The sequence below is a fragment of the Sphingobacterium chuzhouense genome (genome assembly GCF_014692525.1).
Taxonomy (GTDB): domain Bacteria; phylum Bacteroidota; class Bacteroidia; order Sphingobacteriales; family Sphingobacteriaceae; genus Sphingobacterium; species Sphingobacterium chuzhouense.
Window position 1 is genome coordinate 1,211,099 of sequence record NZ_JACNYL010000001.1, and the last position, 57,671, is coordinate 1,268,769.

A 57,671-nucleotide genomic window follows, 5' to 3' on the forward strand; every position below is an offset into this window, starting at 1 on the left:
CAGTTATAGTTATTATACAGACTGTGTTGTTCTTGATAAACTTCCGTATGCATAATGTAATGGCTCGATGCATCGGCTACCTGTAGATAGTAATGTTGTACTTTTGCATTCTCCTCCACCACAATTTCCGTCACCTTATTATGCACATTCTTTGCTGCGCCGTCTAACGTTATAAAAGATTCGATAATCTCTACCTCTGCATGGGATTCTACCACAATCAGGTTACGTGTTTGGGCAAAAAATGCATCTTCTCCTGTCGCTACATGCACGATATGGATCGGCTTGGAAATTACTTTGCTTTTAGCAACCGATAAATACACGCCCGCTGTGTTTAGCGCCGTATTTAATTGCACCATCACATTATCCGATTTATCTGCATGCTGTGCGTAATGTTTTTCAAAGTTAGCTTCCCTATAGGCTTCATTGATGGGTTTTACCACCAAACCTATTTCATCTTCGAGGGAAGAGAATGCCAAAACATACTCGCCGTTAACCAACACAATCCGATGGGCATCCAAGCCTGGGATATCCGATTTGCTCGTATCCACACTGTCCACATCTACCGATGCATTCAATGCATAGGTTGCATTGATTAAAGGGTGTATATTGGTATATTTCCACTCTTCGTTCTTGACGGTCGGAAAACCTTCAAGTTGAAAACGTTCAAAAGCTTGTTGACGCAATGTCGTCAAATAGGACGGTTCTTGCGTATCTAACTCTTGAAAGGTCGAAACCAACTGTTGATATAATGAATCTGCAACTATTGTACTCATGTTCTTTTTTATCAATCCGCTGTTTAAATTATCCATGGATAAATTTTATTAAGCGGTTTGCGTGTCGTATTCTTTTAGCCAATCGTAACCTTTTTCTTCCAATTCCAAGGCCAATTCTTTCGGCCCTGTTTTCACAATTCGTCCGTTATATAGTACGTGAACAAAGTCGGGCACGATATAATCTAACAAACGCTGGTAGTGTGTAATGACCACGAACGCGTTATTTTCGGAACGTAGGTGGTTTACACCGTTTGCTACAACGCGTAATGCATCGATATCAAGTCCTGAATCTGTCTCATCAAGGATGGCCAACTTCGGATTTAACATCGCCAACTGGAATATCTCGTTACGCTTCTTCTCCCCTCCCGAAAAGCCTTCGTTCAACGAACGATTGGCGAGGTTTGCTGAAAAATCCACCAGCTTTTGCTTTTCTTTTACCAATTGCAAAAACTCTTTTGCTTCCATTGGCGGCAAACCTTTATACTCCCGAATATCGTTTACAGCGGTCTTCAAGAAATTGATATTGGACACGCCGGGGATTTCCACTGGATATTGGAAAGCTAGAAAAAGACCTTCCCGAGCACGATCTTCCGGAGCTAAATCCAATAAGTCAACGCCCTCTAACAATGCGGAGCCTTCGGTGACCTCGTATGCGTCGCGACCAGCCAATACATTTCCCAATGTGCTTTTTCCGGCACCATTGGGTCCCATAATGGCATGAATCTCTCCTGCTTTGACTTCTAAATCTAGTCCTTTTAATATTTGTTTGCCTTCAACAGACGCGTGTAAATTCTTAACTGATAACATTTTTCTTAATTTGGAAATTTTAAAATTACTACCCGACCGATCCTTCCAAAGAAATCGCCAATAGTTTTTGTGCTTCTACAGCAAACTCCATTGGCAACTGGTTTAGTACCTCTTTGGCGTAGCCATTGACGATCAATCCAACGGCTTTCTCCGGATCAATTCCTCTTTGGTTCAAGTAGAACACCTGATCTTCGCCGATCTTTGATGTCGTCGCCTCGTGCTCCAACATCGCCGTACGGTTTCTATTCTCTATATAAGGGAATGTATGTGCTCCGCAGCGATCCCCAATCAATAGAGAGTCACATTGTGTAAAGTTTCTCGCTTTATCGGCATTCGGTCCAATTTTCACCAACCCTCTATAACTGTTGTGGCTCAGACCTGCAGAAATACCTTTCGACACAATTTTAGAACGGGTATTTTTGCCGAGATGTACCATTTTCGTTCCCGTGTCAGCAATCTGTTTATTACGGGTCATTGCCACGGAATAAAATTCCCCTACAGAATTATCGCCTTTCAGGATAACGCCAGGGTATTTCCATGTAATGGCAGAGCCTGTTTCCACTTGCGTCCACGAAATCTTAGCATTGTCACCTTTACAAATACCGCGTTTCGTTACGAAATTATATATACCACCCTTGCCATCCTTATCTCCTGGATACCAATTTTGCACCGTCGAATATTTAATTTCCGCATCCCGCTCGGCAATGAGCTCGACCACCGCGGCGTGAAGTTGGTTTTCATCACGCATGGGCGCTGTACAGCCTTCCAGATAGGACACATACGAACCTTCTTCCGCAACAATCAAGGTACGTTCAAACTGTCCGGTGTTCTGTGCATTTATACGGAAATAAGTAGAAAGCTCCATCGGACATCTGACGCCTTTCGGAACGTATACAAAAGAGCCATCCGAAAACACCGCTGAATTCAACGCCGCATAAATGTTATCTGTTTGCGGAACTACGGTGCCCAGATACTTTTTTACCAAATCCGGATATTCTTGCACAGCTTCGCCAAAAGAACAAAAAATAACTCCCTGTTCTTTCAACTTCTCCCGAAATGTGGTCTTTACGGAAACAGAGTCAAACACCGCATCAACGGCCACCACCCCAGCTAAAACTTTCTGTTCATCTAACGGAATTCCTAACTTTTCGAATGTCGAAAGTAACTCCGGATCCACCTCATCAAGGCTTTCCAACTGCTTCTTAGGTTTAGGTGCCGCGTAATACGAAATATCTTGAAAATCCACCTCTGGGCTTTCAAAATTTTGCCACGTAGGCATCTTCATTGTCAGAAAATGGCGCAATGCCTTTAACCGCCATTCTAACAACCACTCGGGTTCGTTTTTCTTTGCAGAAATGAAACGAACAGTATCTTCACTTAGCCCCTTAGCGGCTATTTCCATTTCAATATCTGTGGTGAACCCGTATTTATATTCTTCGAGCTCCAGCTCTTTTAGTAATTCATCGTCTTTGGTACTCATTTCTCTACCCCTTTTTTAATTCGGCGATTCCTACCTTATTTTGGACTACAAAGATACGATTAAAAGACGACATACCCTAAGTTAACACCTATTCTAACCCACATTTTAGTAAAAAAAATGACAAACGTCATTTCTGCGCTTTTAAATGCACCCTACTCCTTCATTTTTGACATTGCTATGATTCAGAATAACATTTAACAATACCATAATGATTATTAAATAAATTTTATCTATAACAAACATGCGATCATGAAGTTTTTTGTTCGCCAAACATTATTCCGTATATTTACATTCTATAAAATATAATATTCACATTAGCTGATTATAGAAATGCCATATCAACCAGATAAGACAGATTTGAAAATTCTGAAGCTCTTACAAGAAAACGGGAGAATAACAAACCTGCAGTTAGCTTCAAATATCGGGCTTTCGCCGGCTCCTACGTTGGAGCGGGTACGTAAATTAGAAAACTCGGGATTTATTAAGAGTTATCACGCATTCGTAGATGAGGAAAAGTTAGGGTTGGGTATCAAATCATTCATCCAGATATCGTTGGATTTTCATACCCACAACGCCATCCCAGAGTTTGTGGAAGCTGTCAAGACCATCCCCGAGGTAACAGAATGCCACCATGTTACGGGCAATTGTGACTTTATGCTAAAAGTCTATGTAAAGGATATTAAAGCGTATGAAGCGGTGATTATGGAAAAAATATCAAAAATCCCATTTGTTAAAACCTTTCAGACTATGATGATCATGTCGACCAGCAAAAAAGAACCTATAATCCCTTTAGAATACTAAATAAAAAAAGGAGTTTCATGCAGTCAAATACAACGTATAATGACGTAGCCCTTATTCTAACATGGCCTGACGCCACCATCAGAGGGGACGAAAAGTGGATGATGTTTTTTAAGAAAATCGGTATCGTAAAAAACTTGAATTTCAAAGTAGGCCATACAGGTATTGTTATAATTAAACGAGAAACGGGCGAGATGCTCTTCTATGATTTCGGACGTTATATTACGCCCCGAGGATATGGTCGCGCACGTTCTAAGTTTTCAGACCCCCGTCTAGAGATAAAACTGAAGGCGAAGTTTGAAAACAATAATATTACTAACCTTGAAGAAATTGTAGAGCAGTTTGAGGCATTGAAGCCGGCGATGTATGGAGAGGGCATTCTTTATTTCTCTATCGCCCGTGATATCAATTTTGAACTTGCAAAAGCTTATGGAGACGATTGTGTACACCAAGGCACTTATCCGTACGGTGCGGTAGCGCGCAACAACAATAATTGCTCACGCTTTATCACACGCATGTTAATACGCTCTTCCAAACGGTATAATTGGCGTCATAGTATCAACTTCCCTGAAACTATTAAAGCGAGTCCTATCAGCAACGTAGTAAATGCTGTTTCCGATCGAATGGTGTATTCGTTTACACCTCAACATGGGTTAAAACATTTTAAAATGAATCGCTGGCAATCTTTTGGTTTCTTATTGAAGAAACTGGGTGACAATGTAACGCAAAAGAAAGCAGACCTTTTACCTAACGACTTGATCATTGGTTGTATGAGCTTTGTTTCCAAGCCGATTTCCGTACCGAAGGATGCACAATATCTCGGTGGCGTTGGGGATGGTGCGTGGTTCTGTATTCAACCTGCGACAGAGGATAGAGTGGTCATTAGACGGTTTACATCAAAAGGGGAATTAGAATATGTTATTCTAGGCGAAACAATGGAACCTCTCAACCTTTCACAACCTTTTGAAGTTACATACGACAGTCACCTGCTCTTTACACACATTAAGCAGCAAGGTAGAAAGATACGCATCAACCATATACAGCGGCTTCCGAATGCAGACTACCAGTTTAAGCATTTGAAAGAGTTATTTGCTTAGGAAATCGGAGCATCTTTCTCAAAAGCTGGCGATTGTCGTCGTCGCTAGGGAAAAGAATGACGGTACGGCAATCTGGGGAACTCAAATTTGCCAATCAATAGGTTTTCTCCCTTTGGACTGCAAATAAGCATTCGCTTGAGAGAAATGTTTACAACCAAAGAACCCCCGATGTGCCGATAGCGGCGAGGGGTGAACTGCTTTTAATATTAAATGTTTTTGTGTATCGATCAGCATCGACTTCTTTTGCGCGTAACTCCCCCACAACATAAAAACTACGTTTTCCAATTTCTGAGATACCAAGTGGATGATCTGATCGGTGAACTCTTCCCAGCCCCTTTTTTGATGGGAAGCTGCTTGATGTGCTCGCACGGTGAGTGTTGCATTCAGCAGTAATACACCTTGTTTAGCCCACTTCGTTAGATCTCCCGAAGTAGGGTATTGAAATCCCGGAACATCAGATGTCAATTCTGTATAAATATTTTTCAGTGATGGCGGTAATGCTATTCCTTTCGGCACAGAAAAGGACAATCCATGTGCTTGTCCGTCATTATGATAGGGATCTTGTCCCAATATCACCACTTTAATATCTTCAAATGGTGTCAGCCTAAAAGCATTTAACACGAGATTTTCAGGGGGAAAGACCAGTGTCTGTCTTCGCTCGTGCTGCACAAAGGTGGAAAGGCTACGCATGTAGTCCTGTTTAAATAAAGGTTTTAAAATGGGTTCCCAGCTGGGATCATAACGTTCTGCCATAATTACAAAAATACAATTTTACAATTTTATCACGCAAACAAGTTGGATAAGCTCCAAAATAACCGGATATTTGTCGTTAGTTTTAATTTACGCAGTAAATATATGTCAAATATAGTTCGTATTATTCTTAGTAGCGTTCTTTTAATCGGGACAGTAGCACTATTTTGGTTCGGTCATTGGGGATGGGGTATTTTAGGAATTTTTGTTACCATTCTGGCTTGGGTTACGGTGTTCTTCAATGAGAATATGCTCATCGCGCAATGGTATCTTAGAAAAGAAAACATGGCTAAAGCGGAACAATGGCTAAGGAATATTAAGAATTACGACAAACAACTAATTAGCGCACAGCATGGGTATTACCACATGCTATTGGGTATCTTGGAATCACAACGCGCGCCACTGCAATCGGAAAAATACTTTAAGAAAGCTTTGTCTTTGGGCTTACATATGAGTCATAATATTGCCTTGGCAAAATTGAGCCTCGCAGGCGTAGCCATGGCAAAACGCAATAAACGTGAAGCCGAGAAACTTTTGGCCGAAGCAAAAAAAGCAGATAAAAACAAATTACTTGCCGATCAGATTAAAATGATGAAAAATCAAATGGGTCTGATGGATAAACAGCAATTTAGGTATTCCAGATAATTCCTCCGGAATACACTAAACCTATTACTTTTTATTTAATCCAGGAAGGAAGCTTTCCCAATCTGTTTTTCAGCTGGGCTTCATATAACGATTCCGGAAATACTTTTTTACCGTTTGATTCTTCGTACTTTAGCTGACTGCCGATAAATTTGGTGGGGGTGCCGTGAAAGCCTACCATAATTGGAAAAGGGATTTTCCAAAAACGTTGATTCGGCCAAAAGTCAAACTCCGGATAATCCGTATTGGTCTTTTTGTAGTTCCAGAACACGAGATTTCTCATATGGTTGGGCATGTTCCCTAGTGAACCTCCTCCTCGATTCATCATTAAACCACCTGTTACATTATCCAATAACGTATTGCGTGGTTGCGAGGCATGGCTTTCAAAGCAGGTGGTTGCCGGATAGTCTACTTTATACAAAACGGTATTCATCGCTGTTTTAGACACGCCAACCGAATGCCACATAGACGCCTTATCAGAAATATTACCGAGCAATACATTTGTTCCGCCTGCGTTAGTAATAGCTCCATGCCCGGCATTTCCGGTAATTTCGCAATTAAGAATAGAAATATTCGCTCCATTATTAATTACTGCCCCTATAGAAACATTGGTAAAACGGCAGTTGGTCATCCAGGAATTTACAATTCTTCTAAAATTAACCAAGGTATAACCGCTATCATCCAACCAGGAACGATGATGTACAAATGAATTTTGATAATTTCCTACAAACGCAATGTCTTCTATGCCCACCTCCTCAATTTTATTGTATTTGGCAAATGCCCAGTTTAATTTTGAATTAACAGGATAAGGTAAAGGTTGGCTTAACGTAATCATATTACTTTCTATTTTATTGATTTGAAGGCAAAAAGATAAATCTACACCGTCATTAACCAAACTTTTCCATTCCGCATTTACTTCATAAGTACCTAAATCTAATCTAAGCGCATCCGCATCTTTGCTGCGCATAGATAACAGTAGCCAATCTCCGCCCACCAAATCTCCAATTTGATCTACTTTTATATTAAAATCCCCAACAGCTGCATCATCTGTTATTTTGCCTATTTGTTTCTCTCCGGATTTACTCCCAAAAATAAATAGCGGTGGCGTTGCCCACATCTTCGTGGTATCACTTGGCTTTAAGGGCTCTTTCATAAATAACGCTGTACCTCCAGCTCCACTTCCACTGCCTTTAAAAATAATATTGCTGTTGCTAATCCAAATAGAATTTAAATCATCATCTACATCCTGTGCAATAAATGTACCCTTGGGGAAATAGACAATGCCTCCATTCGTTTTACTTGCAGCCGCTATTGCTTTTTTTATTGCTTCTTTATCTGACTTGTCGTCGTTTGCGATTGCACCAAAATCTGTAATATCATAAATAGGCAAACCAGAAGATTTATAATTTATTTCCTTTTCTCCATTTCTATAACCCGCATAAGAAAAATCAGGCAATATCGATTCTTTTGGATTCGCTTTATAATCTGTAAATATCTTAGCCTCTTTTTGTGCAAATAAATTTCCAGCAAAAACTAAAAGTAAAACGTAAACTATTGATATCTTTCTCATTATTACCTTTCTATGTTAGTGATCTTTTTTACTATTTTAATTGATGATATCTCAATAGTGCTTCCAAGAAATAATAGTCGGCATAAATCAACGGCACATCGATCTCATTATTGTGCGGAAAACTTCCCACAGAGTGTTTCAAAATAAAGCCTGAATTTGTTCCCGGCTCTGCCAAATATTCCTCGCTCGATAAAGATTTTAAAATATGCTCTGCCGCAGCGAAATATGTCTTTCCCTCTTCCTTTGTATAGGTACTTAATTCTAACATGGCCGATGCGGCTAAAGAAGCTGCTGACGCATCGCGAGGAATATAGTCTAACTTATTCTGGCCTTTGTAATCCCAGTCAGGCGTGTAACCATGCTGCTCTACATTAAAATCCCAATAAGGTATCTTATCTTCCGGCAGGTTTGGATGATGGATAAAGAAATCCGCCACATTCTTCGCATGTTCTAAATATTTAGGGTCTTTTGTTTCGCGATACATCAACGTATATCCGTATATCGCCCATCCCTGCCCTCTTGACCAGGTAGAGTTATCTGAATACCCCTGATTGGTTTGTTGGTGCAATACTTCGCCTGTTTTTGCATCGTAATCAACCACGTGGTACGTGCTGTAGTCTGTTCTGAAATGGTTCGTCATTGTCTTGTCTGCATGTGAAATGGCGACATTTCTGTATTTCGGATCTCCGGTGAGTTTAGACACGTAAAAAAGCAGTTCGAGGTTCATCATATTGTCTATAATAACCGGATATGTCCATAGTGTTTTGCCATCCCATGACATTTTATCATTCCACGATTTTATTAGTCCCACCTTTTCATCATACCTTGTCAGTGCAGATTCCGCCGACTGGATCAATATTTTATTATATTTATTGATCTTGGCCGTATCTTTTTCCAATCTTACGGCATTTCCGTAAGAACAATACATAACGAAACCAACATCGTGATGTTGCGTCAGGAATTTGGCTTCTTCTAAAGCCTCTGTCCATTTTTCTGCCGCGGCTTTCCATTCCGGTTTTTGGGTATACTCATACATGTACCAGAGCCCACCAGGGAAAAAGCCTTGTGTCCAATCCCAAATATCGGTTCCTTTTACAGATCCGTCCGGATTAGTCGTACGGGGGAAATTTGTTAGGTCAGTGGCCTGATTTAACATCATTTCATATTGCTTTTCTGCTACAGTGAAATCATCTTTCACAAAATTATCTTCAGAACTACACGAAGAAAGCATCGCCGTACATGCAACAAAACTTACAATGAATGATTTTTTTAACATTACTTCTCTTTTATATATTTTTTTATTTGATAGGTTTTATAATTTTTTTAATTAGGGATTGACTACAATCTCAAATTCTTTAATAATTTTCTCCCCTCCGTACACATTTTCGTTAGATGCGACAAAAGTCACCTTATACGTACCGGGTTCGGTATAAATATGACTGTATTCATCTATACGCGTACTCATATTTTTAAGGGCAATACCCCTATTTATATCAAAAATATTCAAATAATTTTGAAGCGAAACCGACTTAGACACCGCCCATATCAAACTGGCTTCATTAGCGGCGGGAGCATTTTGAAATCTCAAGCCATTAACATTATACGTAGGGGTTATTCCACCAGAAAATTTAACAAATGTCCACCCCATCCCGGTCATATTATTGATAAGCAAAGGTTCTTGCGTAGCAATATTTATTGATTCTATATTAAAACTCTCTATCCACCATCTCGTCTGAACCTGGTTTGTACCTGCATTCGTTTTATATTTAAAAGCAAAATAAACCGGTTTAGATCTATCCAACACAAGTCCTAAAGACTCTAAATCATAAATGCTTACTGTTCCTGAGAAAGTATAATCGGTATTATTGTTCATAAAATCCGACCATATAAACTTGCTCGATACATTTACCCAATCTTCTTCTTTAATACCGGCAACGGAATAAGTTTCATCAAAATTTTGGGTCATATATAACTGCAGCGAATTAGGATGTGCAGCCTCGGTTCCATATCTCTTTGAAGTCGAGAAAGCCAGATTCATTACACTCCCGTCCCCTTCTATAGTGACACCCTCACGTTTCACATATACATGCCCTTCTTCACCAGAGTAGAAAGTTAATTGATCCGGATTACCGCTTATCTCAAAAATTACGGTATCTCCTATGTTATAGGATGTTTTTGCTACGGATATATCCAACATAAGTTCTACTGCTTCTTTTTTATTACAGCCCGATAACCCCAGAGCTACAATAAATAACACCAATATCTTTTTCATTTTCATTTTTATTTTTATTTATAGGTTACCAACCCAGATTTTGTGTGATGGCTTTATTTAACGACAACTCGTTTAATGGAATGGGTAATACCACATTTCTTGCGGAAACATTTCTCGGACCAAAAGCCGTATATTTACGCGCCTGTGGTGAATTGGCTGTGATATCACTTGCCAAATTATGCATGGTTTCTACAAAAATATTCCACCTCACCAAATCAAACTTTCTCAATCCCTCATAAGCCAATTCTCTGAAGCGCTCATTTCTGATAAACTTCCTCATTTTAGCTTTATCTCCTCCTATTGTCGCCGTACTATCGATAGCATTTACCCTATCTCTTACCATTTTCACCTTCAACCCGGCTTCATTAACATCATCCAACTCGTTTTTTGCTTCCGCATACATGAGTAAAACGTCAGCATAACGCAACAACGGGAAATTGATTGGGGTAAAGTTTTTATGGCGGGGCAATGCTACTTCATAATTTCTTCTCAGTTTTGCCGACAGCCTATTATCAACATCTGGTCTGTATACCGCAGCCCCCGTCGTATTATTATAACCGTATGTTGCAATATTCCAATCTCTTCTTTCATCTGTATCGTCTGCGCCATAGTGGTCATATAGTTTTTTTGTCGCCAAGATAAATCCGTAGCTATATCCCAATGAATCCGGTCCGGTCTCGCTTGTGAACTGAATACCCGCGATATTACCATGTCTTCCGGCTGCGAAGTCTCCTGTTCTATTTCCGTAAAACTCTACTTCCCAGATAGACTCATCAATATTATATTTATCTCCTGCCATGTCTTTAAACAACTGCTTATAGTCTGCTACTAACTTATGCTGATACTCGCCATCCACAGGGTTAATCATTTTATCTGTCCATTTAACGACATCAGCATATTTTGAAACGTCATTCAAAGGTGCTCCAGTCATTTTAAGATATACACGCGCCAATATTCCCCTCACCGCAGACTTCGTAACGCGACCGGCATGCCCGTATGCGGTAATTGGTTGTACCATGGCTTCCGCTTCTTCCATTTCGGTCGTAATAAAATCATACAATGCTTCTAAAGAAGCCCTGGGAACATCCACCTCGTTTACAGAGTAAGTTGGCGTTACCTTTAATGGAACGGCTCCGAAGTTGCTGGTTAACATAAAATAATAGTAGGCTCTTAAGAACTTGGCTTCTCCTTTAGCTACAATTCTCTTGTCCTCATCCATTTCAGCCCCATCTATTTTATCTAACAAGACATTGGCTCTTTCTATCCCTTCGTACAGGTATTTCCATAGGTTACGCACCAATTGGTTAGAAGAGTCAAAGATATATACTTCAGGGCCTGTTAATGCAGCGCTTCTCTGCCATACACCTTCGTCAGACATAGAAAGATGATAGGGCAAACTATTGGCGTAAACATCCTGGTAAGCCATAACAGCGTATACACCTGTTAAACCAATATTCACATCAGATTCGTTCGTATAGTAGTTGTCTTTAACGATAAATGTCGGTTCTTTTTCCAAAAAGTCAGCACAGCCGACTGTGCTTAATAAAGTTGCTCCCACAAGCCCGGATAATATGGTCTTTCTAAAAAGGGGTACTCTTTTCATATCTAAATTTTTCAATATCTTTTTCATGATCTGTCAATATTAATATTATAGTGAAAGATTTAATCCGAATACGATTGTTTTTGGCCGTGGATATGACGAGTAATCAAATCCAGGTGTTAAACCCGAATACATGACCGAAACCTCCGGATCGTAGCCGGAATAATTGGTCATTGTAAACAGGTTCTGCGCTGATGCATAAATTCTTAAAGACCTTATTTTGTATTTATTAAGCATGACCGGATTTATCGTATATCCCAAAGAGACCGTTTTTAGCCTCAAATATGAACCGTCTTCAACTACTCTGGTTGAGTAAGAATTGGCTACCGGTCCCTGTCCACCCAATCTGAACATTTCTGTATCCCTATTATCCGGCGTCCATCTATCGGCAAATGTTTCAAATTGATTGGTTCTCGCTTTTACACCATACTCAAACATTAATCGGTTGGCATTCAAGATATCGTTTCCGTAAGACCATTGCAAGAATATATTCAGATCGAATCCTTTATAATTGAATGTATTGGAGAAACCACCTTGATGTAACGGATACCCTCTACCAATGACCGTTCTGTCGTTGTCGTCAACAACGCCATCTTCATTTAAGTCTCTGTATCTGATATCTCCAGGCCGAATGTTTTCCCGTGGATTACCATTGGTTGGAATAGTCCCTTTTAAAACACCTAATGAATCAAAATCCTCCGGTTGGTAAACTCCATCCCAAATCATTCCATAAAATTGACCCAAAGGCTGGCCTATCTTGGCTATGTATAAAGGTATTGTTGTATAGTCTTTATCCCAGTCCAACGCGCTTGTTAACGATTCCTGGTTTTGGGTTAATGACAATACTTTGTTTCTGTTAAAAGCGATGTTAACAGACGAGTTCCATACAAAATCTTTATTTCTGATGATATCGCTGGATAAGCTCAGCTCCAGACCTTCATTACTTGTACTTCCTATGTTTTTAAACGCCGACGCATACCCTGTAGATGTCGGTAATTCTGCATTCAACAACAAATCAGTCGTTTTCTTTTTATAGTAATCCGCTGTAAAGTTTATTCTTTGGTTAAATGCACCTAAGTCTAAACCGATATTACTTTGAGCGGTACTTTCCCATTTTAAATCTGGGTTAGCTAATGAGCTGATAAACAAGCCTTGTTGTAGGGAGTTGCCGAAAGGATAATAACCGTTATTATCAGGCCCTACATTATCAAAATTTAACCGGGCATAAGTAGCGTATTCAGAAACCCGGTTGTTTCCGGTAACACCATAACCTATTCGTAGTTTGGCATCTGTCAGTACATTCTGGTTTTTCATGAATTCTTCATCAATCATTCTCCAGGCAAATGATCCCGAAGGGAAAAAACCCCATCTGTTATTTTTAGCAAACTTAGAAGAGCCATCCGCCCGGTAAGATGCCGTTAAAATATATTTCCCACTATAGTTATAGGTGGCTCTTGCCAAATAAGACATTAAGGACCATGCTGTATTAATTGAAGTTATTGGCATCGGTTCCCCTTGGCTTAGGCCCGCTAATCCTAAACTTTCATTAGGCAAATACATAGCGCCAAAACCGTAGCGTTTGTAATTGTTCTCCTGAAAAGTCATACCTCCAACAACTGTCAATTGATGAGTCTTGTTGAAACGTTTATTATAAGTCAGCAAATTTTCATTTAACCAGGTATCACTCTCGGTGTATAAAACACGTCCGTTTACTTTATTTAAGCTCTGCGGATGTCCGTAACGCGTCTGCGAGTTATTAAACAAATCATTTCTCAGATCAGAAGAGTTTATACCACCGCTGATCTTCAGTTTCAGTGCTTTTGTAAATGCATACTCTGCATATCCATTTAAGATGACTCTCGTGTTAAAAACCTCTCTCAGTTCATTTTCAGCAGATAAAATTGGGTTGATACGATAATCGTTCGTGGTATTTATATCTGGATCTATCAAGTTATCCAACAAATCCTGTCCTTCGATATAAGTTACCGGACGATAACCCCAAACGCTGTACATCAGGTAGTTCATCGAATTATTTCTCGAATCAGGATCGCCGGGCGAAGTCCCATAGGTTTTGGTTGTCGTATATCTAGCATCCACACCGACTTTAAATTTATCATTAAAAGTTTGGTCTAGCGTTACCCTACCCTGTTTTCTACCAAATCCGGAATTGATGATAACACCTTTCTGGTCGAATATATTTCCTGAAAAGGAGTATCTAGTCGATTTATTTCCACCCGATACGGATAGAGAATGATCCTGCATACCTGCTGTATTAAACAATTGGTCTTGCCAATCATAGCCTGCCACATTTCTATAGAAATCTAAAGTAGTGTCTCCACGCAGGTATGTTCGCCCCACTCCTACCGGGTCACGCTCTGCCTCCATTCTTACAAACTCATAAGGATCCATCAAATCCATTCTTTGGATTACATTCTGAAAACCGCCATAAGCGCTGTAGTTGATAGTTGGTGCTCCTTCTTTCCCTCTTTTTGTGGTAATAAGGATAACACCATTTGCACCCCTTGCTCCATAGATTGCAGTTGCAGAAGCGTCTTTTAACACTTCCATGGATTCAATTTCGGCTGGATTCAGAATATTATTATTGGCATCTTCCATCGGGAAGCCGTCGATAACATACAGAGGTGAATTGTCTTGTGTTAACGAGTTAGCACCACGAATAACGATGTTTATACCGGCTCCCGGCTTACCATCGTCCGATTGTACCTGTACCCCAGCTACACGGCCTGCCAATGCTTCTAACGCCGTTCCCACAGGGGCTTTTTGCAGGTCTTCCATGTTTACAGAACCTATCGCCCCCGTGAGATCCCTCCGCTGAACTTCTCCGTAACCAATTACCACGACTTCATCAAGTGCCGTATTTGTCGGTACCAGCTTAACGTTTACAACGTTTCCATCTCCTACAGTGACCTCTTGTTCTTCATAAGCTACATACCTAAACACTAAAGTCGGTTTTCCCCCCGCCTGAACCTTGATGTTGTACTTCCCATTTACATCGGTAACGGCACCTAATGTACTTCCTTTGATAGAAACACTTACACCTATCAAAGGGGTTCCTTGACTTGCATCGACTACCGTACCTGTTATCTGCTTTGTATTTTGAGCAGACAAATTAAAGTAGGAGATGAGTAAGGATAGAAAAAGAAAAAGCTTTCTCATAATTTTTGTTTTAATAAATCTAGTATCTCAAAATTCCAGAAACAGATTACAAAAAAGGGGTAATAATTAATTAAAAGAAGGGTAATAATTAGTTGATAAGGGCTAATGACCCGTTTTTTATTTTAATCCTTTATTTCTAAAATATTCATTCGCGTTATAAAAGGATTTGTCAGACCATGGAACATTATCTTTTGGCAACAGTGCTTCCAATCTTTTCATCACTTTAGCATATTTTGCCTCTCCTGCCAGGTTATTCCATTCATTCGGGTCTTTTTTTATATCATACAGTTCTTTAGACCCATCCTCGTATTTAATAAAGCGATAGTCCTTTGTTTTTATGCTGGTATTATTTCTACCCCAGCTGGTAATAGCCGGCTTGTTCCATTTATAATGATCGTTTTTCATGAGCGGAACCAAGGAGCTCCCTTCATTCAATGCATTATGTGTTAAGCCTGCCAAGTCTGTTAACGTTGGGTAAATATCCAGTAGCTCGACAGCCTGGTTCCGTTTTTCCCCTTCTGGCACACCTGCCCCTGAAAATATAAGCGGTGCTTTCGTTGCCCTGTCCCATAAGGACACTTTTGCAAACGTATTCTTCTCGCCCAGCCTATAGCCGTGATCTGACCATAGAACAACAATCGTATTCTCTGCATATTTGCTTTTGCGCAAAGCGTCTAAGATTCTTCCAATGTTATGATCCGCATACGAAACACATGCCAAATAGGCTTGCAGTATATTTCTCCATTCATTATGCTCAATCGCCCATTCTGTCGTTGGCATCATTGGCCAATCATCGATTTTTTTCGTTATATCCGGCAAATCTGCCTTGTCATTTGGCAGATAAGCAGGTAAATGAAGCTTTTGAGGATCGTACAGGTCAAACCATTTTTGTGGTACATACCATGGCACATGCGGCCTGATAAGACCAACACTTAGAAAAAATGGCTTATCATACTGCTGTGAAAGTTTTTCAACAGCCCATGCTGTTGCGTAGTCATCAGGCATTGCTATGTCTTCGGTCGGAAAAGCTCCCCAGTCTGTGGCTGTACCTTTTTTATCCCACTTGAATCTTTTTTCCGGAAGAGGACCATATTCAGATTTACCACCATCTTCGTCCAACAGGCCATCAGGAAAATGCTGGTGGAATATCTTCCCGACCCCTAAAAGATAGTAACCGGCTTCTTTAAAATGTTCATGAAGAAACGGGGTCTTTTGCGTGCGCATATTTACGTCTTTAATCTCATTATCAGCGATCATACCATAAATGCCGGTTGACGAAGGTCTTAAACCCGTCATAATAGAGGCTCTCGAGGGACCACATAAAGGTGCCTGACAATGGGCATTGGTAAACGTTACACCTTGGGATGCTAATTTATCGATATTGGGTGTTATGGCATCAGGGTTTCCCATTGCTCCTATAAAATCATTCAAATCGTCTACCGCGATCATCAATATGTTGGGCATTTCCTGTCTATTAGATTGTGCCGCCGTCTGTAATACAAATAATAGAGAACAGGCAAAAATTAGATATTTCATAGCTTTACTTTCCGGTTAATTATTTACGATCTTTTATCACACGGTCAAATCTTCGTTGGGTAACCTCGTCTAGGCGGGCTGTGTGGGCATACGAGCCCGGTATATCGTTCAACCATTCGGGGCGGACATCATCCCAGGTTAGCGGACGCCCTACAACTCCATTATTTACAACATGTTGTATATTGATCAAGACTCCTTCAATATTTGGGATATCCGGAATCTGTGCTACGGTGTATCCCTGGTATGCAGACGGACTGTAAGGTTGACTATTTTCGCTTCGAACAACTTCTTTAAATCCTATTTGGCGAGCGTTGTGAATATCCATACTAAAGTTTTGCTCTAGTCTATTTCCGTCCAAATTACCTAAAAAAACTTGGTGCTTTTCTCCCTGCGTATTAGAGAAAATATTGCCCATGAGGATAATGTTGTAGGGAAGATAAAACTCCAGGTCAGATGCCGTTGCAAATTCCCGACGGCGTTCCAGAAGTGGTTCAAAATTGATATCGTATCCAACATTATCATCGAATATATTGTTTACAACAAGGGTATTGAATGCCAATGCATGTTCCGAATCCTTTGGTCCCGGATTAAAATACAAAGCTGCGTTTCCTCTAGTTCGTAGTGTCCGTTTAAGATTAAAATAATTGTTGGCGATAAGGTGTTGGCTTCCCCAAACAAACATGCCACCGTATTCGAATTTGTTATCGGAGCTGATAAAAAAATTATTTAATGCCATCTGTTTGTCGCCATGCCGAAAGTTTAGTGTACCCTGACAGTTCAAAAAGGTATTCGCGTAATACACATTTTCTTGTGATTTGCCCGTGATAATCTCCGGTTCTGAATCTTGCCGCACAAAGAGATTGGAATCAACCAAGCAACGCCCGATATCGTTTCTGTAATAGCCTATACGAATGCCTCCTCCGGCATTACCAGGTTTCCGTGGATTGGCGAAAAAGCAATGATCGATGCGGTGATACATCGCTTCGCCGAGTATGTTACTCTTTTTATCCACTTTTACTCTGTTATTCAAATTAATCACTTGATCAAAGGTGATTTTTTCCGTAAATACGCAGTGGTCGATTCGACAGTATTTCGGAACCGATCCACTCTCGGGAACCGTAGTTGTAATATACGCTGAATTGGCCTCGTCGAAGGCATGGAATACGCATCCCGTAATCCTGTTATGACTACCGTACATCGCGACCAAACCCGGACCATGCGTTTGCCATTCTGCAGGATTGCGTTTTCCATCTTTAAAGTAGATGTCTTTTAGTACCAGATGTTGACCACGCAACTCGACTTTAGCATCGCCGGTAAAAAATACCTTGCCTCCGTTTTTTGCTATGATCACAATCGGCTTTCCCTGCTCTCCGGTATTGTTGACAACCAGTTGGATATCTTTGTAAATACCATCTAGGAGGAAGAGGGTATCACCCGGTTGCAAAAGCGTTAATTTATCATACACCTCTTCTTTTGAGGCAACCTCAATATTGCTTGCTCGCGTAGTCATTGACCATACAACCGTCATAACGAAGAAAAAGAGATAGTTTGTCTTTTTCATAACCATCAAGGATATTGTGTCTCCATTTCTCTGCCGATCATTTCCATACGGTGCTTCATAACCTGATTATGATCGCCATAGGGGCTAAGCCAGCGAGGCTGCTCTATGGTCTTCTCCCAAGCTTCTAATTTACGTAACAGCTTTTTCACCTTTCCTTGGTGGCTGTTCGCTAGATTTTTGGTTTCCGATATGTCTTTTTCGAGATTGAACAGCAAAACGGGGTTTGTATCTCCGCTTCTGATCAGTTTCCACTTACCGCTTCTAACTGCCGCTGCAATTCCTCTACGCCAGAACAGATCCGAGTGCGGCGCTTTCTTGATCTTCCCATTTATATACGGTAATAGATTTTTGCCGTCGGTAATCTGTCCCGCTATCAACTGTCCATTGGCAGCACCCACTGCTGTAGGCATGATGTCTAGGCCAGACACCATCTTGTGATATTTCTTTCCTGCCGGAATGTAATTGGGATATTGCATGATATAAGCTACTCTCGTACCACCTTCCCATTTCGATCCTTTGAGACCTCGTAACTTGCCATTGTCTGCCGAATTGTTGGTCGCTGCACCATTATCATTGATAAACACGATCAACGTATTATCATAGATATTTTGTTTTTTTAACGCATCCACCAAAGCACCGACTCCTTCATCCAGGGAAGCCATCATCGCAGCATATGCTCTCCTTTCGGGATTAGTGATATGACTAAATTTATCCAATAATTCCTGTTTGGCGTTCATAGGGGTATGGACTGCATTATAAGCCAAATACATGAAAAAAGGCTGCTGTGCATTGGCCTTAACAAAGGAGACCGCTCGATCCGTGAGCATATCCGTTAGGTAAGTGACTTCGCTTTCCGGGACGATCTTATCGTTGTCATACAAAGCCTGTGTGGGAGAAGGGGCTTGCCCTTTATATCCAAAAAAATCCCGATGCCCGCCAACAAATCCATAAAACTCATCGAAACCTCTTTGCAGCGGAAAATAACGTGCATCATCACCCATATGCCATTTTCCGAGCGCAATTGTATGGTAACCGTTGTGCTGCATTTGGTTGCCTATCGTCTTTATATCGATATCCATCCCGACATCTTCTTGCGTGTAGGGCGCTACAGGTAGCTTGGAAACGTTGTGCTCAAATCCAAAACGTTGCTGGTACATTCCTGTTAGGATTCCGGCTCGCGACGGTGCACAGACGGAAGCCGAGACATAGGCATCTGTAAACAATGTTCCACTCTTTGCCAAAGCATCTATGTTTGGTGTCGGAATTTCTTTGCCCCCATAGCAGCCGAAATCGGCATAACCGGCATCGTCACTTACAATAACGATAACGTTTGGTTTTCCGATGGTTTCCTGTGCATACGTTATAGATACCTTACTTATACAAAATAATAAAGCAATTAAAATCAGTCGTTTCATTTCTATATTACTTTTTTGTTAAACGCAATTTTGTTGTCAAACCGTATTTGCATTGAATAGTCAACATCGTATTCCCCTCCTTGGTTTGTTCCACTTGGTGTTGGTTATTCTCCGTGTCAGTCTTCTTCCAACCCCCTTTTATGGTCATCTTGATCACTGTTGGCTTAGATGGTGTTTTAAACCAATATCTTGAATAAATACTGGCTTCTCGTCTGGTTCCGTCCGCATTTCTTGGCGCATCGTCATCTCCTTCGTAAAATGCCAAATCGGGGTCCACAACAGCTAGATCCAATTGATTTTGCTGATCCTTGTACATCACCAGACATGGCCTGCTATTATCTAAAATGTATTTATCTGCGAGATGTACGTGCGATTTAAAAATGGACAGTCCTGTAATATGCTGTGGATGATATTTTACGCTGTGCATAACGCTGTCTTTCCGTAGAACGGTATAAAGCGCATGTTGAGAATTCATTTGCGACGCAAAATCGGCTAGCTTTTTGCTGTCTGTATCTATCAGCATAGCATATTCGTAACCTTGGTTTTTAGGCGCATGACCGTGCCGTATATACAGACCTGTAAAATCGCCATTGGTGTCCTTTAAATCTTTCTGATCTCTGGAAGTTTGGTTTTCCTTATATACAACGGTTTGCGGATTGCCTGGGATATAATAACCTATTTTTCGGTTATCCAATACAGTATGTATACCTTCCTCGTTTTTATAAGGAAAGCTGTTTATTTTGGTATCGTTTACATAAATAGATTCTCTTTTATCGCCCAGATAATTCTGGAATAACGTGGTTTCAGTCGGATATTCCATCGTGGGGTTGGAAATATCCGAACCTAACGCTACGACCAAACTATCAAAAGTAAACCATGATTTTGTTGCCTTGAAATTCCCCATTTTATATTTGTCGTGGCCTTTCAATTTCATCGCGAACACCCCTTGCTTATCTAAATGAACCCCACCCGCAAAAAGCTCATCCGTGAGCAGCATTTCTTCTACCCCACTATAATCGTCTACATTTTTTATATCCGCCCTTAACACATCCAGCGGTACATGCAGCGTTGTCGTTCCCGGTATTCTGTTCCAATCCCAACCTTTATCCCTGAAATGGGAAGCTAGGGTTTCCCCATTTTCTGGATAAAGTACTTCCAGCTGACCATAGCTTGCATACCGACCAAACACATTGGCATTTGGATACGATTCGTGACTAACGATATACCTGTTATGTCCTTTTATAGTCAGCAACCAATCGTTTCTCCTATGGATGTCCAACAGACCGAAATTCAGTGTCCAATGCATTGCCGGATAAACTGCCGGTGCTATTCCCATATTTTTAAACCGTCTGACATACGGATTTTTTTCATTCTTATTGATTAACAGATACACGGCTGCCATGTGCTTATCTATTTTTTCTTTTCCGTCAGGCGTGCCGGAAAGTGCCATATACGCATAAGGCATATCGGGTATACGCCAGTTCCCCGTGGGATGTCGCCCCGAAATACTGATTGGCCAGCGGGTCGGGTTCGTATAATAGTGCATCATCAACATATTATCTTTAAACTGCTGATGGGCATCAGAATCTATCTGAAACGCCGTCTGGCTCAGTACATAGATAATCGGTGCCAAGCCGTTATAACCGCCGGTACCGTAAGCAGGGTATAACGTCCCATGATGAAAAACTGCTCCATCTGGTTTAAAAGCACCTGTTATTTCCAGGTTCGGCCTTACGTTATGAGACATCCATTTAGAAAAATGCTGCATATAACGGAGTTTCTCCGTTCCATCATCTAAAATCAATGCTGTACTCAGCATACTCCCTAATAACGTATTAAAAACATCTATATTAGAGACCGGGAGTTGCTCCGGTGTTTCCAGTGTTCTGCCCAAACCGCTGAACCAGTACATGGTTTTGAAAGTACGTTCCAACCTACCATTTTGCTTAATGATATCCTTCATAATTAAGCACGAACTGTAATAATCCGCGAGGTTATAACCCAAATGGTGCAAAGCGCCCATACCGCTACCGTAGCTCCATCCCTGTCCTTCCATGTGATCCAATAAATCGATGTAAAGTTTTTCGGTCTCCTGTTTTACACGTTGATCGTCAGTCTGCTTATGCAAGTGCGCTACCGAAAGCATAAGCTGCGCATACCTTTTGATATTGGATTTTTCGTTTGCCGCCTTAGCTTTTGCCAGTAAATCCCTACTGGTCAGTTCGATGTCATTCGTTGAATAAATCATCCGTCCGGTAACATAACCTTTGGTTCTTCGAATATTCCAGAAATCGTACTCTTTTCTTAATGAATCTAATGCTATCGTTGTTTTTTTCGCCCCAATCAGTTTTAAATACCTGTTTGTGATCTGGCTAAACTGCTTTGTATTCTTGTCGGAAATTTCTCTTGCTAAAGGCAGATAACCAGGATTGGCATTGAACTTATACAGAGAATTCCAGTGTGCATTTGCCGCTTTTTCTCCTTCGAGATTCACAAAAGGCACTTGCAGATCACGCATAGGCGAACGTGGATTGATATTTACATAATAAATAACCTGATCAAAATATAGCGTCCCTTTTTTTACGGATTGTGGAGCTTTTATTTCCATTCTGTCGATGCCGTCATCGGCCAGTTTGGTCATATCCCTATGATACATTACCCAGGCCGTTCTCCACCCGGTGTAATTTAAATTAAAATCGAATCTATACATTTCTTTTTCTCCTTTATAGAAAATGAAGTGTAACTTATCATCTGTTTTTTCCCCGTTGTACAGCCAGAAAACAAACGTACTTCTCGGATCGTTCTGTACAGATTCAAACGCACTGTCCTTTATACTGATTACACCATCGCTTCCCATCCAATCCCATTTTACAGACTGCTTTCCTTTTTTGAAATGCTGACTGCTCATGCTTAACTTTCCATTAATGACATTCCAATTATGTGGAATACGTTGCTCACATACATCCGGCTGTAACTGCCCAAAAGCTTGAAAACCAAACAAAACGTTTATAAAAACCAATACTTTAAAAAAGTTCATATCTCTCTGTCAATCTATCTACTAATAGTCTGTTCCTTAATGCGTTTTAACAACCCTTCCATCTGCTTCCGTATTTTTGGCTGATCGTCATAGCTGTTGTGTTCTTCTTTTGGATCTGCTTTTAGATTGAAAAGCTGCGGAACAGACGAATTTCCCAGTTCAATGTTTGTCACTCGTTGTACTTTGGGCCCTTCGGCGGGCTCTATATACTTCCAGTTCTCTTTGAGCAGGGACAATGTACCGTTCAGGGCATGCTGAACGATGTATCTCCGTCCCTTTTTCCTGTCTTTTCCCAACAGGACATCCTGCAAATTGAAGCTATCGGGCGCGTCATCAGAAGAGAGCATTTGTTTATTCATTGCTGCGAAAGATGCATATAAATCAACCTGACTTATCTTTGCCGTACTGACGCCTGGCTTTATTTTTCCTGGCCAATATGCTATAAAGGGTACTCTGGTTCCGGCATCGTAAGCACTGTATTTTCCACCCTTATAAATCCCTGCAGGCTTATGTCCGTTTAGCATTTCGTTAGCAAAATCCGCGTAGCCATCATCCAAGACAGGGCCATTATCGCTACTAAAAATAATCAGTGTATTCTCTGACAGTCCGAGGCTGTCTAAAGCTTCCACCACTTTTCCTACCGTCCAGTCTAACTGAAGAATAACGTCTCCGCGAGGTCCTAAACCGCTCTTACCAATGAATTGCTCATTTGGAGAACGTGGCACATGTATATCATTCGTAGCCAGATACAGAAAAAACGGATTGCTTTTATTCTTTTCGATAAATTCGATGGATTTGTTAGTAATATCGATCGCTAGGTCTTCGTCTTTCCATCTTGCAGCATGTCCTCCCGTCATATAACCTATCCTACTGATTCCGTTAACAATAGTTTGGGCATGTCCTTCACTCAGTTTCATTTTAAGCAGCTCGGGATTTTCTTCCCCCGTAGGTTCATTCCCTACTTTATGTTGATAATTTACTTGAATAGGATCTTTGGAATCCAGATTAACAATGCGCCTGTTTTCCATATACACTGTCGGAACACGGTCTGCTGTCGCAGGAATTAAAAAACAATAATCAAACCCTATTTCTAACGGTCCGGGTTTGATTTCCCCGTTCCAGTCAGGACCGCCTTTCGGACCTAGTCCCAAATGCCATTTTCCTATTGCCCCGGTTTTGTAACCTGCTTTTTGCAACATTTTAGGCATGGTATTTATATTTGTGGGGATTAACAGAGCGGCATCACCGGGGGCAATATCTGTTCCGGATTTTCTCCACGCATATTTTCCTGTCATCAACGAAAATCGGGACGGTGTACAGGTAGATGATGTAGCGAAGGCACTGGTAAACCTTAGCCCGTTATTTGCTAAAGCGTCTATATTGGGCGTACTTATTTTATTGGCACCATAACAGCTTAAATCTCCATAACCCAAATCATCTGTATAAATAAACACAATGTTTGGCTTCTGCTGGGCTTGTGCAATATTCCATAAAAGAACAAATGCAAAAAATTGAAAAATTTTCATCCGTATAAATTTTCTTTTCAATGGTGAAACTACCGGATTTATCAAACCACACAGGGAACGAATAAACCGGAACATTTTCCAAATATTCTTAAAAGGAAGAGATCCGACGTGCTATAAATTGGTTAAAATAGGGGTAAAAAATCTTTACTTACTCATCGCCTATCTCTTCCAGATACTCAGATGGCGATTTTCCAAACTGCTTCTTGAACTCCCTGCTAAAATACTTCCTGTCATTAAAGCCTACGGAATAAGCAACTTCAGCAATATTCATTTTCCGTTGTTCCAGCAGTTGTGCTGCTCTTCTTAAACGGACAGATTTTATGAAATCGGTAATAGACATTCCTGTGAGCGCCTTTATTTTCTTATACAAAACAGTTTGGCTCATGCCTATTTTATCAACTAACAGGCTAACATTAAATTCAGGAGATTCCATATTGTCTTCTATCAGCAGCATCAATTTATTGATGAATTTCTCTTCAGGGTCTTCGAGTTTAATGTTTCTTGGCATCAGCATCACCTGTTTGCTGAATTTTTCCCGCAAAGCTTCACCGGATTTAATAAGATTGTCTATATGCAGTTCCAACAGCTGTATGCTGAAAGGTTTCGTTAGGTAAATATTGGCCCCGGATTGCAAACCATCTATCTGATGCAGGTGGGAGGCCATCGCCGTTAACATAATTACCGGTATATGATTTGTTACTTCGTCCTCTTTGAGATGCTGGCAAAACGTATAACCATCCATATGGGGCATCGTCACATCAGAAACAATAATATCCGGAACATTTTTTATTGCTTTTTCAAGCCCTTCTCTACCGTCAGATGCTTCCAGAACCTGATATTTTCCGGATAGGGATTCTATTAGGAACGTCCTCAGCTCATCGTTGTCTTCTACCACCAGAATAGTATGTTGTTCCTTTTTTCTATCCTTCGCTTTTTCTACAGGTACCGCTTGTTCTTTAGCTTCTACACCTTCCAAGTTAACGGCAGACAAAATCGGCATTTCGGGTTTTATAAGCATCGGCTCATCCTCCTGTTCTGCTATATAGACTCTTTGTAGGGTCACGGTAAAACAAGTAAAACCGGGCTTCTCTGATGTTTCAGGAATACTTTCCAATGTGATGTTTCCATCGTGTAGCTCTACAATATTTTTCACCAATGCTAAACCGATTCCCCAGCCAACATTTTTTACCTCTTCGTTTTTACTCTGATAAAAATTATCGAATATTTTCTGCTGATCTTCTATAGGTATTCCGGTTCCATTATCTTCTACATCGATATATACCGACTTTTCATCACCCCTTAACCTTAGTATAATTTTGCCTTCTTCACGGGTATATTTAAATGCATTCGATAACAAGTTAAACAACACCTTTTCCATTTGATAGAGATCTATCTTCGCAAAAAGCTTTTCTTCTGCTTCGAAACCAAACTGAATATTTTTAGCCTGCGCCTGTCCCTTAAAAGATTCGTAGATATGGAAACAATGTTCATTTAATTTCACCGTTTTCAGTTCCAGTATTAGATTACCCGTATCTATTTTCCTAAAATCTAGCAATTCGCTTATCAGCCGCAATAATCTCTCGGTATTATTTTTTATACTTACCAACTGCTTATTTAACAAATTATCCTGTTTCGTCGATTCTATAAGGCGTTCTAAGGGAGCGAAAATCAATGTCAGTGGTGTACGTATTTCGTGGGAAATGCGGGTAAAGAACTCCAATTTGCTCTGGTATAGCCCCTCCTGCCTTTCATGGTTAAGATGTTCGTAATATAAATCTGTTTCAAGCCGTTGTTGTTTTCTCAAAAATTTATTTACTTGATACCATAAGGTGACAAACAGCGCAACATAAATAAGATAAGCCCACCAGGTTTTCCAAAAAGGCGGTAATACTTTAATCGTTAGTTCTTGTGGCCGTGCTGTCCACACCCCATCATTATTAGCCCCCTTTACCAGCAATTTATAAGTTCCTGCAGGCAGATTCGTATAAGTTGCCGACGGGTTGTCTACATAATTCCACTCCTTTTCAAACCCTTCCAATTTATAAGCATATTTATTCCTGCGGGAGTTAATATAATTGAATGCGATAAAATCAACAGTAAAAATATTATGGCTCGCTTTAAAAACTAACTTGTCTTTAAATGAAATGTCTTTATCCAATATGCCGTCTTCTCCATTTACTTGAATAGGCTGATTAAATAATTTCAAACCTGTAAATATAATTTTTGGCGGATTGTTATTAAAAATGGCACCTTTTGGTTTAAAAGAGACCAGGCCCTGATAAGTCCCAAAATACAGGTTACCTTCTGCATCTCTTAAGGAAGAATTCAAACTAAATTCATTTGTTGGCAAACCATCATTGATATCAAAGTTTTTAAATGTTTGTTTCTGCACATCCAACATAGAAAGCCCGTTATTCGTACTTATCCAAACATTCTGTTCTAAATCAAAATTAATGGCGACAATGTTATCGCTCATTAAGCCATCTGCTGCACTATAATGCTTAAACCTATTTTCTTCGGGCAGATATACGTTTAATCCTCCTTTATGGGTACCCACCCATATATTTCCTTTCTGATCTTCTTTGATACAGTTAATATAGTTGGACGCTAATCCGCTTTCCCCTTTGGTAAAAGAAATAAATGCAGATGCTCCCTTTTTCAGTAGGTTTATCCCCAATACAGTACCGACCCAGACATTTCCTTTGGAATCGATTAAAATATCTTTGATATAGTTACTGCTTAGCTTTTTATCTTTGGTTGATGTATCTATATGGGAAAACACATTGGTTTCTGTATTCAATATATTTATTCCCTTATTAGAAGTTCCTATCCAGATATCACCCTGCTCATCTTCACTAATGGCGCTGATGTACCCGTGGTTCAGCGCCTGTGGATCATTGGAGTTTGGTCTGAAATGCCGAAAACGACCAGTCTCCTGGTTAAAACATTCCAAACCGCCTTCGAACAAACCTATCCATACATTATTCTTTTTGTCGACATAAATAGATTTGATCGTATTGGACCCTATGGTTGCAGGATTTTTTTCATCATGATGATAGTGCCTGAAAATCTTATTTTGCGGATCATAGAAATTCAATCCTCTCCCTTCTGTACCCATCCAGAGGTTACCTGTATTGTCTTTTGCCAATACACTGATGAGATTTCCGCTTATACTGTTGTTATTAAATGTATTGTGCTTGAAAACGTTAAACGTAAGCGTATTCTTGTGTACGACGTTTACACCTCCAAAATTGGTTCCGATCCATACGGAACCGTTGTTGTCCTGATAAATATCTTTTATCGAATTATCATTGATGCTTTTATTATTGTCTTGGTCGTGTCTGTAGACATGAAACTCCCTAGTAAACGGATTATAAACATTAAGGCCATTCATCGTTCCAATCCACATTGTTCCATTCTGCGTAACCAATATTTTACGGACAATATCGCTATTAAGCTTTGATTTTTGTGATGTAAAACGCTTAAAATCATCAGTTTCTGGCTGATATAAATTGATACCGCCATTCTCTATACCGAACCATATTCGTCCTTTGTTATCTTCGGCTATTGTTCTGACAAAGTTTGCTCCCAGGCTTCGGGGATTGTTTTTGTCGCTGAAATAATTTTTAATCGTATATTTTTTTTTGTCCGAAGTTAGGGTCAGTTTAGACAAACCACTAACTGTCCCCGCCCAAATATTACTCAAAGCATCTTCAAACACGGAGTATACTTCTGTTCCGGCAAGTCCATTGTCTCTATTAAAAGCCTTAAAATCCCTCGAATCGGTATTCTCTATATACAATAGACCGTCATTCGTAGCAAACCAAACTTTACCATCTCTCGCTGGAAGAATATGAAGTACCGCAAAGGAAGATGCATTTTTTTTTCCTGCCTTTTGATAATCGATCTGCTCAAATGAATCTGTCTCCGGTGAATAATAACTGACTCCTCTTTGTGTGCCAATCCAAAGTTTTTGATGTTCGTCTTCTGCAATAGTATAGATATAATCATCGAAAATCAGAGAGTTAGGGTTCAAGGGGTCATTCTTATATTGTTTGATGGTTCTGCCGTCATAACGGTTGAGTCCGTCACGGGCACCGAACCACATAAATCCTCTGCTGTCTTTACAGATTGATAAAACCGTACTTTGCGACAAACCATCTATAACCGAAATATGATCAAAAGAAAGTTGGGCAAAAACAGGTTTATAAAAAAACAGTGTTGCAACTATACCTAAAAGGATCTTGTACATAATTTAAAAATGAGACTCCGGAATAACCATCTCTATCTATGTACAATAATAATAAAATTTTATGGCTCAAGCGTTATCTTGTATCAAGTGGGATAAACCAAAAATAAACAGAGGTTGACTGCTATAAGTCAACCTCTTGTGTTATAAACTTTCCTTCTTCCTTACTATCTTCAAACACCAGCAATACTTTTAATGCTTTCTTTCCCTTCCAATCTCCCACGTGTATAGTTAGAGGTACAGGTACATCCTCTTCTAATAAATAATGCAAATAATTTTCCCTATCCGCTAATTGCACCAGCACACGTCCCATTTTCATGGTTGTAAATAGGTGTTTATCGCCTTCATTATCCATAATTTGGGTAGCGAAAGTATTCAGTTTAAATTCCCGAGGATCCATTTGATAGGAAATGAGAAACAACTCGAGGGAAAGTGTGTCTCCTCCAACATTTATCTTCGTTGATTTTACATCAACTTGAATATCATCCTTTATATTTTTTTCCGGTTCCTGCTCTTGCGCTAAAAGTGTATTAGAAGACAGCCAGCACAGCGGCAAATACAGCAAAAATAGCAATCTCTTCATCGCAAACGGTCGGCTGATTTTATCAATTTTTCATCATTACGGATACCTCCGATAGCCATTCCCAAAAAAATTATAGCAACAGGCAAAAGGAAAAAACCGACACCAATATTACCTGCTTGCAATTTTTGGTTAATCACATCTAAGGTCGTATGTGCTGTACTCCACATCCATATCCCTAACAAAACAACCAGTACAATCTCCACCATAATGAAAAGCACCTGTCTTTTTCTGTTTTTGTACTGAAAAATAATCAATAGCGGTATAATAGTCACGATACCTGCATAAATCGCCAATGCGATCGAAGCAGATTCACGGACAGATTCATTATTGTTCGAAGAATATATTCCCGTAACATAGATTTGCTTACCAAGCCCTACCAAGTCAATAAAGCTTACAAAAGGAAAAACAAAAAGACCTAATAAAATAACAGCGGCCACTAATAGCCATAATGTTTGAATACGTTGAATCATAATTAAACTTTCTTCTTTAACAAAGATACTTTTTTTATGTTCTTTTTTCCCGTAAAAAAGAACCAAAAACCTCATCGCTGCGGATATTTGAAATAATATGTCGTGCAAAGAATAGCTTTCTACAAGCTTCAAATATCCGGAGGCGATATTAAAGGTTAAGGAGGGAATGTGCAAAGGGCGAGATTTTAATTAACTTTGCCAAGTGGAACATACATTGCAACGTTTTTTTCTAGAAATTGCATATGACGGTACGGCTTATCATGGTTGGCAGGTGCAGGAAAATGCTGTTTCTGTCCAGCAAAAACTGAACGAAGCTCTTCATAAAATCTTGCGTTGTCCGATAGAAACCATCGGTGCGGGCAGGACAGACACTGGGGTACACGCGAAACAATTGTTTGTTCATTTAGACGTCCCAACAGATAAGATACCAGACGAAAGTCGTTTTCTGCACTCGCTAAATGCGCTGCTTCCTTACGACATCGCGGTATACCGTATTATCCCCGTAGACCAAGATGCGCATGCCCGTTTTGATGCTACGGAAAGAGCGTATGAATATCACGTCCATCTTCGTAAAGACCCCTTTAAAATACACAAGTCCTGGCAACTAAGAGACCTCCCTGATATCGTTCTAATGAATGAAGCCGCGACATTTCTAATTGGCACACAGGATTTCGGATGTTTTTCAAAAAGTCATACGCAAGTCTACACCAATATATGCTCTATAACTCGGGCATACTGGCAAGAAACAAATGAGGGACTTGTTTTTCACATTACCGCCAACCGATTTTTACGGAACATGGTTCGGGCGATTGTGGGAACCTTATTGGATATCGGGTTAAAGAAGAAAGCCCCGGAGTCTATAAGGGACATCATAAATAGCAAAGACCGAGCTAAAGCGGGCACTTCGGTACCTGCCCACGGTCTGTACTTAACAAAAGTTGTTTATCCTTACATTGACACAGCATTTTGAGCGAACAAAAAATAACAGGTAAAACCTACGATACCAAACTCCTTCGGAGAATGGCTCGCTATATGGGACCCTATAAAGGTATATTCTGGGCCTCCGTTATATTAACCATTCTATTGGCGGCGGTAGCCCCTGCGCTTCCGATGCTTGTAGAATACACGCTGGATAAATATATCTTAAAGGCTGATGCTTCGGGGCTTACCTGGATGCTTATTGCCATGATAGCGCTGCTCATCGTACAGACGATCATTCGGTACTACCATACATTGACAACGAACGTGCTTGGACAGAATGTTATCCGTGATATTCGGATACAAGTATTTAACCATATCATCAATCTAAGATTAAAATATTTTGATAACACGGCTATTGGCAAACTGATTACACGTACGATCTCCGATTTAGAGACGATATCTAATATCTTCTCCCAAGGACTGATCCAAATTATCGGTGATTTGCTACAGCTTTTCGTCATCTTCGGGGTTATGTTTTATACGGATTGGCAATTGACCCTTATCGTGCTGATTCCTATGCCGATCTTAATATGGGCCACCTACATTTTTAAGGAATCGATGAAATCGGCCTTCGTAGATGTACGGACTTGGGTATCCAACCTCAATACCTTCTTACAGGAACATATCAGCGGCATGGCTATTATCCAGTATTTCGCGCGGGAAAAGCAGGAAATGGAGAAGTTTAAAAACGCTAATAGCAAACATCGGGACGCGCACATCCGAGCCAATTGGTATTTTTCTATCTTTTTCCCCGTTCTGGAAATTATTCTCGCCATTGCGATTGGTCTTTTGGTATGGTATGGCTCGAAACAGATTCTTGCCAATACAATCTCTCCCGGGGTCGTCGTCGCGTTTCTAATGTACATCAACATGATTTTCCGTCCCATCCGCGAGTTGATAGATAAATTTAACACCCTACAAATGGGAATGGTGTCTGCAGAACGGGTATTCGATGTGTTGGACACGAAAGAATTTACGCCCGATAACGGAACGTTCTCACCGGATCGCATGGTGGGGAAAATCGAGTTTGAGCATGTGTGGTTTGCTTATAACGATGAAAAGTGGGTATTGAAAAACGTTAGCTTCCATGTTAAGCCCGGGGAAACACTAGCTTTAGTGGGTGCTACAGGTGCTGGAAAGTCATCTACTATTAATATACTTAGCCGTTTTTATGAAATACAGCAAGGTCGTATTTTATTAGATGGTAAAGATATACGGCAATATAAACTTCATTCGCTCCGTCAGCATATAGCCACAGTATTACAAGATGTTTTCCTATTTTCCGACACCATTTTCAATAACATTACCCTGTATAATCCGGCTATTACCGAGGAAGAAGTTATAGAGGCTGCTAAAAAAGTAGGAGCATACGACTTTATCATGCGGTTGCCGGGGGGATTCGACTATCAAGTACAAGAGCGGGGTGCCACACTGTCTTCTGGCCAGGCACAATTAATTTCCTTTATCCGAGCATTGGTACACGATCCTGCCATATTGGTACTGGATGAAGCTACGTCGTCCATAGATACGGAGACTGAACTACTCATCCAGACTGCTATTGAAAATATGATGGTCGGCAGGACCGCTATCGTTATTGCACACCGCCTATCTACTATTCAAAAAGCAGATAAAATTATCGTATTCGATAAAGGAGAGATCAAGGAAATTGGTACGCATAGGGAACTCCTCACCATCGAAGATGGTTATTATAAAAAGCTTTACGACTTACAATTTAATTCGCTGGGGATATAAAAAAAGCAACCGTGCAGATGACGGTTGCTTTTTTTATATCGATACCGCACTTAGCGATATACTAGTTCAATCCACGTTTTTTCATTAGGTGAACCGGATCCGGATCTTTTCCTCTAAATTGTCTGTACATTTCAGCAGGATTACCTGTACCCCCTTTTTCCAAGATATTCTCACGGAAAGAAGTTGCGGTAGCCTGATCGAAAAGGTCTTTCTCTTTGAACGCTGCGAAAGCATCGGAGTCCAATACTTCTGCCCAAATATACGCATAGTAACCTGCCGAATATCCGCCAGAGAAGATATGTTGGAAATAGGTACTTCTGTAACGCGGAATGATGGCATCAATTAAGCCAATTTTCTGCATACCGGCCGCTTCAAATGCATTTACATCACCCTCGATAGGTTTCGTTGTTGCATGATAATCCAAATCCAACAAAGAAGCTGCCACATACTCCACGGTTGCAAACCCTTGGTCAAACGTTCCGGCTTGTTCCATTTTTTCAATCAACGTATCTGGAATAGCTTCACCCGTTTGGTAATGTTTTGCATACGTTTTCAATACTGCGGGATCAGCCGCCCAATTTTCCATGACCTGCGACGGTAACTCCACGAAATCGCGCGATACAGCGGTACCGGCTAAACTACGGTACTTTACGTTCGATAACAAACCATGCAACGCATGTCCAAACTCATGGAATAACGTAGTCGCTTCATCAAATGTCAATAGTGCAGGCTCATCTCCCACCGGTTTTGTAAAGTTGCATACAATAGAGATAACGGGTGCTACACGCTCGCCTTCTTTTGTACTTTGTGAGCGGTAAGACGTCATCCAAGCGCCACCTCTTTTGGATTCTCTCGGGAAGAAATCGGCATAAAGCAGCCCTAAATGTTCGCCATCTCTATCTTTTACTTCATACACTTCTACTTCTGCATGGTAAGTTGGCACATTGCTCAATGCGACGAAACTCAAACCATATAATTTATTGGCTGTATCGAAAGCACCTTGTCTTACTGCTGCCAAACTAAAATACGGCTTGATCTCTTCTTCGTTCAAGGCATATTTTGCTTTACGGATTTTCTCTTGGTAATATCTCCAATCATACGGCGCTACCTGAAAATCTCCTCCGGCAGCTTCGATTTCTTTTTGAATGTCTGCCGCTTCAACCTTTGCTTTTTCTAATGCAGGTTTCCATATTTTATTTAATAAAGCATAAACATTGGTTGGGTTTTCCGCCATCGCCTCTTCCAGAACGTAGGCAGCATGTGAATCATATCCCAATAATTTCGCTTTTTCTAAACGAAGATTTGCCGTTTTAAGCAAGATCTCTTTATTATCGTTGTTGTTGCCATTGTTTCCACGCATTTGGTAAGCGTTCCAAATTTCCTTCCGCAACTCCCGATTATCAGCATACTGTAAGAACGGCATTACAGAAGGATTCTGGAGCGTGAATACCCATTTCCCCTCCTTATCTTTTGCCTTAGCCGCGTCAGCGGCGGCTTGTTTTAGAGCCGCAGGAAGCCCCGCTAGATCATCTTCATTATCGACAACCAATTCGTAGGCATTTGTTTCCGCTAACAGATTTTGTCCGAAATCATTCGTCAACACGGACAATTCGGAATTGATCTTTTTCAACTTCTCCTTATCACTTTCAGAAAGATTTGCACCGGCGCGGATAAACCCTTTATAAGTTTCTTCCAATAATTTGGCATCTTCGGCATCCAACGTCAAAGAAGCACGATTATCATATACCGTTTTTACACGTGCAAACAACTTCTCATTCAAGGAAATTTCATCGCCGTGTGCCGACAATACAGGCGCCATATCTTTGGCTATCGCTTGAATAGAATCATTTGTATTCGCTGAATTAAGGTTAAAGAATACACGTGAGATATTTCCTAACGTGCTTCCAGCATTCTCCAGTGCTACGATTGTGTTTTCAAAAGTAGGATCTTGTGAATCGTTGACGATAACATCGATTTCTTGATTGTGCTGCGCTAAGGCTGCTTTGAATGCGGGACGGAAATGTTCATCCTTAATTTTGTCGAATGGTGGTACTTGAAACGGCGTGTCGTAAGTCAATAGCAACGGGTTATTTTCGTCTTGCGTGTTATCTGCCTCTTGACAGCCTACAACTACTGTTGCAACGACTATACAAAATGGTAAGAACTTTAATTTATTCATTCGTTGTTGTTTAGTTTTTTGGCAAAGATAAGGATTATGAATTAGAGTCCAACAAAATCCTTACCTTTGTGGGTTATGTCAAAAAAATCGGAACAAAACGCGAAGTCGTTTATCCAAATAAAGGGTGCGCGGGTCAACAATCTGAAAAACATCGATGTCGATATCCCTAAAAATAAGCTAGTTGTCATTACGGGAATGTCGGGTTCTGGGAAATCTTCCCTTGCTTTCGACACCCTTTATGCAGAGGGACAGCGACGTTACGTAGAAAGCCTATCTTCCTATGCGCGGCAATTTATGGGGCGTATGCATAAACCGGAAGTAGATTATATTAAAGGGATCGCTCCGGCGATTGCCATCGAACAAAAGGTAATTACTTCCAATCCACGCTCTACCGTGGGTACGTCTACGGAGATATATGATTATCTTAAACTTCTTTATGCGCGGATTGGCAAGACCTTTTCTCCAATTTCGGGCAAGCAGGTTACAAAAGATACCATATCGTCTATTATCGATGAGTTGATGACGTATCCAGAAGATACCACGATTACTATTTTTGCGGAACTTATACCTATCAATCAGCGAAAATTAAAAGAAGAGTTATCGTTACTGCTCCAAAAGGGATTTGTTCGGGTGTTTTTTGAGGAAAAGATACAGAAGATAGAAAGTATTATCGAAGATACAACGATACAAAATAAAGACTTCAAGGCTGGAGAAGTACAGATTGTCGTTGACCGTATCCGATTGGATAAACAAGACGAAACAAACAGTCGTATTGCCGACTCGTTACAGACTGCTTTTTTTGAAGGGAAAGGCGAATGTTATGTCGACATCGATGGCGATAGAAAGCATTACTCCGACAAATTTGAACTGGACGGTATCCTATTCGAAGAACCGACACCAAACTTCTTTAGCTTCAACAACCCTTATGGTGCCTGCAAACGTTGTGAGGGATATGGTAAGGTTATCGGTATAGACGCAGATTTAGTCGTTCCGGATAAAAGCCGTTCGGTATATGATGGTGCTATTGCGCCGTGGCGAGGGGAGAAAATGGGTGAATGGCTAAATCGCTTGGTACGCAATGCACTCAAGTTTGATTTCCCCATACACCGCGCTTATGGTGACCTCACACCTGCCCAGCAGGAATTATTGTGGACAGGGAATAAATATTTCGGTGGATTGAACCAATTTTTTGAGGAGCTGGAACAACAGACTTACAAAATACAATATCGGGTCATGTTATCCCGTTATCGTGGAAAAACAGATTGTCCTGATTGTAAAGGATCACGTTTACGTAAGGATGCTACTTATGTCAAAATCGCTGGCAAATCCATTACCGATGTTGTTTTATTACCGTTAGAAGAAGCCCTGCAATTCTTTAAAGAACTTAAATTAACGGAACACGAACAACTCATCGCAAAGAGATTGCTTGCTGAGATCGTCAACCGGCTTCAATTCTTGTGTGATGTGGGCTTAAGCTATCTCACCCTAAACCGTTTGAGCAACACGCTTTCGGGAGGAGAATCGCAGCGCATTAATTTGGCCACATCGTTGGGCAGCTCATTGGTTGGTTCTATTTATGTATTGGACGAGCCCAGTATCGGTCTACATCCTCGCGACACGCAGCGGCTGATTGGTGTATTGAAATCGCTCCGTGATGTCGGTAATACCGTTATCGTGGTGGAGCACGAACAAGAGATGATGGAAGCTGCCGATTATCTTATCGATATTGGCCCAGAAGCGGGAATAAATGGTGGTCAACTTGTTTTCGCCGGAACTTATCCGGAAATTCTTCAGGATAAAGACAGCTTAACAGGACAATACCTAAACGGCCAATTAACTATTCCCACACCTCAAACACGACGCAAATGGCGTGATTCCATTATCATCAAAGGAGCGCGGGAAAACAATCTGAAAGGAATCGATGTAACCTTTCCGTTAAATGTATTTACCGTCGTCACGGGTGTGTCCGGCTCGGGGAAAACATCCCTTATCAAGCGTATTCTATACCCTGCCTTACAAAAAGCCATCGGTAATTACAGCGGCGAACAAACCGGTATATTCGATTCGCTCGAAGGGGATATCACCAGCATTGAACAAATCGAAATGATCGACCAAAACCCGATTGGTAGATCCTCACGTTCCAACCCCGTAACGTATGTGAAAGGCTGGGATGAAGTTAGATCAGTTTACGCTAATTTGCCTGCGGCGAAGGCATCCGGGCTAAAACCTGCTGCTTTTTCGTTCAACGTGGAAGGAGGCCGTTGTGATGTCTGCCAAGGAGATGGCGAGGTCAAGATCGAGATGCAATTTATGGCCGACATCGTACTCCCGTGTGAGGCTTGTGGCGGTAAGCGGTTCAAGCAATATGTATTGGACGTGGAATACAAAGGTAAATCAGTAGCTGACGTATTAGACCTCAGTGTGGACGAAGCTATGGAATTCTTTAGCGACGTACCTAAAGTCATCGCTAAAATCAAACCTTTACAGGACGTAGGATTGGGCTACGTGAAACTTGGTCAGCCATCGAGTACTTTGTCGGGCGGTGAAGCGCAACGTATCAAGCTCGCTTCTTTTTTAATCAAAGGGAACAACAGCAAAAAGACGCTTTTCATTTTCGACGAACCGACAACCGGTTTGCATTTCCACGATATCCACAAACTTCTTAAAGCATTTGATGCACTGATTGCACTAGGCAACAGTATTCTGGTCATTGAACACAATATGGAGATGATAAAAACGGCCGATTGGGTTATCGATATCGGACCAGAAGGCGGAAATAAAGGAGGAGAAATCGTTTTTGAAGGCACACCGGAAGATTTGGCAGAATGTAACGAATCTTATACTGGGAAGTATCTAAAAAATCACCTCATTTTCAAAGAGGTATAAGGGGTAGAAGTTTGCACAAGCCTTACAATTCATAAGAAAATTTTATTAACTTTAGACTATTGAACCGATATCCAGACGGTATCAATACAAAAAGTATCCGTATAAATTTTGATTATGAAAGCAAACTACAAGCCTATTCCATTTGATGAATCGAATTTGTTGAATGTTGACTTTCAAGAAAGCCAAAAGGACTTCGACTACCCTTGGCATTATCATCAGGAATATGAACTAACTTATATCCCTTATGGACAGGGGCTGAGATATGTAGGCAATAGCGTAGAAAACTATTTTAACGATGACCTTGTTTTACTGGGTTCTAATTTGCCTCATTGCTGGATCGATGAAACACATCCGAAGGAAAGTTCTCCGAATGCCGTTGTCATTTATCTAAAAGAAAATGTTATGGATGAAACGTGGATGCAGAGCCATGAGTTTAGCGGCATCAGAAACTTATTACGATCTTCTAACAGAGGTATTAAATTTAACCCATCTATAGCAAAGAAACTTAAAGAAAAATACCTTGAATTGAATAATTTGCGTCCGCTAGAAAAACTCATCCAATTACTACAAATTTTAGACGAGTTAAGCCAATCTACAGAATATAGCTTCTTATGTGAAAACGATTTTTCCTACGAATTGAACAGCCACAGCAGTAACCGCATTAACGCTATTTATAGATATATACACCTGCACTATCGTGAAAAAATATGTCTTGATGACATTGCTGCCGAGGTGTATATGAGCCCAAAATATTTTTCTAGGTTTTTCAGTAAAGTGATGAAGAAACCTTTTTTCGAGTTTCTAAATGAATATAGAATCAGCAAAGCTTGCAAGCTCCTTGTGGAGACCGATAAGCAAATTAGTGATATTTGTTATGATTCCGGTTTCGAAAGTATCCCATTTTTTTATCGGCAATTTAAAAAGTTTAAGAAGTGCCAACCCAAACAGTATCGTTTATCTTATTTAAAGGCTCTTTCGAGCAATTCTCTTGGTGCCCATCCAGATGAAGACCAAGAGAATTGATAGTATTACCCCGAGGGCATGCAAACAATACAATCAATTTCTACTTTGATATCTTTTCCCAGTACGGACTGTACCGTTGTCCGGGCAGGTTTTACATCTGGGAAATAGCGCTCGTATACTTGATTATATCTATCAAAGTCTTTCCAGTCACTTAAATGGGCTGTACATTTAACGACATCGTTCATTGTCGCTCCGGCAGCCTCTACGATGGCTTTTATGTTTTCTAATGTGCGCTCCGTCTCTTCTTCGATAGACCCCAACACAAATTGAGATGTTTTAAAATCTACAGAAGCCTGCCCACTGACAAATAGAAACCCGTTTGCGATAATGCCATCCGAAAAAATTCCGGTTATAAAATTTTCGTCCCTTTCGGGGTGATTTATTTTTTTCATATTTATTTTTTAGTCGTTATCATAATTCCATTCGCCACCGCGCGCTCAGAACCATCTGATGGGGTGTTTTTAACCTGACCGTTAATCGTTATGCTTGAAGATCCACCACCATCAAGATTCATCCCGGTAAATGCACCTAAGGATTTTAATATATCCCCCACTTCTCCCGTAGTTGCACCTACAGAAAAGTCTATTTGGCGACCATCAATTACTACAAGATAATATTTACTTCCATCACGTGAAAACCCTATGCCGGTACGCGGATGGGCCTCGTTCCAAGTGTTTGTAGTGGTGCCGTTTTCTAACATGACACTCTCATATCCGATAGCGTTTATATTTTTATCCGTTAATATACTACCCCCTACATTCACATTCATGACCACACCAACTTTATCTCCAATGCTTAGGTTACTAAGAAAGGTATATGAGTTGATACTCGAAAACGACTCATTGCCTACAAGAACAGCACCTTCGCCATTATTAAAGTCTCTTCCTCCATCTATGTTATGTTCAATTCCCTGCACCGTAAATTCTATTCGATCATTTACACGCCAACCATTTTCAGGCTGCGAAAGAGATACCATCGTACTTGTATAGGGCGACCAGGCAAAAGCTGAATTCGTAACATAGGCATTAGCCATATTGTTAAAAAGAGTAAGCTCACCAGCTTCGGCGAACCCGTTCACTTCTTTTAATGTATAGTTTTGATCTCCTGCTTCCACGCTTCCCGAAAAGGATATTTCGCCATAGTGCGGCGCGCCATCGTCTCCTACAATAAGCGCATTAGGTCTGGAAAAAGGTGTTTGTATAAGCATCCCATTGGTCACTTCCAGTCCAAGTGGACGACTATTAATGTAAGAATAACCCGTATTATTATCTGCTGCAAGTAAATAGAAATCTCCGTTTATCGCCGCCACAGGTTTACGCCCCTGCGCATCATATTCCTCTTTCTTACGATTGAATGCTGCTAGCGGACGCTCCCTGTTTATTTGTCCAGAAGGTGGTGCAGACCATACTTCGATCTTGTTATCTGTATTCGACAAATCCACTTCAAGCGAATTTACGACCAGCCCTTTTCCTAATGTCCCAAGCCCATTCACAAATTCAGGAATACTAAACTTTAACCACTTTATCCCCTGACCGAGCTCTTCATAACCAAGCGTATCGATCTCATATTTAGCTGATCCAATGGAGATGACTAAATGATGGTTGACCGTTACAGGTATCTTTTTTTCAAGATTTGCTCCCCGAACCACAATATGGGTACTCCCGGCTTGTTTTGCATTCAAAACACCCGCAGAAGATACAGAAGCGACGTCAGGATTTTCGGAGAGCCAAGAAAACTCAACACCTTGATTATTTACAGGAAATGTCTGTGCTATCAATTGCCTTGACGCTCCCGAATGGATCGTTATTTCTTGCGGAGTGACGATAATGTCTGTTAAAGTCTGAATACCGTCATTATCTGTCCGGCAACCCCAGGTTGTCAACAGAACCAATATTGCCAAAATCGTTAGTTTTTTCATATTCCTTTTTTTAAGTTTTTAAATAAGTTAGTTAAAGCAGTCATTAGTTTAACTCAATTGGTTTTTTGATTCCATATTTCTTTCCGTTTACCACGATACTTCTCAATCCCCTAACAGGAGGTATATGTAACACAACCTTCTGAGGCCCCTCTCTCCAATCGCCCTTAAAAGTGATGTAGACCTGTTGGCTTTTTTCATCCCCCTTAAATATCAAATCTACCGGCCCATATAACGTTGGCATTCCCTTAAGGACAGTTTCTTTACTGGAAGATATCCACGCTAATGGACAAAACCGCAGCAGGTGAAGCTCATTTTCTTTTATTTCATCGTCTATTAAAGCCATCCGAGCCATCCAAAAAGCAAGTGGTGTCGAAAAAAGTGTTCCTTGCATACCTGTACGATGCTCACAGGATGTGTATGTTTGCTGCGAAAGCGATCCCACAAATAGACTATACATACCCTCTAGATATCTTTTTCTGTCGGAAAGTTGCCAGGAATGCATTACATTCCAGCTATAACATGGTTCACAGCTTGACATTTCATGTTCTAGAACGGCCCTTGAAACGGCGTTATATCTTGGCCCTTTTAAAGACCAATTTGGCCCTTCTCTAAAAAATTTAGTTGCTGCGACCATTAACGGATCATCAGCATCAAACAAACCTGCCCAAACTAAAACTAATGGCCCCACATCTAACGCAAAAGCGTCATCGTACACATGCCGCGGCGGCGGTACTTTAGAGAGGCTGGTAACAGGTACGGGATATTCATTGCCCTCTCTATCCTTCCATTTCCGGGCTTCTGCTGATGCTTCTCGAAAGGCGCGGACAAAGGTAGCTTTATACTGTTTGGCAAAAACATCGAATTCATCCGCTCTGGAGTGCTTTATTTTTTTCAGCATCTGTATAGCCTTAGTCAACCCCTTATAATTCCAAGCCAGACTCCAGATAGATTGTGTCGGAATCATATCATCCGTTGCTACCGCAGGTGGCATTAAGCCCTCAACACTATCTGGAGCTTTCTTAGCACACGCGTCCTTTATAAAATCACAGGCTTTAATGATGGAATCCGTCCATTCATTGATAAATATTTGGTCGCCAGACAGCAGAGCATGTGTGGATACTTGAAGCAAAACAGCTCCGTGGTCAGCTAGCCAATCAATCGATGTTAGGTAGTTGGGAGAAGCATAGTATCCCGAATGTAAATCATACGATCCTCCGGGCGGTTTAATTGTCCCTTGATGAATCTTATATATCCGAGTATATTTCTCCACCGTTTTATGTTCTCCTAGCAGGCTTAAAAACATGTGGCTGTTCATGGATGTAGGCGTAGGCCAAAGCTGATCGTAACCCCAAGATCCGGATAAAAAAGAATACTCTTTGGTTTTGTAATCGACCGACGTTAAGACAGGAACATACTTGACATTGCGATAAATCGCTTCTGTTATATAATCTTCTGGAACCCGAAACCTATTTTCAGGCAATAAATCGTTCTTCCAGTAAGCGTTACTCTGCACCAGCGCCCCGTTGAATCCTAATTCTTCTTCCTTACTTGTTTCTGAAGCAGCAGTTGGAAACATCGGCATTAAAAAATCTGCATAATCTCCAATTTTAGCCTGAAAATCTACCTTTATACCACATGTACCGTCATTGTTCGAAAAAAAAGAGACCCGATCTCTTGAGGTTGGCAACACCGAAAAGCGTATCTTCCCGTCTGGTTCAACGACTCGTAATCCAATTTGATTTGCTTTCTCATATAAGATTGCAGATAACTGTTTTGGATATGCAACACGATGCGGCAAGACGTCTACTGTTACGCCGTTTTCATGCGTGAATCTTCCTATCAATTCATGGTAGTTCGCACTCAGTTGTAAGATCATTGGAAATGTTTCGACTGAGCGAATCGGATCAACATGCGTTACCGTAAGACGAATCCAAGCGAACACGGGTTCCAACCCGTCTTTAACATCACCACCTCCCAACAGGTGACCAAACACCTCCTGTCTGATAACCATTCCTTCCTGCAATTGAAAATCTGTCCATAACACTGGCGTTTCCATACCCTCTTTCCATCCTTGGACACCATGTCCGCCATCAAGTGTCCATTGAGGAACCTGCGTAGTAGGCAATGCAGGTACATTTATATCCGGCCAAGGTGTAAAACGAACCAAAAAGTTGTCCCCTTTGAATTTGACAGCATGTTTTCTTGAACTAAGATCGGAAAACGGTTCAGACAAAATAGTTCCGTTATATAAAACATTAAAACGAAAAAAATGATCTTTCCATCCAATGGGCGTCCAGACATTTCGTTGATCCGGCCACCAGAACTTTGCCAGTTCTACATCGGGCTCGATTTCCGATACGTCACAAGAGGATGTGGTTCCTAAATTTGTGTCCTGTCTTTCGGTTTCGTTCGCTAGCGAATAACCGGGTATCAATACCGATGCTGTAGCAGCACCTAGTGCATTACGCAAAAACTCCCTTCTGGAATTCGATAGATGTATATTTTCTTTCATTCGCTTATTTATCTTAGGTTAGAGAATAATATTTTTTTTAGCTTTATACTTTTTTCCATTCACTACGATACTCGTTAAGCCAGGAAGTGGAGGTGCATGAAGGCGTATTTTATCCGGCTTTTCTCGCCAATTGCCTTTAAACTTTATATCCAAAGTTTTGCCGTCAGTAGACAAGATAAACCGTAAATTTACCGGACCATATTCCGTAGGCATACTGTCAAAAACTGTTTCCTTTTCCGAAGAGATCCAAGCTAGCGGACACATCCTCATGATGTGCAATATATCTGGATCGAGTTGATCATCAATAACTGCCAAACGGGATAGATAAAAAGCTAACGGCGTAGCGAACAAATTCCCCTGAATTCCATGCCTATGTTCACAAGAAATATAAGTGTTTTGGGAAAGCGCGCCCATGTATAGGCTATACATACCTTCCAAAAAATGGTGTCTGTCGTTTAGTTGCCAGGAATGGATTATATTCCAACTATAGCAAGGTTCGCACGTAGACATTTCATGAACAAGGTATGGTCGCCATAATGCGTGAGGAATCATGCCCGTGAATCGTTCGTTCGGTCCGTTTCTAAAAAATTCGACCGTATCTCGCATAATCGGATCGTCAGCATCCATTAATCCAGCCCATACCAATGCCATAGGGCCTGTATCCAAATAGAAAGCGTCAGAGAAAATATGGTGCGGCTGTGGTTCGTTCGACATGACTGTCGGTGGTTTATATCGTTTTTTACCGTCAATATCAGTCCAATATTGTCCTTCTTTAGCTAATTTGGTATATGTTTTTAAAAACAAGACTTTGAATCCGGCAGCAAAATCCGAAAATTCTTTTGCTCGTGTATGAGTTATCTTTTCCAACAAGCGTACGGCAGTGGTCAGCCCCTTATAATTCCAGACGAGATTCCACAATGCCTGCATTGGGATTTCTTCGTCCGTTGCCACTGCAGGAGGTAAGAGTCCTTCAACGCCACCGTGGCCTGTCTTTGCACACATATCTTTGATGAATGCACAAGCTTTAATAACCGATTCGATCCATTGGTCTATAAATGTCTGATCGGCCGTTAATAGTGCATGTGTGCAAACCTGGTGTAGTACCGCACCATGATCAGTCAGCCAATCAATGGCGGTAAGGTTCTTTGGTGTACTATAATATCCGAGATGCAAATCGTAAGCAGGTCCTGGAGGTTTTACCGTTCCTTGGTTCTTTCTAAATAATTCTAAATACCGAGCAACTGCATCGTGGTAACCTAGCAAATCTAAAAACATGTGGGATACCATCGATGTCGGCGTAGTCCATAAATTATCATATCCCCACGAACCAGAAAGTGTCGTATACTCTTGCGTTTTATAATCTTTTTCGGCGATGATTTCGGCAAACTTCAAGCTTTGCTTGATTACGTTATTAATATGCTTCTCGGGAACATGAACAGTTGCCGCCGTCTTTGGTCGATACGACCAGAATCTATCGCTTTCGGCTAAAGCAGCGTCGTATCCGAACGATAATTCTCGATCTGCTTCCTCAGGCGAAACGGTAAGCATGGGCAGTAGGACGTCAATATAGTCTCCAACGTCCGCTCGTAAATCGGTCTTTACCATATACACGCCACGCTGAACGTCGGAAAACATAAATTGATGAGATGACGGACTCACGACCATTAATCGTACCTTTCCATCAGGCTCTGTAACCTGTATACCTGATTTATCTTTATTTTTGTACGCAGAGGAGGTTAGTGCCTGAGGATATGCAACCCCTGCAGGATTTATATCCACTGCGACAGCGTGCTCAAAATGATCATGGTGATCGTAGTAATTTTTACTCAATTGTATGCATATCGGAAAACTATCGGGATATCGATGTTCATCAACGTAGGTAATCGATATGCGTATCCACGCAAATAATGGATCCGTACTATTCTCTGCCTCTCCTCCGCCCTTGACGTGAGAAAATATTTCTTGTCGGATTATAACACCCTCCTGTAACGGATAATCGGTGTAGAGAATCGGTGTTTCATGCTGTTCGTTCCACCCTTGAATACCGACGCCTCCGTCCAGCTTCCAAACAGAAATACGTTCTTTGGGAATCGGTGCGGGCATACCGGTTTTGCTAGGACGAACAGAGAGCAAAAAATCTTTCCCCACAAACGGTCTCGCGTTTTTACGTGGAGAAAGCCAGCTTCCATTTGGGTCGGTAATCACATCACCATTATACAAAACATTAAACCGAAAATAATGGTTTTTCCATCCAATAGGCGTCCAGACATTCCTTTGCTCCGGCCACCAAAGTTTCGCCAATGTCGCATTAGGTTCTGCATCAGATATATCACAGTTGAACTTCTCTTCTGTGCTTCTAATTTCCTTCACACTTGCGAAGGTGTAACCCGGCACAAGTGCCGATGCCGTTATCGTACCTATCGCATTGCGTAGAAAATTTCGTCGGGAGTTTGGAAGTAAATTTTTATTAGCCATCTTATTGTACGTGAAGTTTTAAATAATAAATCAGTCAAAAACGGGAGCAGCAGCGGTTATGGAAGGTGTGCTATTACCAATATATGGCCAGTCATATTCGTCCCAATGCAGCTGATCTAACAGTAGCACACGACCTGTCGGATTATCTGTTCGAAACCCGTGGTAAAAAATCCAATCGTTACCTTCTTTATCTTGAACAATTTGAGAGCAGTGCCCATTGCCTACAAAGGAGGCATTTTTACTAACCAGCAATGTATAACCATTGGACATCATATTTGTACCACTTTTGTTAACATAAGGCCCGGACAAGTTGGTAGAACGTCCCACAACTAGTTGGTAAGTACTGTTTAATCCGTTGCAGCAAGAACCGATTGAAGCAAACATATAATAATATCCAGCACGCTTATGGATGTACACGCCCTCAAAAGCAGTTCCCGCAACCTGCTGTTTGGCAACGCCAGTTTTTACCGATAGACCATCGTCACTCATTTCTATCTTGTATATCCCTCTGAAACTGCCCCAAAAAAGATATTTTTTCCCATCGTCTTCAATGAAAGCTGGATCAATAGAATTTTGGACATTTATTTCATTACTCCGAAACAATTTCCCCCGGTCAGTAAAGGGTCCTGTCGGGCTGTCAGCCACGGCAACACCAATACCGCATGTCCATTCTCCGCCCCATACCGACATCGAATAATACATGACATACCGACCGTTGATGTAGTTGATATCAGGTGCCCAAAGCCCCCCATCAGGTTCAAAAGTAGGTCTGTTTGCATCTGTAAAGGCTGTACCGTGAAACGTCCAATCTATTAGGTTTTGTGAGGTCATAATGGGCATATTACGTGTATCCTCCGTAGCATATAGATAAAATCGCCCGTCAGCAGCTTTGATCAATGTGGGATCAGGCAGGCTCCAGGTTGATACCGGATTGCGATACGAGACCACCAAATAAGAAAAATCGATTTTGTTCGAAGGCTTTTGTTTCACCTTCACCACAACTTCTACTGTTCTTTTTCCGGCAAAATCCGGAACAATTACCTTTATCGAATGTTCGGATACCGAAACAATGTTAGCAGGCTTCTCACCAAAGGTGATCGTTACATCTTCTTTCCTATTTCCGAAACCTGTTCCCGTAATGCTGATTTCTGTTCCTTCCGCTGCTAAAATTTCAGAAAGTGATTCGATCTCGGGTGTTGGATAAACATACGTAAATGGAAAAACATTAGAAGATCTATCTGCTACAGTCACTGTCAGGGAAGACGACACCACATCACTGGGAGGGACCACCGCCTGTATCTTGCCATTTTCCAAAGATAAGATTTCCGCTTCCCGATTATCAAAAGCTACGGTGACAATCCCACGTTCGTCTCCGAAATTTGACCCTACAATGAGTATTCGATCTCCTACGGCTGCGGCACGTGGATTTACATTCCTGATATTCGGAACCAACCCGACGTCACCTTTTCCTTTATCGCCCGAACAATGAGATAACAAAGAAACCCCTAGCAAACACAATAACGTATAACCAATGCTTTTCATAATTACTTTTTCATCAAATATCAATGATATCCGCTGGCTTATAGCGCTTACCATTGATCACGACACGCGTTACTCCTTTTAAAGGAACGTGTACCTTCAACTTTTCTGGTTTCTTTGTCCACTTTCCATTAATTGTCACGAACAGTGTTTTTCCGTCTTCGGACTTGTTAACTCTCAAATCAGCTACACCGTACTTTGTTGGCATATTCTCAAAAACGGTTTCCTCTTTTGATGAAATCCATGCATCAGGACAAATCCGGAGCAGATGAATGGCGTTCTCTTCGATTTCGTCATCAATCATCGCCAAACGCATCAAATTAAAGGCTAGAGGAGTAGCAAACAATGTCCCTTGAATACCATGTCGGTGTTCACACGAAATATACGTTTGCTGCGATGTAGCACCAACCAATAAACTGTAAAGTCCTTCTAAAAAATGTTTCCGATCGTGCAGTTGCCAAGAGTGGAAAACATTCCAGCTGTAACAAGGTTCGCAAGTAGATATTTCTCTGTTTAGATAAGGGCGCGAAAGCGGATTGAATCGAGTACCATAGAAATCCCGGTTAGGCCCATGACGGAAAAAATCTACCACGGAGCGCATAATAGGGTCATTCGCGTCCATCAATCCCGCCCATACCAATACCATAGGCCCTCCATCTAAATAAAAAGCATCTGAAAAACGATGAAAAGGCATGGGTTCTAACGTCAAATTCGTCGGCGGCTTAGGGCGTTTGTTACCATCTCTATCTGTCCATGTCGGTCCTTCTGCTGCCAATTTTCTATACGCTGTAATAAAAGTTTCTTTAAATTTCTTCTTAAAAGCTAGCAGGTCGGCTGCTCGCGGATGATTAATAGATTGAAGAAATTCAACAGCGGAATGAAGACCTTTGTAATTCCAGGCGACATTCCATACCGCTTGGACTTCCATAAGTTCATCCGTTGCTACTGCTGGAGGCAGTAGACCTTTAATACCTTCAAAATTCGTTTTCGCGCTCATGTCCTTTATAAAGTCACAGGCTTTCACAATAGATTCTGTCCAATTCGCTATAAATACTGGATCCTTGGATAGCATCGCATGTGTGCTTGCCTGATGTAAAATAGCACCATGATCGGTAAGCCAATCAAACGCTGTTAATGTTTTTGGTGTGCTATAGTACCCAGGGTGTAACTCATAGGCTGCTCCCGGCGGCTTTACTGTTCCCTGATTCTCCCGAAATAATTCCAAATGTCTCCCTACAGATTCATGATATCCTAATAAACTTAGAAACATGTGACTCGTCATCGATGTGGGCGTACTCCATAAGTTATCATAACCCCAAGAGCCCGATAGAAAAGTATACTCACCATTCACATAGTCTTTCTCTGCTATAATCTCCGCAAACTTAATACTATGGGCGAGCCATCTATTTATGTACTCCTCCGGAACGTGTATATTTGCCGCCGACTTGGGTCTATGTTGCCAATAAGGTTCCGTATTTGTCAATGCTCCGTCAAAACCGAGCGCTTGTTGGGTATTGACCTCTGTTAATTCTTCTGGTAGCATGGGTACCAATACATCCACTTTATCCCCTACTTTGGCATTCAAATCTATCCTTAAGTTGTACATCCCCGAGTCAATCGGACTTAGTGTAATATTTCTGCTTTGTTCTGTAGGCAATATCACCAACCGCACTTTGCCATCAGGCTCCAGTAGTCGGTAGCCTTGTTGTCCGTTTTCCGTAAAGTTCGCTAGAGACAACTCTTTAGGATAAGGCGCCAACTTTGGATTTATATCGATTGTAATCCCATCCTCCTGAAGATATCGCTGACTATGAATATAATATACGCGACTCAATTGTGTCGCTACCGGAATTACCCCCTTAAAACGGCTTGTGTCTACGTTAGTAACAGAGAGCCTTATCCAAGCGTACAAAGGCTCGATCCCCGTTTCCACATCCTTACTACCTTTTACATTCGCAAAGATTTCCTTTCGAACAACGATTCCCTCTTGTAAAGGAAAATCTGTATATAGAACCGGTGTTTCCTTATCTTTCCGCCAACCTTGGATACCTCTTCCTCCGTCAATACGCCATAACGAAGTGACTTCTTTAGGTAAAGGAGGAGGCGTACCCGAAGGTAGAGGATAAAAGGACAACATAAAATCCTGTCCTAGGTATTTTTTGGAATGTTTCCGCATTGGCGCCCAATGTGGGGCAGGCTCCACAAGGACGTTTCCGTTATATAGCACATTAAATCGGAAATAGTGGTCTTTCCAACCGATCGGTGTCCATATATTACGCTGGTCAGGCCACCATGATTTTGCTAATTCCACATTGGGTTCCTCATGCAATGTGCATGAGGAACCAACAAAAGGTTCAACATCGTTATCTGACCGTAGGGCTTGGGCAAAACTGACTGTACTCAAAAAAAGTACGTTAAACAAAATAATTAACCTAAGTTTTATCATCTTCTATCTAATTTTTATCTATGTATTGTTGTACGCTTAATCTTTACATTGCTACTCCTTAAGTGGCCAAAATCCATTTGGATTAAATCGATATCGATATACCTTATTATCGCTAGCTATAGCTAACAGGTCATCACCAAATGGTACGATCAGTTTATACATATCCCAACCGCTACCTAACTGGCGTCTTGGTGATACTACACCGTCAGCCGTTATGGGAATTTCCCATAAGGCTCCTGATGGCTCTATACATAAAAGCGTGTTTTTATAGGGTAATATCTGACTATAAGCACTCCAACCATCTCCAAGGCTCGAGTTTGTACCGATTAGATTACCATTCGAATCAAGTGGGTACCTCAACATACGGCCATCTGGAAATCTGGCTAAAATATTACCTCGATAGATAACAAGCCTATCAAATATATTCCAACCCGTATTGATAGAAGTACCAGTAGATATAACACCCTCTGCGGACACGGGATATCGAAATAACCGTCCATTGGCCTCACTTGGTATTCTACTTATAAAATAATTCGATCCATACGGAGCGAGGAAGTCAATAACATTCCATCCGCTACCCATGGTTATAGGATCACTAAACTGCTCCGTTTCGGAGTTATAAACAAATCGCTTTATCGTTCCGTTAGCATCCCTTATCATCAAGTTATCCAAATGCTGGAAGGCAATTGTTGCGCCCACAGTTCCTAAATCTAAGATTTCCTCTCTCGGTACATTTCCAGGTTCAAAAGATGCTGCGACCACAAAATAGGCAACACCCAACTGTTGATTTACCGCTGTACCATCACTCACATCCTTGATACCTACAGGCAAAAGATAAGGTGTATATGCCTCTAGGTATTCTGATGTTTTCACCGTGACAATAGCCTTTGTGGAGTGTGGTTGACCCGCAGCGATGATGACCTCACCCCTTCCAAATTCATAGCTCCCCTCGGGCATGATGGAATAGGAGGTTCCTCTTTCCGCATTAAACGCTTCAACTAATTCGGGGAAGAAATCCAGCGTAACCGTGACATCCTGCTTGGGATCATCCACACCACCCAGATAGACGCTGAGGTCAAATGTTTGGTCTTCCTCCCGTACATACACATTGACAAATTTGGGTGCATTGTTGGCTTGGGGAATATATAAGCTTGTATATTTCTCTTTATCCAAGACATCTATATAATCACTTTTACAACCATTTACGGCACTAATTATCAGTATGGCAACTAGCCCCCTGAAATATCTTTTTAATTCTTTTTTCATCACACAAGCTGTTATTACCATTGAGGATTTTGGACGAGATTATGATTTTTATCGATTTCAGATTGATACAGCGGCCACAAATAATGTTTGGGAGCGGTGAATATTCTGGTCTCAACTCTTGTTCGTTGATAGAATGCATTATCTTGTAAGGAGGTACCTCCTTGAATATTCATCCCAAACACATCTTTGTTATCTACAGTTTCTGCAATTTTCCAGCGTCTAACATCAAAATAGCGATGTGTCTCGAATGCGAGCTCAATACGTCTCTCGTGCCGGATGCGCTCCCGCATTTCTTGTTGCGTAAGTCCATCCGGTAGAGGGGGCATCCCTGCTCGTTTCCTGATCTGATTGACATAGGTATATACATCTGCCACAGGCCCTTCAAACTCGTTAAGTGCTTCTGCATAATTTAAGTATTGTTCTCCCAATCGAAAGAGCACCCACGTTTTGAGTACTGTCCGATTTGCAGGAACATCCACGTTTGGATCCGAAAATTTCTTGATCAGATATCCAGTAGAGGTATAGTTCTGCCCTCCCGCTCCCCGGCCATCCAATCCAGTTCTCCAAAACTGTATTTGTCTGTCTCTCCATATCGAGCCACTAAAATGTATGTGTGCATAAAACCGAGGTTCGCGGTTTGCGTACATATTATGCACCCCTGCCGGGTAGTGCCCACTTGGGTGTGCAGTGGTCGTATATCCGGATTCACTATATCCTGATGCGGGGTTGATAATCGGGGAATCATCCCCATTATATCCCAAAATAGGACGTTCCCCATTCGCCATTTCATAAGCATCTACGATTTCCTGCGTTGGAGCATAAGCCGAAAACCCACCGTGACTCAAGGGGCCTGAGGATCGTTCAAATAGCAAACTAGGACCGATGTTTCTTGCGAAGAATATCTCATTATTATAAGGAAGTAAAAACAAATCCTGACAAGCTTTAGCTGGATCTGAATTATTTAATCGAAAGATCTCATAGCCTCCTGTTTCTGTTTGGTCGATACAATCTTTCGCAGCGACATAGGCTCGGTACCACTTTTCCGCATCATAGGCTGTGGGAAACAAGCGCAGTCCTTCATGGTCCGTAAACCTTGCGTAATCGGGATTTCCATTCCATAAAGGACTGGCGGCGTATAGTAATACCCGTGCTTTCAAGGCGAGTGCTACCGCCCGTGTAATTCTTCCGTATTCACTATTGGAGGCAACCCGAATGGGAAGAAGTTCGGCAGCCCTTTCACTCTCCGTGACAACGAACGCTACACACTCTTCAAGAGGTCGCCGTCTCAATTCCAGAAAGTCATCAGTCAATTGGAAAGAATGGTCTGCTATAGGTACCGGCCCATGCACACGCATTAACATAAAATGGTAAAATGCCCGTAAAAAAGTAGCCTCACCTATCCATCTATTTCTGACGGTCTCCGTAAATACGGGTGGACTTAACGGGACATTGTCCACATTTTCCAGAAAAATATTCGCTTTCCGAATACCCTCGTACATAAAAGACCAGATATTTACCGGCATATTTGAGGGCCCCCAGGCACCACTAACCATCGCATGGGAAAATGCGTAAGCCCACGTAATATTCATTTCGTCTGTTGCCGCAACAAATGGGTTTCTTCCCGGGTTATCACTCATGTTTGATTCATCAGGCAATTGTGCGTATACCGAAGTCAAAAAAGATTCTGCATATCGATGTTGGCTAAAGACATCTTCAATTGTGAGATCTTCGTCAGGGGTTTTATCCAAAAAATCCTTCTGACATCCACTGCTAAAGAAAATGAAACTTATTGCAGTTAAAAACAATGCTTTATTCATAACAAACCTGGTTAAATGTGTTTAAAATGTGAACTGGACACCGGCGTTCAAGATTCGTTGTATTGGATAACCTCCTGTTCCATTGTCCGACTCGGGATCTATAAAATTCAACTTGTCCCATGTGAACAGGTTGACACCATTTACAAAGGCCCGTATCCCGTTGATGCGTAATCTTTCCAATACTCTTGGTTGAAAGTTATATCCTACCTCTACATTTCTTAGGCGTAGATAGGATGCATCCCGCTGCCACAGGGTAGACTCCTGAAAATTGTTGGGACTACTCGCATCACGTACCGCCGGATATCGGGCATCCATATTATCGGGTGTCCATCTGTTGTCATAATATTCCCGGGTAATGTTATCAGCCCCCAATCCGTTTATGAACGGCTGCATGGCCGCTCCATATAGATAAATACTAGTGCGGGTGGCTCCCGTAAAATACACACTAACGTCTACCGCCTTGTAGGCGATCGTGCCCCCAAAACCGAACATGATTTCCGGCAAACGTGGATAACCTATAAATATCCGGTCGTAAGTATCGATTACACCGTCACCGTTGATATCCTTATATTTTATATCCCCCGGCCTTACGATAGAACTAAAGGTCTGCACAGGACTATTATCAATCTCTTCTTGATCCCGGAAGAGACCGAGTGCCACCAAACCAGCAGGTTGCGAAACAGGGATAGCTTGGCCGCGAGCATTTTGATAGGGATACAACGGTATAGGCTCGTCGTTTTCTACAATCTTGTTACGGGCAAACGTAAAATTTCCACGAAACGAATAGTACCAGCCTGAAGATGTTGTATGCTTAAATTCCATTAACGCATCAAATCCTTTGTTATCCACCTTTCCCAGATTTGCGTAAGGTATGGTAGAAGAAGGGATACCAGCTATAGCGGGAATAGTTCGCCGCTGCATCAAGATGCCTTCTCTCTTTTCCGTAAAACCATCGAGTTGCAAACTAATTTTCCCAGACAGCAACTCCAAGTCCACTCCTAAATTAGTTTTTGTCGAGACTTCCCAGGTTACATCGGGATTACCGATCTTTGATTCACTAAATCCCGGGAAACCGAGCTGCTGGTCCCCAAACCGATACGCGTTGTTAACACGAGCTACGTTTGTTAGAAAGAGAAAACGATCCCCACCGATCTGGTCATTTCCGACTTGACCATAGGAACCTCTTATCTTGAGGCTGTTGACGATGTCTTGGTTCCAAAAGTCTTCATTGGATATAACCCATCCTGCTGATACAGAAGGAAAGAAACCAAATCGTTTTCCTTTCGGAAAGTTTTCGGAACCGTTGTATCCCATATTTGTTTCCAAAAGATATTTATTTTGGTAACTATAGCTAACCCTTGCCGCTAGCCCCAATCGTCTGGCAGGCAAATTGCCTATCGAGTTGCTTGCCATCAAGTTGACATAATCCCGTTGGTTATACAATAGCATCCCAGTAACATGGTGCCCGTCAAAATCTCGGTCATAGTTTACGGAAGCTTCCGTATAAATTGCCCGGTTCGCCACATTCGACGGAAGGTAGCCCATTGGTTGTTCTTCTCGTAACAACTGGTATTTCTCTTCGCCGGTATTCTCATCAACCCCTTGGTATCTCCGCACTTCAAAATATTTTTGACGCGTGGCCTGGTTAAAAGAGTAATAATCGTAGGCAAAACGTCCTCCAACCGACAACCCAGGAGTAATCAGCTCGGACAAGTCCCATGCCGTACCAAAGGTGCCTTGCAAGGTATTTCTAAAATAAGTCATATAACCGGATTGCGTAGCAATACCATAGGGATGATAGCCTACATAACTTGGAACTCCGCCCAGACTGCCATCGGGATTCATCAATGGAAAATCTATTGGAGATGTCCTTTTAATCGCCGTGAAAAGATCTAATGACGTATTCCCTGGGTAATTTTGATGATGGATAATACCACCTAGACTGAGATCTATCTTTAGATTTTTTGCCAAATTGATATCGACATTCGATCTAAAGTTATACCTTTTCATATTGGCGTTGGTATTAAAATCATTTAAGTTATCTTGTTTATAAACACCATCCTGATGCGTATAACCTACATTGGTATAATAGCGTATAACGTCGGTACCACCTGATACACTCAAATTCGATATATGCTGCGAAGTGTGCTTTTTTAACACTACATCCTGCCAATTGACCGAAGGATACAAATAGGGTTCAGAACCGTCGGCAAATTTTCGCAATTCGTCCTCCGTGAATTGAAGTGGCCTCCCAACATTCGCCAACCCTTCATTGATCAAACTGGCATATTCATGCCCATCGATATAATCCGCCATTCTTAAATTGGAGAGCATCGCGGTTTCAGAACGAAGCGTAATTCGAGGCCGTCCTACCGTTCCTTTCTTCGTAGTGATCATGATCACGCCATTTGCTCCCCGAACCCCAAATACCGCTGTGGCAGATGCATCCTTCAGGATAGTAAAGCTTTCCACCTCCTGTGCATTAATATCGTTCATGTTTCTTTCAATACCATCGACCAAGATTAAAGGGTCTCTATTTCCTGTAGTACCAACGCCTCTGATAAAAACTTGCGCGGCGTCGCTTCCGGGCATTCCAGAAGATTGACGGGAAACAATTCCGGGCATCCGTCCACTGATAGCATTGCTCAAAGAAGGAGTAGAAACCTGTTGAATCTCTCTGGTAGAGATGGAGGCAACCGATCCCGTAACGGTCAACTTCTTCTGCGTTCCGAACCCAACCACGACTACTTCATCTAAACTAGATTGCTCTTCGTCAAATTCTAACTCAAAAACTCTTTTCGACTCCTTTCCGGCAAGAACTTCCAAGGTGTGATATCCCTGAAAACGAATCTGCAATGTATCTTGCGGATTTCTAATCTCCAATAGAAAATTACCGTCAATATCGGTTGTCGTTCCGCTTGTTGTCCCTTTGACGATTATGGTAGCACCTATCAATGGTTCTTTTCCTGCATTCTGGACTTTTCCATTTAAGACATGCTGTGCGATTGCTTGCTGCTGAGAGACAATAAAAGTCAAGAGCAAAATGCAACCAGATTTAAAGCTCATCCCCGTGTTTAACTTTATCGGAACATTAGACAGTTCCAATAACCAACGCTTAAAGTAAACGTCGAAACGTGTAAAAACTCTTTTCATCATTTTTCGTATTTAGTTAGTTTATTAGTTAAAATTGACCTAGCTGTCGAATTGTGCCAGGTTAGCTAACCTACCAAGTGCGGGTTGAATAGATCAGTTATCGAGAATCAGCTCACGTATAGCCTCTACAATAACTTCCTCCACTTCCTCTGACAACCGGGATGGTTTATCATACCAATACATACTGTCGTCCACTTCGTACCCCCCCTCTTTTATCACGCGCTTAGAAGCGATATAGCATGATGCATCGTTGGAATACGCATTAATCCAAAGTCGATCGGCACCCAATTCTCTTTTTAGCCTAATGGCATAATCTACCACAACCTCGCCGCCCATATTGATCATCACCAATTGATCTCCGAAATTCCAAATCTGTATAGGGTAATTCAGCACTTGAGGTAATTCATCTCCCCGTTGAATACGCTCTAATGCAAGACGGGCATAATAACCATGTATGGTTGTATCCGTTGCCAAGGCAATAAGTTCACGGACCGTTGGTATCTTGGCAAAAGGCAACTGCACCCATTCCATTGCGCCTAAGGGCGGAGAATCCAGCGGCCGCAAGTCCCGATTCAATAAGTTGTCCACTTGAACAGCAATCTCTTCACTATAGACATTTAAATATTCCTGTTTCCCTTGTTTTACTGGATGTGCATCTCCTGCACATCCGATAGAAACCAAGGCGGTTACACCAGGATACCTAGCTTCAATAGCCTTTTGTGCCTCACCCATCCAGTCCCCATGAATTTCATTGACCTCTGGTCCCAAGGTAATACCATGACAAGCATAGTTAATCAGAATCGCTCGAAGCGTTCCATCTATATCTGTTATGCGCATTAAAGGCATCGATCGGTCTACGGGACCACCTTCTGTTCTCCGGTTGACAGCAAAAGACACTTCTCCTGTACCCCAAGACACCAAAGAAGGCTTCCTATTCTCCAGAGCCGCCAATGCCATTTCTTCTAGTTTTTCACTAAGCGCTTCGTTGAACTCTGCTATATGTATCAATTGGTCAAGCGCTAACAGTGAATCACTGAAGTTGTATTGAGCTGGGTAATCGCCTCGACATTGTAAATGATTGAACAATGGACCCACTTCCGGGCCACCATGTGTATGTGAAGCAGCGATCACAATTTGCGATGGCTTAATACCTGTTATTGCAGAAAGCCGCTTCATCAATCTCTGTGTTATACGCCAGGGGATGCCCAATAAGTCTACGGTAATAAAAAGCGATGGATTCTGTTCGTCGCTGCCGAAAGCGAGTGCTTTCGCGGATAATCTATGCAACACTTTATCGGTTTCGGCCTTATCTCTGGCCGCATATCCCGAAATACGCACCGGGTTTTCCGGTGTGATATCAATCCTTGCTACTCCTACTTCCATCTTTTTCGGAATTATGTATGCTCCTATAGGTTGATATTAGCAGAAAAGATAGATGAAGGTTGTCACAAAGACGCTCCTTCATATTTTTTTGTTTATTCATAACTGTTTATATTTAATTAGATAATGTAACAAATATATGGGCAAAGCCCCTTGTCTTTTTATACTATATTCACTTATATATACTCTATTTCTCCCTTTTTTTATTATTCCTTTTTTGAGACAGGATAGGCACAAGAAATACCTTGAACCCCAAATATCTATAGGGTTTTACGTAGGGTTAAAAATGTTAAATAACGCGCTATTTGATCTATTTAGAGAGTAGAAACAGGGTAGAATATTGAAGAGCTAGGTAGAAGATATATGGATTTACTTAATAGCGTATTTTTCTGACTTACTACCAAAATAGCCAATAAATAAAGCACCAAGTCAATGCATACAAAGCTGCCCAAACCTTAATTTGTTTCCACCAAGGTCGTTGCACGCCATCGTTAAGCGTAAGAAGCCACGAAGGGTTCCAAATAAATGATTTCACCTGATCGGTTGTAGGTTGCGCAGTGTATAGCGAAACAACGATAACTAATAACATCGTCAACACTTGCGAAATACCACCCGCGTACAGCCAATGGAGCCTGATCTCCAACAGGTTCAAAACGGATGCAAGGATGATTTGAATGGCAACACCTCCTAAAAGCCCGACAACAGCTCCCGTATAGCTTGTTCGTTTCCAAAGAATTCCCAATATAATCACTGAAATAAAAGGAGTTGCAATATAGGTGACACCCATCTGGAAATACTTAAAAAGCCCGACCGTCCCAACGAACGGAGCAACTATCGAAGCAATAATTAACGCCACTCCACCGGAGACTTGTCCAGAAATAATCATTTCCCTATCGCGCGCATTTTTCCGAAAGAAATTACGATAAACATCCAATGAAAAGATCGTTGAAATCGAATTGGAAAGTGCACTTACAGAAGACATTACAGCAGCGAAAAAACCG

The 57,671-nt window shown here is 41.3% G+C and carries 36 protein-coding genes (2 of these 36 running past the window's edge); 7 read left to right on the top strand and 29 right to left on the bottom strand.

What is annotated here, in order from left to right; genetic code table 11:
• The 3 genes in view from sufD to sufB are tightly spaced (at most 48 nt apart) and all read right to left on the bottom strand, a layout consistent with a single transcriptional unit that may run on beyond the window.
• A protein-coding gene (gene sufD / locus H8B21_RS04645; protein ID WP_223814830.1) for a Fe-S cluster assembly protein SufD crosses the window boundary here: on the bottom strand, positions 1-773 show its 5' portion. 535 nt of this gene lie to the left of the window's left edge; the window shows 773 of its 1,308 coding nt (coding positions 1-773); its start codon is at positions 771-773; its stop codon lies beyond the left edge, outside the window.
• Positions 774-821: 48 nt separating this feature from the next.
• Positions 822-1,580, bottom strand: a complete 759-nt coding sequence (gene sufC / locus H8B21_RS04650; protein WP_190312596.1) for a Fe-S cluster assembly ATPase SufC — start codon at positions 1,578-1,580, stop codon at positions 822-824.
• 28 nt (positions 1,581-1,608) lie between these two features.
• Positions 1,609-3,060, bottom strand: a complete 1,452-nt coding sequence (sufB, locus tag H8B21_RS04655; RefSeq protein ID WP_190312597.1) for a Fe-S cluster assembly protein SufB — start codon at positions 3,058-3,060, stop codon at positions 1,609-1,611.
• Positions 3,061-3,390: 330 nt separating this feature from the next.
• Between sufB and H8B21_RS04660 the strand changes: the two genes are divergently transcribed.
• The gene (locus tag H8B21_RS04660) at positions 3,391-3,861 is read left to right on the top strand and encodes an Lrp/AsnC family transcriptional regulator (protein WP_105715438.1); all 471 of its coding nucleotides are present in this window, start codon (positions 3,391-3,393) and stop codon (positions 3,859-3,861) included.
• Positions 3,862-3,878: 17 nt separating this feature from the next.
• Positions 3,879-4,955 (top strand): DUF6695 family protein, encoded by a 1,077-nt coding sequence (locus tag H8B21_RS04665; RefSeq protein WP_190312598.1) that lies wholly within the window; start codon positions 3,879-3,881, stop codon positions 4,953-4,955.
• An 81-nt stretch (positions 4,956-5,036) separates the two neighbouring features.
• On the opposite strand, the gene ung is transcribed toward H8B21_RS04665, so the two are convergent.
• On the bottom strand, positions 5,037-5,708 hold the full coding sequence (ung, locus tag H8B21_RS04670) for a uracil-DNA glycosylase (protein WP_190312599.1): 672 nt from the start codon (positions 5,706-5,708) through the stop codon (positions 5,037-5,039).
• A 102-nt stretch (positions 5,709-5,810) separates the two neighbouring features.
• On the opposite strand from ung, the gene H8B21_RS04675 reads away from it, so the two are divergent.
• The gene (locus H8B21_RS04675) at positions 5,811-6,350 is read left to right on the top strand and encodes a tetratricopeptide repeat protein (protein WP_190312600.1); all 540 of its coding nucleotides are present in this window, start codon (positions 5,811-5,813) and stop codon (positions 6,348-6,350) included.
• A 31-nt stretch (positions 6,351-6,381) separates the two neighbouring features.
• Here H8B21_RS04675 and H8B21_RS04680 read toward each other — a convergent pair whose 3' ends face one another.
• From H8B21_RS04680 to H8B21_RS04740, 13 genes are all read right to left on the bottom strand, one after another.
• Positions 6,382-7,917 carry a DUF4955 domain-containing protein gene (locus H8B21_RS04680; RefSeq protein ID WP_190312601.1) on the bottom strand — a complete coding sequence of 512 codons (1,536 nt, stop codon included), beginning with the start codon at positions 7,915-7,917 and terminating at the stop codon, positions 6,382-6,384.
• 31 nt (positions 7,918-7,948) lie between these two features.
• A complete protein-coding gene (locus H8B21_RS04685) occupies positions 7,949-9,193 on the bottom strand; it encodes a glycoside hydrolase family 88 protein (RefSeq protein WP_190312602.1) in 1,245 nt (414 codons plus the stop codon).
• Positions 9,194-9,244: 51 nt separating this feature from the next.
• Complete coding sequence (locus H8B21_RS04690; RefSeq protein WP_190312603.1) at positions 9,245-10,189, bottom strand: DUF5017 domain-containing protein; 945 nt, start codon at positions 10,187-10,189, stop codon at positions 9,245-9,247.
• Between the two features lie 25 nt (positions 10,190-10,214).
• Positions 10,215-11,792, bottom strand: a complete 1,578-nt coding sequence (locus H8B21_RS04695; protein ID WP_223814831.1) for a RagB/SusD family nutrient uptake outer membrane protein — start codon at positions 11,790-11,792, stop codon at positions 10,215-10,217.
• Positions 11,793-11,837: 45 nt separating this feature from the next.
• Positions 11,838-14,966 (bottom strand): SusC/RagA family TonB-linked outer membrane protein, encoded by a 3,129-nt coding sequence (locus H8B21_RS04700; protein ID WP_190312605.1) that lies wholly within the window; start codon positions 14,964-14,966, stop codon positions 11,838-11,840.
• A gap of 117 nt (positions 14,967-15,083) precedes the next feature.
• The gene (locus H8B21_RS04705; RefSeq protein ID WP_190312606.1) at positions 15,084-16,502 is read right to left on the bottom strand and encodes a sulfatase; all 1,419 of its coding nucleotides are present in this window, start codon (positions 16,500-16,502) and stop codon (positions 15,084-15,086) included.
• A 19-nt stretch (positions 16,503-16,521) separates the two neighbouring features.
• Entirely contained in the window at positions 16,522-18,063 is a 1,542-nt protein-coding gene (locus tag H8B21_RS04710; RefSeq protein WP_190312607.1) for a chondroitinase-B domain-containing protein, read from the bottom strand.
• Between the two features lie 5 nt (positions 18,064-18,068).
• Positions 18,069-19,478 (bottom strand): sulfatase, encoded by a 1,410-nt coding sequence (locus H8B21_RS04715; protein WP_190312608.1) that lies wholly within the window; start codon positions 19,476-19,478, stop codon positions 18,069-18,071.
• Positions 19,479-19,485: 7 nt separating this feature from the next.
• Positions 19,486-22,515 (bottom strand): chondroitinase family polysaccharide lyase, encoded by a 3,030-nt coding sequence (locus H8B21_RS04720; RefSeq protein ID WP_190312609.1) that lies wholly within the window; start codon positions 22,513-22,515, stop codon positions 19,486-19,488.
• A gap of 14 nt (positions 22,516-22,529) precedes the next feature.
• Entirely contained in the window at positions 22,530-24,041 is a 1,512-nt protein-coding gene (locus H8B21_RS04725) for a sulfatase-like hydrolase/transferase (RefSeq protein WP_190312610.1), read from the bottom strand.
• Positions 24,042-24,189: 148 nt separating this feature from the next.
• The gene (locus H8B21_RS04730; RefSeq protein WP_190312611.1) at positions 24,190-28,293 is read right to left on the bottom strand and encodes a hybrid sensor histidine kinase/response regulator transcription factor; all 4,104 of its coding nucleotides are present in this window, start codon (positions 28,291-28,293) and stop codon (positions 24,190-24,192) included.
• Positions 28,294-28,414: 121 nt separating this feature from the next.
• Positions 28,415-28,873 (bottom strand): hypothetical protein, encoded by a 459-nt coding sequence (locus H8B21_RS04735; protein WP_223814832.1) that lies wholly within the window; start codon positions 28,871-28,873, stop codon positions 28,415-28,417.
• Complete coding sequence (locus H8B21_RS04740) at positions 28,870-29,343, bottom strand: DUF4293 domain-containing protein (protein ID WP_190312612.1); 474 nt, start codon at positions 29,341-29,343, stop codon at positions 28,870-28,872. The genes H8B21_RS04735 and H8B21_RS04740 overlap by 4 nt, the downstream gene beginning before the upstream one ends.
• Before the next feature lie 202 nt (positions 29,344-29,545).
• On the opposite strand from H8B21_RS04740, the gene truA reads away from it, so the two are divergent.
• On the top strand, positions 29,546-30,313 hold the full coding sequence (gene truA / locus H8B21_RS04745) for a tRNA pseudouridine(38-40) synthase TruA (protein WP_190312613.1): 768 nt from the start codon (positions 29,546-29,548) through the stop codon (positions 30,311-30,313).
• The gene (locus tag H8B21_RS04750) at positions 30,310-32,076 is read left to right on the top strand and encodes an ABC transporter ATP-binding protein (protein ID WP_223814833.1); all 1,767 of its coding nucleotides are present in this window, start codon (positions 30,310-30,312) and stop codon (positions 32,074-32,076) included. Before truA ends, H8B21_RS04750 begins: the two co-directional genes overlap by 4 nt.
• Positions 32,077-32,137: 61 nt before the next feature.
• Here the strand turns inward: H8B21_RS04750 and H8B21_RS04755 are convergent, their stop codons facing one another.
• Entirely contained in the window at positions 32,138-34,255 is a 2,118-nt protein-coding gene (locus H8B21_RS04755) for a M3 family metallopeptidase (protein WP_190312614.1), read from the bottom strand.
• A gap of 75 nt (positions 34,256-34,330) precedes the next feature.
• Here H8B21_RS04755 and uvrA point away from each other — a divergent pair, with 75 nt between their 5' ends.
• Together uvrA and H8B21_RS04765 are read left to right on the top strand one after the other, a co-directional pair.
• The gene (uvrA, locus tag H8B21_RS04760) at positions 34,331-37,141 is read left to right on the top strand and encodes an excinuclease ABC subunit UvrA (protein ID WP_190312615.1); all 2,811 of its coding nucleotides are present in this window, start codon (positions 34,331-34,333) and stop codon (positions 37,139-37,141) included.
• 114 nt (positions 37,142-37,255) lie between these two features.
• A complete protein-coding gene (locus H8B21_RS04765; protein ID WP_190312616.1) occupies positions 37,256-38,164 on the top strand; it encodes an AraC family transcriptional regulator in 909 nt (302 codons plus the stop codon).
• Positions 38,165-38,169: 5 nt separating this feature from the next.
• Here H8B21_RS04765 and H8B21_RS04770 read toward each other — a convergent pair whose 3' ends face one another.
• The 11 genes from H8B21_RS04770 to H8B21_RS04820 all read right to left on the bottom strand — a co-directional run.
• Entirely contained in the window at positions 38,170-38,556 is a 387-nt protein-coding gene (locus H8B21_RS04770) for a RidA family protein (protein WP_190312617.1), read from the bottom strand.
• 2 nt (positions 38,557-38,558) lie between these two features.
• Positions 38,559-40,082: a phosphodiester glycosidase family protein gene (locus H8B21_RS04775; RefSeq protein WP_190312618.1), complete on the bottom strand. Its 1,524-nt coding sequence runs from the start codon at positions 40,080-40,082 to the stop codon at positions 38,559-38,561.
• A gap of 43 nt (positions 40,083-40,125) precedes the next feature.
• On the bottom strand, positions 40,126-42,594 hold the full coding sequence (locus tag H8B21_RS04780; protein WP_190312619.1) for a hypothetical protein: 2,469 nt from the start codon (positions 42,592-42,594) through the stop codon (positions 40,126-40,128).
• 18 nt (positions 42,595-42,612) lie between these two features.
• Positions 42,613-45,069 (bottom strand): hypothetical protein, encoded by a 2,457-nt coding sequence (locus tag H8B21_RS04785; protein ID WP_190312620.1) that lies wholly within the window; start codon positions 45,067-45,069, stop codon positions 42,613-42,615.
• 30 nt (positions 45,070-45,099) lie between these two features.
• Positions 45,100-46,611: a family 43 glycosylhydrolase gene (locus H8B21_RS04790; protein ID WP_190312621.1), complete on the bottom strand. Its 1,512-nt coding sequence runs from the start codon at positions 46,609-46,611 to the stop codon at positions 45,100-45,102.
• Positions 46,612-46,624: 13 nt separating this feature from the next.
• The gene (locus H8B21_RS04795) at positions 46,625-49,054 is read right to left on the bottom strand and encodes a hypothetical protein (RefSeq protein WP_190312622.1); all 2,430 of its coding nucleotides are present in this window, start codon (positions 49,052-49,054) and stop codon (positions 46,625-46,627) included.
• A 51-nt stretch (positions 49,055-49,105) separates the two neighbouring features.
• On the bottom strand, positions 49,106-50,320 hold the full coding sequence (locus H8B21_RS04800) for a BT_3987 domain-containing protein (RefSeq protein ID WP_190312623.1): 1,215 nt from the start codon (positions 50,318-50,320) through the stop codon (positions 49,106-49,108).
• Positions 50,321-50,334: 14 nt separating this feature from the next.
• Positions 50,335-52,137, bottom strand: coding sequence for a RagB/SusD family nutrient uptake outer membrane protein (locus H8B21_RS04805; RefSeq protein ID WP_190312624.1), 1,803 nt, complete (start codon positions 52,135-52,137; stop codon positions 50,335-50,337).
• A gap of 21 nt (positions 52,138-52,158) precedes the next feature.
• Positions 52,159-55,293 carry a SusC/RagA family TonB-linked outer membrane protein gene (locus tag H8B21_RS04810; RefSeq protein ID WP_223814834.1) on the bottom strand — a complete coding sequence of 1,045 codons (3,135 nt, stop codon included), beginning with the start codon at positions 55,291-55,293 and terminating at the stop codon, positions 52,159-52,161.
• A 90-nt stretch (positions 55,294-55,383) separates the two neighbouring features.
• Positions 55,384-56,673: a hypothetical protein gene (locus H8B21_RS04815; RefSeq protein WP_190312625.1), complete on the bottom strand. Its 1,290-nt coding sequence runs from the start codon at positions 56,671-56,673 to the stop codon at positions 55,384-55,386.
• Positions 56,674-57,067: 394 nt separating this feature from the next.
• Positions 57,068-57,671: the end of an SLC5 family protein gene (locus H8B21_RS04820; RefSeq protein WP_190312626.1), read on the bottom strand. 998 nt of this gene lie beyond the right edge of the window; the window shows 604 of its 1,602 coding nt (coding positions 999-1,602); the start codon falls outside the window, past its right edge; it ends in the stop codon at positions 57,068-57,070.

Excerpts from the sequence above, each read along its gene's own strand:
- H8B21_RS04815 (WP_190312625.1), bottom strand. The coding sequence starts at position 56,673 with ATGGAAGTAGGAGTAGCAAGGATTGATATCACACCGGAAAACCCGGTG.
- uvrA (WP_190312615.1), top strand. The coding sequence starts at position 34,331 with ATGTCAAAAAAATCGGAACAAAACGCGAAGTCGTTTATCCAAATAAAG.
- H8B21_RS04740 (WP_190312612.1), bottom strand. The coding sequence starts at position 29,343 with ATGATTCAACGTATTCAAACATTATGGCTATTAGTGGCCGCTGTTATT.
- ung (WP_190312599.1), bottom strand. The coding sequence starts at position 5,708 with ATGGCAGAACGTTATGATCCCAGCTGGGAACCCATTTTAAAACCTTTA.
- H8B21_RS04795 (WP_190312622.1), bottom strand. The coding sequence starts at position 49,054 with ATGATAAAACTTAGGTTAATTATTTTGTTTAACGTACTTTTTTTGAGT.
- H8B21_RS04680 (WP_190312601.1), bottom strand. The coding sequence starts at position 7,917 with ATGAGAAAGATATCAATAGTTTACGTTTTACTTTTAGTTTTTGCTGGA.
- H8B21_RS04720 (WP_190312609.1), bottom strand. The coding sequence starts at position 22,515 with ATGAACTTTTTTAAAGTATTGGTTTTTATAAACGTTTTGTTTGGTTTT.
- H8B21_RS04805 (WP_190312624.1), bottom strand. The coding sequence starts at position 52,137 with ATGAATAAAGCATTGTTTTTAACTGCAATAAGTTTCATTTTCTTTAGC.
- sufC (WP_190312596.1), bottom strand. The coding sequence starts at position 1,580 with ATGTTATCAGTTAAGAATTTACACGCGTCTGTTGAAGGCAAACAAATA.
- H8B21_RS04790 (WP_190312621.1), bottom strand. The coding sequence starts at position 46,611 with ATGAAAAGCATTGGTTATACGTTATTGTGTTTGCTAGGGGTTTCTTTG.
- H8B21_RS04660 (WP_105715438.1), top strand. The coding sequence starts at position 3,391 with ATGCCATATCAACCAGATAAGACAGATTTGAAAATTCTGAAGCTCTTA.
- H8B21_RS04735 (WP_223814832.1), bottom strand. The coding sequence starts at position 28,873 with ATGAAGAGATTGCTATTTTTGCTGTATTTGCCGCTGTGCTGGCTGTCT.
- H8B21_RS04770 (WP_190312617.1), bottom strand. The coding sequence starts at position 38,556 with ATGAAAAAAATAAATCACCCCGAAAGGGACGAAAATTTTATAACCGGA.
- H8B21_RS04810 (WP_223814834.1), bottom strand. The coding sequence starts at position 55,293 with ATGATGAAAAGAGTTTTTACACGTTTCGACGTTTACTTTAAGCGTTGG.
- H8B21_RS04800 (WP_190312623.1), bottom strand. The coding sequence starts at position 50,320 with ATGAAAAAAGAATTAAAAAGATATTTCAGGGGGCTAGTTGCCATACTG.
- H8B21_RS04755 (WP_190312614.1), bottom strand. The coding sequence starts at position 34,255 with ATGAATAAATTAAAGTTCTTACCATTTTGTATAGTCGTTGCAACAGTA.
- H8B21_RS04665 (WP_190312598.1), top strand. The coding sequence starts at position 3,879 with ATGCAGTCAAATACAACGTATAATGACGTAGCCCTTATTCTAACATGG.
- H8B21_RS04765 (WP_190312616.1), top strand. The coding sequence starts at position 37,256 with ATGAAAGCAAACTACAAGCCTATTCCATTTGATGAATCGAATTTGTTG.
- sufB (WP_190312597.1), bottom strand. The coding sequence starts at position 3,060 with ATGAGTACCAAAGACGATGAATTACTAAAAGAGCTGGAGCTCGAAGAA.
- H8B21_RS04715 (WP_190312608.1), bottom strand. The coding sequence starts at position 19,478 with ATGAAACGACTGATTTTAATTGCTTTATTATTTTGTATAAGTAAGGTA.
- H8B21_RS04710 (WP_190312607.1), bottom strand. The coding sequence starts at position 18,063 with ATGAAAAAGACAAACTATCTCTTTTTCTTCGTTATGACGGTTGTATGG.
- H8B21_RS04685 (WP_190312602.1), bottom strand. The coding sequence starts at position 9,193 with ATGTTAAAAAAATCATTCATTGTAAGTTTTGTTGCATGTACGGCGATG.
- H8B21_RS04700 (WP_190312605.1), bottom strand. The coding sequence starts at position 14,966 with ATGAGAAAGCTTTTTCTTTTTCTATCCTTACTCATCTCCTACTTTAAT.
- H8B21_RS04705 (WP_190312606.1), bottom strand. The coding sequence starts at position 16,502 with ATGAAATATCTAATTTTTGCCTGTTCTCTATTATTTGTATTACAGACG.
- H8B21_RS04725 (WP_190312610.1), bottom strand. The coding sequence starts at position 24,041 with ATGAAAATTTTTCAATTTTTTGCATTTGTTCTTTTATGGAATATTGCA.
- H8B21_RS04695 (WP_223814831.1), bottom strand. The coding sequence starts at position 11,792 with ATGAAAAGAGTACCCCTTTTTAGAAAGACCATATTATCCGGGCTTGTG.
- H8B21_RS04785 (WP_190312620.1), bottom strand. The coding sequence starts at position 45,069 with ATGGCTAATAAAAATTTACTTCCAAACTCCCGACGAAATTTTCTACGC.
- H8B21_RS04690 (WP_190312603.1), bottom strand. The coding sequence starts at position 10,189 with ATGAAAAAGATATTGGTGTTATTTATTGTAGCTCTGGGGTTATCGGGC.
- H8B21_RS04675 (WP_190312600.1), top strand. The coding sequence starts at position 5,811 with ATGTCAAATATAGTTCGTATTATTCTTAGTAGCGTTCTTTTAATCGGG.
- H8B21_RS04780 (WP_190312619.1), bottom strand. The coding sequence starts at position 42,594 with ATGAAAGAAAATATACATCTATCGAATTCCAGAAGGGAGTTTTTGCGT.
- H8B21_RS04775 (WP_190312618.1), bottom strand. The coding sequence starts at position 40,082 with ATGAAAAAACTAACGATTTTGGCAATATTGGTTCTGTTGACAACCTGG.
- H8B21_RS04730 (WP_190312611.1), bottom strand. The coding sequence starts at position 28,293 with ATGTACAAGATCCTTTTAGGTATAGTTGCAACACTGTTTTTTTATAAA.